The sequence below is a fragment of the Kitasatospora sp. NPDC057692 genome, from assembly GCF_042799475.1.
Taxonomy (GTDB): Bacteria; Actinomycetota; Actinomycetes; order Streptomycetales; family Streptomycetaceae; genus Kitasatospora.
The window spans coordinates 1-53,831 of record NZ_JBHVIV010000052.1 but is presented as its reverse complement, the minus strand read 5'-3'; the positions used below and the strand labels follow the sequence as shown (position 1 = coordinate 53,831).

The window sequence follows — 53,831 nt, the reverse complement described above, 5'->3', positions numbered from 1 at the left end:
ATCCTGCCAAACGGAGGACGGGTTGCGAAAGCCGGGGTCCTGTGCGGGCCCCGTGAAGAAGCCGCCGCCCGGGCCCAGGAAGGGCCCGGGCGGCGGCTCGTGGCCGGCGTCCCGTGGCCGGCGGCCGTGCTCGGAGGCCGGTCAGAGGCGCATCGCCTGCGGGGTCTCCCGGCGGTTCAGGTCGGGGCCCTCGTACTCGCGGATGATCTCGTAGCGGGTGTTGCGCTCCACCGGGCGGAAGCCGGCGTCCCGGATCAGACCGAGCAGGTCATCGCGGCCCAGCTTGTTCGGGGTGCCGAAGTTGTCCGCGTCGTGGGTGATCTTGTACTCGACCACCGAGCCGTCCATGTCGTCCGCGCCGTGGCTGAGCGCCAGCTGGGCGGTGGTGACGCCGTGCATCACCCAGAAGACCTTGACGTGCGGGACGTTGTCGAACAGCAGCCGGGAGACCGCGAAGGTCTTCAGCGCCTCGGCGCCGGTGGCCATCTCGGTGCGCGCCATCAGCTTGTTGCGCACCACGCCGTCCTTGGAGTCGTGGAAGTCGTGCTGGTAGCGCAGCGGGATGAAGACCTGGAAGCCGCCGGTCTCGTCCTGCAGCTCGCGCAGCCGCAGCACGTGGTCCACCCGGTGGCGGGGCTCCTCGATGTGGCCGTACAGCATGGTGGCCGGCGTCTTGAGGCCCTTGCTGTGGGCGAGCCGGTGGATCCGCGACCAGTCCTCCCAGTGGGTGTCGTGGTCGACGATGTGCTGGCGGACCTCCCAGTCGAAGATCTCCGCGCCGCCGCCGGTCAGCGACTCCAGGCCGGCGTCGATCAGCTCGTCGAGGATCTCGTCGGCGGGCAGGCCGCTGATCCGCTCGAACCAGTGGATCTCGGTGGCGGTGAAGGCCTTGAGCGAGACGTTCGGCAGCGCCGCCTTCAGCTCCCGCAGCGAGCGCGGGTAGTAGCGCCACGGCAGGGTGGGGTGCAGGCCGTTGACGATGTGCAGCTCGGTGAGGGAGTCGACCTCCATCGCCTTGGCGAGCCGGACGGCCTCCTCGATGCGCATCGTGTAGGCGTCCTTCTCGCCCGGCTTGCGCTGGAACGAGCAGTACGCGCAGGACGCGTTGCACACATTGGTCATGTTGAGGTGGCGGTTGACGTTGAAGTGGACGACGTCGCCGTTCTTCCGCGTCCGCACGTGGTGGGCGAGGCCCCCCAGCCAGGCCAGGTCGTCGCTCTCGTAGAGCGCGATCCCGTCCTCCCGGGTCAGCCGCTCACCCGCGTAGACCTTCGCCTCCAGCTCGCGCTTGAGCCCTGCGTCCATGCGGTGCCCCGCCTCCTCCGACTTCGAATCCTTGCCGGAACGAGCGTACGCCCCCGCCTGGGGCGGTTCGCGGGCAGCCGCCCCCGGGCGGGTCAGCCGGCGAGCAGTTCCGCCAGCAGCGCCGGCTCGATGTTGCCGCCGCTCACCACGGCCGCCACGGCCCGCCCACCGAGTTCGGCGGCCCGGTGGAAGTACGCGGCCGGGGCGACCGCGCCGGAGGGCTCGGCCACCAGCCGCCCGCGCCGGGCCAGCAGGGCCACCGTGGCGCGGATCTCGTCCTCGGTGACGGTGACGATGTCGTCCACGTAGGCGGTGAGGTGCTCGAACGGCAGCACGCCCACCGAGGGGGTGCGCAGGCCGTCGGCGATCGTCCGGTAGGTGTCGGCGACCGGCCAGGTGATCCGCTCGCCGGCCAGCAGGCTGGCCCGGGCGTCGGCGGCCAGCTCGGGTTCGACGCCGACCACCCGGACGCCCGGCCGGGTCAGCTTGAGCGCGGCCGCCGTGCCGCCGATCAGCCCGCCGCCGCTGACCGGGACGAGCACGGTGTCCAGCTCCGCCGGGGCGTCCTCGGCGATCTCCAGGCCGACCGTGCCCTGGCCCGCGATGATGAACGGGTCGTCGTACGGCGGCACCCAGACGTAGTCGTGCCGCTCGGCCAGCTCGGCGGGCACGGTGTCCCGCTCCTCCGGCGCGACCAGCAGCACCTCGGCGCCGAAGGACCGGGTGGCGTCGACCTTGACCGCCGGGGAGGTGTCCGGCATCACGATCACGGCCTTGATCCCGAGCAGCCCCGCGGCGTACGCCACCGCCTGCGCGTGGTTGCCGCTGGACTGGGCGACCACGCCGCGGGCGCGCTCCTCGCCGCTCAGCGCGGCGAGCCGGTTGTACGCCCCGCGGGCCTTGAACGCGCCGGTCGGCTGGAGGTTCTCCGGCTTGAGCCAGAGCCGGCGCCCGCCGTCCGCCGCCCAGGGGGCGGGGACCAGCGGGGTGCGCACCGCGACGCCCGCGATCCGCTCCCGGGCCGCGTGCAGTTCCTCCAGACCGACCAGTGCCATGCCGCCACTCCCCCGTGCTCCACTCGCGGCGTCGCCGGTGTGCGTCGCCCGTCGCGTCAGTCGGCCTCGGCGAGCGGCAGCTCGCTGACCCGGCTCTCCCACTTCGTGGAGAGTACGACGGTCGTCCGGGTGCGAGCCACACCCTTCGTGCCCGAGATCCGCTTCACCACCGACTCCAGGCCCTCGACGTCCGGCACCCGGACCTTGAGCATGTACGAGTCGTCACCGGCGATGAACCAGCAGTCCTCGACCTCGCCGAGGTCCTTCAGCCGGAACGCGACGTCCTCGTGGTCGGCCGCGTCGGTCAGCTGGAGACCGATCAGGGCCGTGACCCCGAAACCGAGCGAGGCCGGGTTGACCGTCGCCCGGTAGCCGGTGATCACACCGGCCTGCTCCAGCCGGTTGATGCGGTCCGTGACGCTCGGGCCGGAGAGGCCGACCAGGCGGCCCAACTCGGCGTAGGAGGCGCGGCCGTTCTCCCGCAGCGCCTGGATGAGCTGTCTGTCCACCGTGTCCATATACCGTCCGCGTCCTTCCGAACCTCACCAGACCCACAGATCATTATCCGGATTCAAAGGCGCCGTGCTCGGACCAACCCGGATATCGCAGAGAACATACTCTCCCGTCCTGCGGTATCTCACTCCCCCTCAGGCCGACCGTTCGGCCGCGCGCGCCGCCGCGCCCAACTCACCCTCCCAGCGGCGGTACAGCGTGTGCGGCACGCCGACCGCGTCCAGCACCCGTCCGGCGACGAATCCGACCAGCTCGCCGACGGTGGAGCCGCCCGCGTAGAACCCGGGCGAGGCGGGGAGCACGACCGCGCCCTGCGCGTCCAGCTCCACCAAGTGCTTCAACGTCACCCCGTTGAGTGGTGTCTCGCGGACGCAGACGACCAGCGGACGCCGCTCCTTGAGGGTGACGCTCGCCACCCGCTGGAGCAGGTCCTTGCTGAGTCCGAGCGCGATCCCGGCCACCGCTCCGGTGGTCGCCGGTACCACCAGCATCCCCTTGGCGGGGTACGAGCCGCTGGACGGGCCCGCCGCGAAGTCCCCCGCCGGCCAGTACCGGACGTCCTCCAGCCCGTCCGCGGACCCGTCCGCCGCGGCGCCCGTCGACCCGTTCGCCGCCCCGTTCGCCGACCCGTTCGCGGCGAACCCCAGCCAGGCGGCCAGGTCGGTGCGCCAGTGCGCGTCCCGGAAGGCGATGCCGGTCTCGTCGAGGATCGTCAGCCGGGCCGCGCGGCTGACCACCAGGTCGACCGGCTCGCCCGCGGCGAGGAGGGCGCGGATCACCGCGGCGGCGTACGGGGTGCCGGACGCGCCGGAGACCCCCACGACCCAGGGACGGCGGACGGGCTGTTCAGGCTTTTCCATAGTGGTTACTTTCTATCCCCACTCCGCCCCTCACTCCGCCCCGGCCCGCCCTGGGAGGATGGGCGGCATGGCCACCCTCGTCGATCTCACCCACCAGGTGACCACCGCGATGCCGGTCTACCCCGGCGATCCGGCCGTCCTCCTGGAGCCCGCCCTCACCACCGCCACCGCGGGGGTGAACGTGCTCGCCCTGCACCTCGGCTCGCAGTCCGGCACCCACGTGGACGCGCCGTACCACGTCGACGTCACCTGGCCGACGCTGGACGGCCTGCCGCTGGAGCGGTTCACCGGCTCGGCGGTCGTCGCCGACCTGCGCGGACTCGAGCCACGCGCCGCGATCACCGCCGAGCAGCTCGCCCCCGCGCTGGAGCGGGCCGGCGAGGGCACCGTCCTGCTGATCGCCACCGGCTGGACCCGGCACTGGGGCACCGACGCGTACCTCGCCCACCCGAGCCTGACCGTGCGGGCCGCCGAGGCGATCGTCGCCGCCGGGGTGCGCACGGTCGGGGTGGACGCGCTCAGCGTCGACCCGACGCCCGACCCCGGCCCGGGCGATCCGGCGGTCGCCGCGCTGCTCGCCGACCTCACCGACGAGCACGACCGGCCGGCCGCCGAGGAGCCGACGCTGGCGGCCCACCGGGTGCTGCTCGGGGCGCCGGGCGGCGGGGTGATCGCGGAGAACCTGACCGATCTGCGGCCGCTGCTGGCGGCGCAGGAGGCCGGCCGGCCGGTCGAGGTGTCGCTCTTCCCGCTGCGGCTGGTGGCCGCGGACGGGGCCCCGGTGCGGGCGGTCGCCCGGCTGGGGTGAGCCGCCGGGGCGACCCCCTTGCCACACCGGTCACTTGGTCTAGACCATCATCGGCGGGCGGCGGTACGCTGTCCGGCCATGGCAGAGATCATCGGAGTCGTCGAGCAGCTCTGGCGCTACCCCGTGAAGTCCACCGGCGGCGAGCGGCTCGACTCCGTCGAGGTGGACGACCGCGGGCTCGCGGGCGATCGCCTCTACGCCGTGCGCGACGGCGGCGGCAAGCTCGGCTCCGGCAAGAACACCCGCCGGTTCCGGCGGATGGACGGCCTGCTCCGCCTCTCCGCCCGGCTCGGCCACCGGCTCGACGGCCCCGAGCTGTTCGACCCGCTCGGCCGGCCGGTCATCGACCCGACCGCGTTCCTCCGCGCCTACCTGCAGCGCGACGACGTCGAGCTCGCCCGCGAGGACGCCGTCTCGCACTTCGACCAGCTGCCGGTCAGCGTGCTCACCACCGCCACCCTGGACTGGGTCGCCGAGGCCGCGCCGTCCGCCGTGGTGGACGTCCGCCGGTTCCGTCCGAACGTCCTGCTGCGCACCCCGCCGGGCACCCCGCCGTTCGTCGAGGACGACTGGTTCGGCCGCCAGGCGCAGGGCTCCGCGCGCTCCGGCGCCCGGCTCTCCTTCGTCCGCTCCAGCGAGCGCTGCGCGATGACCACCGCCGCCCAGCCCGGACTGCCGCACGCCCCGGAGATCCTCAAGGCCCTCGCGCAGTTCCACGACTCGCGCCTGGACGCCCTCGCCGAGGTCGCCGCCCCCGGCCGGCTCGCGGTCGGGGACACCCTGGCGCTGGTCTGACACTCCTCCAGGGCCACCGTCAATTCCACTTGCCACTTCACTACTTGACTGACCCACGCCTATCCTGTCTTACTGTCTTAAGACAGGAGAACAACTGGTGATCGAGTTCGTGCTCGACGGCCGCTCACGCGTGGCCACGTACATGCAGCTGGTCCTGCAGGTGAAGCAGGCGCTGCGGGTCGGACTGGCGCAACCGGGGGACCGGCTGCCCAAGGTGCGGGACGTGGCCCAGGCCCTGGCGATCAACCCCAACACCGTGCTCAAGGCCTACCGGGAACTGGAGTTGGAAGGGCTCGCCGAGGGCCGGCCCGGGGTGGGGACCTTCCTGGTCCGCACCCTGGCCGGGCCATCCCTGGCCCACCAGGCCGAACTGCGCGAGGAGCTGGTGGCCTGGCTGGGAAGGGCGCAGGCCGCCGGACTCGCCCGCGAGGACATCGCCGCGCTCGTCGACACCACCCTGCGGGCCACGCCCGACCGGCCGCCCGCCAACGGGACCTGACCGGTCCAACAGCCATCTGGGGGAAACACATGACGGAAGTCGCTCTGCACACGGAGGGGTTGGGGAAGCGCTACGGGCGCTCCTGGGCCCTCCGGGACTGCTCGCTGGAACTGCCCGCCGGACGGATCGCCGCCCTGGTCGGCCCCAACGGCGCCGGCAAGTCCACCCTGCTCCACCTCGCCGTCGGCCTGCTCCAGCCCGACACCGGGTGGGCCCGCGTCTTCGGACGCGATCCGCGCCACGACCGCGCCGCCCTGGCCGACATCGGCTTCGTCGCCCAGGACACCCCGCTCTACCCCGACTTCACCGCCGCCGAGCTGATCACCATGGGCGGACGGCTCAACCGTCAGGGCTGGGACGCCGCCATCGCCCGCGACCGGCTGGGCCGGCTCGGCATCCCGGCCGACAAGCCCGTCGGCAGGCTCTCCGGCGGACAGCGCGCCCAGGTCGCCCTCGCGCTGGCGCTCGCCAAGCGGCCCCGGCTGCTGCTGCTCGACGAGCCGGTGGCGGCACTGGACCCGCTCGCCCGGCACGAGTTCATGCAGGCCCTGATGGGCGCCGTCGGCGAGTACGGCACCACCGTCCTGCTCTCCTCCCACCTGCTCGCCGACCTCGAACGGGTCTGCGACCACCTGGTGCTGCTGCACACCTCCCGCGTCCACCTCGCCGCCCCGGTGGAGGAGTTGCTCGCCGGGCACCGCCGGCTGATCGGCCCCCGGCTCCCCGACGGCGCCGCCGTCCCCGGCGTGGCCTCGGTGATCCGGGCCAGCCACACCGAACGACAGTCCACCCTGCTGGTGCGCACCGACGGCCCGGTGGACGAGAGCCGCTGGGCCGTGCACGAGGTCACCTTGGAGGACCTCGTGCTCGCCCACCTCGGCGCCGAATCCCCGGCGGAGGTGACGGCGTGATCTGGCTGACCTGGCGCCAGCATCGCAGGCAGGCCCTGTGGACGACCGTGGCACTCGTCGTGCTCGCCGCCGTCATGGTGCCCACCGGACTGGCCATGCGCTCGTCCTTCGAGGACTCCGGCCTCGGCGACTGCCTGCGCGCGCTCGGCCACGCCGAACTCGTCGACGGCGGCGGCTGCGAGGCGCTGAGCCAGCGCTTCAAGAGCAAGTACGAATCGACCGCCTACCTGGCCATCCTCCTCGTCCTGCTGCCGGTCCTGGCCGGGATCTTCCTCGGCGCCCCGCTGGTCGCCCGGGAGGTCGAGAACGGCACCCACCGGCTGGTCTGGACCCAGGGCATCAGCCGCCGGCACTGGATCCTCACCAAGTTCGGCCTGGTCGGCGCGGTCGCGCTGGTGCTGTCCGTCGGCTACGCGCTCGGCGCCGCCTGGTGGCTCGGGCCGCTCGCCGCCAACGGCCTCGGCCGCTTCCGCGTCCTGGTCTTCGACGTCCAGGGCATCGTGCCGATCGGCTACACGCTGTTCGCGGTCGCGCTCGGTATCCTGGCCGGCACGCTCAGCCGCCGGGTGATGCCCGCGATGGGCATCTCGCTCGCCGCGTTCATCGCGGTCCGGGCCGTCGTCGAACTCATCGCCCGCCCCGCCTTCCTGCCGGCCAAGACGCTCGCCTACGCGGTTGAGGGTACGGAGATGGCCAACCGCTTCGCCGGCTCCTGGGTCTACCAGGAGGGCGTCCGCAACGGCACCGGCGCCATCGTCATCCCCGACGCCCGGATCAGCTGCGGCGGCGCCGAGCGCGTCGCCCAGTGCCTGGCCGGCATCGACCGGGACGGCTACGGCCCCGGCCCGTACAGCAACTGGCAGGAGTACCAGCCGGCCGACCGCTTCTGGACCTTCCAGACCATCGAGACCGGGATCTTCCTCGCCCTGACCGCCCTGCTGATCACCCTCGCCATCCGCCGGGTCCGCCGCATCTCCTGAGGCCCGGGCCGGTGTCCCCGAACGCTCAGTGGCGGGCCGGGAGGAGGCAGATCGGGTGGCCGGCCGGGTCGGCGTAGATGCGCCAGCGGCCGGCGTCGTGGAGGAGGGTGGCGCCGAGGGCGAGGACGGCGGGCTCGGCGGTGGCCAGGTCGGGGACGTGGACGTCGAGGTGGACCTGCTGGGGGCTCGCAGGGTCGCCCCAGCGGGGCGGGCGGTGGTCGGCGACCCGCTGGAAGCAGAGCACCAGGCCTGCGGGGGTGTGCAGGGTGGACCAGTCGGGGTGCAGCGACCAGCGCGGGTCCGGCCGGTCCACCTCGCCGCCGAGCAGCCCGGCGTAGAACCGGGCCAGCACGGCCGGCTCCGGGCAGTCCAGGACGACGCACTCCAACTGGCCGATCATCGGGGCTCCTTCGGGGGATGGTGCGGCCCGGAGAGCGCCGCCTCGATCTGGTGGCGGGTCGCGCGGGCGATCCGGGGGTGGGTGGCGGCGTAGTGGGTGTACGCGTTGAGGCCGGTGGTGAGGGCCCAGCCTCGGCCGCGCAGCCAGGCGGCGTCGTCGACGCCGAGGACCGCGCGGAAGGCGGCCCGGGCGGGGGCGTCCAGCAGGGTCCAGGCGACGACCAGGTCGCAGGCCGGATCGCCGACGCCGAGACCGCCGAAGTCGATGACGGCGGTGAGCCGCCCGTCGACGGCGAGCAGGTTCCCGGTGTGCAGGTCGCCGTGGAACCAGACCGGTGGACCGCGGTGGACGGGGGCGCGCACCGCGGCGTCCCAGAGCGCGGTGAGCGCGCGGGCGTCGAACGCGCCCCCGGCCGCCGCGATCTGCGCCCGGGTTCCGGCGTCACGACCGGCCAGCGGGGCGCCCAGGTGGTCGTTGTGCGCCCCCGGAGCGAGGCCGGGGACCGTCGGAAGCGCCCGGAGCGCGGCCAGGAACCCGGCGAGGCGGACCGCGTCGGCGGGCAGGTCGGCGAGCCCGGCGGGGCCGGCGGGCGTCCCGCCGGGCAGCCAGCGGGCGACCGACCAGTGCCACGGGTAGCCGTGCGCGGGCTCGCCGACGGCCAGCGGCGCCGGCACCGCCAGCGGCAGGTGCGGCGCGAGCCGGGGCAGCAGGCGCGCCTCCTTCTCCGCCTGCCCGGCCGCCCATGCCCCGCGCGGCAGCCGGACGGCCAGTTCGTCCCCGAGCCGGTGGATCACATGGTCCGAGCCCCCGGGCTCCACCCGCCGCAAGGGCAGCCCGGCCCACTGCGGGAACTGCTCCACGAGCAGCCGCCGTACCAGCGCGGTGTCGATCACCAGGGACTCCGAGGTCACACCCGACAGTCCAGCGCGCCGGCGCCCCGCTGTCGAAGGGTTTTCAGCCCAGCGGGAAGTCGGCGCGCCGGACCCAGCGCGCACCGTCGAAGACCAGCAGCCGGACGGCCCCGGCCCGGGCGGCGAGCGGCAGGTGCGGCGCGAGGCCGGCCCCGACGAGCCCTGGCTCGTCGCGGTAGGCCACCGGCAGGTGCGGGACGACCTCCTCGAATCCGTCCGCCGTAGGGCGGGTGCTCCGGCCAGCGGGCGGCGACGGCGGCCGTGAGCGCGCTCACCCGTGCGGCGCCCTCGGCCGCCAGGGCGAGGTAGTGGACGCCGGGAAAGTCCCCGCAGTGGGTGAGCACGAGGTCGAACGCGCGCTGGGCGGCGAGGATCTCGCCGATCTCCCCGAGCACCTCCGCGTCCAGCCGGCCGGCAGGAACGGGTACAGCACCGTGACGTGCGCGGGAACACCGAGCCGCGCCGACGGGTCGTACCGCTCGCGCCAGGGCCCGACGACGGCCTCCGCCTCCGGCACCGGGAGGATCAGTGCGCTCTCGCCCGCCGCTGTCATACGGGCATTCTCCACACTGGACGGCGGCCGCCGCAGGACAGGACCATGGACGGATGACCACAGCAGACGGCATCCGGCTGGAGCGGCTGGCGGACGGGCACGCGGCGGCGGTGCTGGCGTTCGAGCGGGAGAACCGGGAGTGGTTCGCGCGGTCGGTGCCGGACCGGGGGGACGCGTACTTCACCGCGGCCGGGTTCGCGGCGCGGCACCGGGAGCTGCTCGCCGAACAGGACGGCGGCACCTGCCACTTCCACGTCGTGCTGGACTCCGGCGGGCGGATCGCCGGGCGGGTCAACCTGGTGGACGCGGCGGGCGGGAGCGCCGAACTCGGCTACCGGGTCGGCGAGTCGGCCGCCGGGCGGGGCGTGGCGCGGGCCGCGGTCCGGCTGGTGTGCGAACTGGCCGCCACCGCCTACGGGCTGAACGAGCTGACCGCCGTGACCACGGTCGACAACGCGGCCTCCCGGGCGGTGCTCGCCCGTACCGGGTTCACCGAGGTGGGCGGCGCGGTCGTCGGCGGGCGCCCGGGCCTGGCGTTTCGGCGCGGGCTCGGCGCACCGGGTTCGGAGCCCGCCCGCGCCGGGCAGTAAGCCCCGCATGACGATCCCTCACCGCTTGGTCGGCACCGGCGCCCACAAGGTCCTGGTGCTGCACGACTGGTTCGGCACCAGCGCGGGCTGGGGCCCGTTCCCGGACTACCTGGACGGCTCCGCCTTCACCTACGCCTTCCTCGACTACCGGGGCTACGGCGAGCGCAAGGACGTGGCCGGCGCCTACACGCTGGCCGAGATCGCGGACGACGCGCTCGCCCTGGCCGACCAGCTCGGCTGGCAGGACTTCTCGCTGGTCGGGCACTCGATGGGCGGCAAGGCCGTCCAGCAGGTGCTCGCCCTGGCGCCGCACCGGGTGCGGAGGCTGGCCGGGCTGGCGCCCGTCCCGGCGGGCCCGTACCCGATGGACGCGGACGGCGAGGCGCTGTTCTACGGCGCGGCCGAGGACCGGGCGAAGCGGTTCGAGATCCTGGACCGGGTGACCGGTCGGCGGGCCGGCCGGGTCTGGCTCGACCGGATGGTGGACCGCTCGCTGGAGCTGTCCACCCGCGAGGCCTTCGGCGGCTACGTGCGGGACTGGGCCACCGCCGACCTGGTGGACCGGATCGCCGGGAACCCCGTGCCGGTGCGGGTCTTCGTGGGCGAGCACGACCTCCTGCTGACCGCCGACGCGATGCGCGCCACCTTCCTCGCCCACTACCCCAACGCCGAGGTGGAGCAGTTGCCCGCCTCCGGCCACTACCCGATGCACGAGACGCCGGTCGCCCTGGCCGCCGCCCTGGAGGCCTTCCTGCACGGGTAGCCGCGGTCCGGGCCGCTGCCGCCGGGCCGTCACCGCCGGACGGCCGCGCGGCGGTAGCGGCCCGGCGGCAGGCCGAACTCCCGCTTGAAGGCGTGCGCGAAGGCGAACTCGGAGCCGTACCCCACCTGCCGGGCGATGGAGTTCAGCGGCTCGTCGGTGCCGTCCAGCCGGCGGGCCGCCGTCGTCAGCCGCCACCAGGTCAGATAGCCCAGCGGCGGGCGGCCGACCAGCGCGGCGAAGCGCCGGGCGAAGGCCGCCCGGGAGAGTCCGGCCTCGCCGGCGAGCGTCTCCACCGTCCAATTCCGCTCCGGTGAGCGGTGGATGGCGTCCAGGGCGCGGCTGACGGCGGGGTCGGCGAGGGCGGCCGCCCAGCCTCCGGTCCGGCCGTCGGCCAGCGGCGCCCGTTCGTCGGCCCAGGCGCGCAGGACGAGGAGCAGCAGCAGGTCCAGCAGTGCGGTGACGGCGGCGTCCGAGCCGGGCCGGGGAGCGGCCAGCTCGCTGTCCAGCAGGCCCATGGCGGCGCGCAGTTCGGGGTGGCGGTCCGGGCGGGCGGGCAGGTGCAGGACGTCCGGCAGGTCGCGCAGCAGCGGGTGGGCGCGGGACGGGTCGAGCTGGTAGGCGCCGCAGAGGGTGACGGTGGTGGGCTCCTCCGGGCCGCCAGGGCCGTCCGCCCCTCCCACGGCGCCGGTCTGCCGCCGCGGGGTGCTGTGCGGGTCGCAGGCCGGCTCGGCGAGCGGGGTCGACGGGTGGTCGGCGAGGCCGTGGCCCTGCCCGCGGGACAGCAGCAGCACGTCGCCCGCGTCGAGCCGGACCGGCTCCGCGTCGTCGCGCAGCAGCCAGCAGGAGCCCCGCAGGACCACCTGGAAGCCCGCCCCGGGCGCCCCGGGGAAGCGCTGCCCCCACGCCCCGTGCCACTCCACCCGCGCCGACCGCGGCTCACCGGTCCGCATGACGGCGACCACGTCGCTGAGCACGTCCATACGGCCGACCGTACCGCGCGGGCGGTCGGCGGCCGCCCCGGTGCGAGACGATCGCGCATGAACCGGAGAGCGGAGCGCATGGGCCGTCCAGCGCGGGGCTCCTAGGTTCGAGGCATGGCAGAACCGCTGAACGCACGAATCCCCGACACCGCGTGGAGCGCCGTCCGGAAGGTCCTGGTCGTCGGCGCCACCGGGACGGTCGGCCGGCACGTCACCGCCCAGCTGCTGGAGCGCGGGACGGCCGTCCGGGCGCTGAGCCGCGACCCCGGGCGGGCGGCGGGCCGACTGCCGCCGGCGGCGGAGGTCGTCACCGGCGACCTCACCGACCCGGCGTCCCTGGCGGCCGCCGCGCGGGGTGTGGACGCGGTGTTCCTGGTCTGGCCGTTCGCCGCGGCGGACGGCGCCGGGGCGGCGGTGGCGGCGCTGACCGCGCAGGGCGCCCGGATGGTGTTCCTGTCCTCCGCCGCCGTCCGGGACGTCCCCGGGCGCGGGCCGGTGTCGCCCGGGCGCCCGGATGCCGAGCTGGAGGCGGCGATCGCCGGGAGCGGCGCCCCGCACACCTTCCTCCGCCCGCACGGGTTCATGGCGAACGCGCTGCGCTGGGCGGCCGAGAGCCGCGCGTCGGGCACCGTCCGGGGCTTCGGCGGCGGGGCCGGGACGACGCCGGTCGACGAGCGGGACATCGCCGCCGTCGCGGTGCGCGCGCTCACCGGGCCCGGCCACGACGGGGCCCGGCACCACCTCACCGGCCCGGCCTCGCCGACCCGGGCGGAGCAGGTGCGGATCATCGGCGAGGCGATCGGCCGACCGGTCCGCTGGGAGGAGCTGCCGCGCCCGGAAGCCCTCCGCCGGATGCTGGCGAGCGGCTGGCCGCCACCGGTCGCCGAGGGCGCGCTCGACCTCCTCGCGGCCCGGATCGACGCCCCGGAGCCGGTGTCCGACACCGTCCCGGCGGTCACCGGCCGTCCGGCGCGGACGCTGCGGGAGTGGGCGGCCGAGCACGCCGAGCACTTCCGCTGAGCCCGCCGGGGTGGTGGGCCCGCCCCTCCGGCCTACCCGAGCGCCCGGATCCGCTCCCGCACCGCGGGCGAGGCCTTCGCCCAGGTGCCGCTGTCGAAGGGCGGCCGGGGGTCGTACTCCGCGTGCAGCTGGATCGCCCGGGCGGTGGTCTCGTCGCTGAGCAGGGCGGCGAGGTGGAGCGCCATGTCGATGCCGGCGGAGATGCCGGCCGCGGTCACGATCCGGCCCCGGCGCACCACCCGCTCGGGGGTGTACTCGGCACCGAACGCGGCCAGTTCACCGGCCGCCGCCCAGTGCGTGGTGGCGGCGAGGCCGTCGAGCAGCCCGGCGGCCCCGAGCAGCAGCGCACCGGTGCACACGGAGGCGGTGAACCGGGTGGCCGCGTGGGTGCGGCGCAGCCAGTCGAGGAACGCCTCGTCCGCCATCAGCGGCCGGGTGCCGTGCCCGCCCGGGACGAGCAGCACGTCGCACTCGCCGACGTCCGCGTACCGGGCGGCCACGTCCAGCCGCATCCCCCCGAGGCTGTCGGCCACCGAGCCCTTCTCCCCCGCCGCCACGAACCGCACGGTGGCCCCCGGCAGATAGCCGAGCACCTGGTACGGCCCGATCGCGTCGAGCGGTTCGAAGTCGTCGAAGAGCACGATGGCGATGTCCATGTCCCGCAGCGTAGGCGCGAGTTGGCCACCCGTCCCGCCCCCGGTCAGCCGATTCACGAGAACGAGTGGTCTGCACCACCGACCTTTACCGCAGCGCATCCAACTCCGCGCCGATGGCGGTGCGGAGGGGGTCGTGGGCGGGGGTGACGGCGTGGGCGGGGTCGGTCCAGTGGGTGCGGGGGTAGAGCCAGACGGGGAGGCGGACGAGGTCGGCGGGCTCCCAGTCGTAGCGGGGCCAGACGTGGGCGTGCAGCATCGGGTCGGTGTTGCCGAGGATCTCCAGGTTGACCCGGCGGAAGGCCGGGTCGGCCGCCCGGCAGGCCCGCTCGACGGCCTCGCCGAGGCGGTCGAGGTCCTCCAGGTAGGCGAGCCGGCGGGCCCGGGGCAGGTCGGAGAGCCGCTGCACCCCCGGCTGATCGGTGAGCAGGATCGCGTACCCGGGCAGGAACTGCACGTCCCCGATCACCGCGAAGCCGGCGTCCAGGCGGCGGAGGACGGTGGGGTTCTCGCCGCGCAGGGCGCTGCCGATGCGGTCGGACTTCCAGTCGTCGGTCTCGTCGGTCATGCGCCGATGCTAGTGACGAATGATCATCGGACGGTCGGATCCGACCGGCTCGGCCGCCCGCGGAACGCGGAACGCCCGGCCGGGAGAGCCCGGCCGGGCGCGTGGATCCGTCGCGGGTCAGAACTGGGTGGTGACCGTGACGCCGCTGAAGTCGGTGGCGGCGTAGAGGCCCAGGTAGCGGTAGCCCGCCGTGGGGTTGGTGACGGTGATGGACTGGGTGGTGCCGGCGGCCGCCGAGGCGGCGGTGTAGGCCTTCGGCGAGGCCCAGGTGCCGGCGTTGTAGTACAGGTACGCGGTGCCGGTGCCGCCGAGGGTGCTGACCTTCAGCGTGGTGGTCCCGGCCGGCAGGTAGACGTACAGGTAGTCGGTGTTGCCCGCGGTCGCGGCGCGGCCGGGCCGGGCGCAGTTGCGGCCCATCGCGTCGGCGCGCTGCTCGGTGCAGGTCGGCAGGCCGAGGGCGGTCGTGGTGACCGAGCCCTGCGTGGTGCCGATCCGGCCGGTGTCGTCGGTCGTGGTCAGCGCGACGGTGTACTGGCCGGGCACGCCGTAGGTGTGGCTCGGGCTGCGCTCGTCCGAGTAGGTGCCGTCGCCGAAGTCCCAGCGGTAGCCGGTGATCCGGCCCGGGCCGGTCTGCACGGAGCGCTCGTTCAGGCTGACGGTCGCGCCGTTCACCGTGCTGTCGAACAGCGAGGTCGGGCCGGTCGCGAGGCAGGCACCGGCGACGCAGGCGTCGAGCCAGGCGTCGAAGTCGGCGTCGTAGGAGGTGCCGAGGTTGTTGTAGACCGCGTAGCCGCCGGTGTAGTCGGCGACGCGGAAGCGCTCCAGCATGGCCTGGACGTCGGCCGGGTGCTTCTCCAGCATGTACCGGACGGACAGGTAGCCCCACGGGTAGATGCGGGTCGAGTCCGAGTTGGCGTAGGTGTTCTGGAAGAGCGTGCTGAGCTTGTAGGTGTGCTTGGCCGCCTGGTTCATCGCGTCGACGTCGGTGGCGCCGCGGTGGGTGTACGAGACGTACTCGGCGAGGCCCTCGACCCACCACTTGTTGGGGACGGACGACTGGGTGTCGTAGTTGCCCTTCAGGTTGTAGATGCCGTCGAGGTAGTGGGTGTACTCGTGGTTGAGGTTCCACACCCGGGCGGGGTCGTTGACGTTCCAGGCCTTCTGGTACATCACGGTCACGGCCCGACTGTTCGGGTCGGTCGCGTCCATGACGGTCTGGCCGCCGTTGTCGGTGCTGTTGCCGTAGATCGCCCACGAGTAAGTGGTGTAGTCGGCCTTGTTGGCGAAGATCCCGAAGGTGACGGTCTTGGCGTACTGGTTCGGGATGGCCCCGTTGTCCTTGGACACGCTGTGGAAGAGCGCGTCCTGCTTGCGCAGGCTCTCGCAGACGGTGGCCAGCTCGGCGGCCGACAGGGACTGGGCCTGGAGGATGCGGTTGTCGCAGACCAGCTGGTTCGGCAGGATCACCGAGACGAGCTTGTCGCGCAGGTCGCAGATGCCGTAGTACGAGCACTGGCCGTAGTCGAAGTACTCGGCCTGGCGGGCCGTGTACAGGTACAGCGTCCCGAAGGGCGAGAGCAGCGGGGCGGAGTCCAGGACCTTCTTGACCAGGGGCTTGGCCACGGCCTCGGCGGCGGGGCCGGATCCGGCGAACTTGGCCAGGTCGTTGCCCGCGTTGGTGTCGAGGACGGCGTGGGGCCCGCTGAGCAGGTCCCGGTGGTTGATCGCGAAGTCGGCGAGCGAGTTGATCAGGGCCGGGTCGGCCGCGAGCGCCCGGACGAAGTCCGCGTTCCGGTAGCCGAACCAGAGCGGGTAGTACAGCACCGAGTTGACCGCGCTGCGCATCTGCGGGAACTGGTTGTAGGTGTTGTCGTACTCGTCGAGGATCCGCTTGTAGGCGCCCATGTAGCGGGCCTGGAGGTTGGCGCTGTCGGTGAGCCACACCACCTCCTTGAGGATGCGGCCGTTGTCCTCGGTGACGTCGCGCCAGCGGGTGCCCGCGAAGAGCGTGTCCAGGGCGGACGTGACGCCGGCGGCGAGCTCGCCGGTGTACGGTCCGGCCCCGGTGGGGAAGTTGAACTGGATGTAGTAGCCCACCTGCAGGTACTTCACCAGCTGTGCGATGCCGGTCGTGTTGTCGCCGGCGTAGGTCGCCGCCGCGTCCTTGAGCGCGGCCGCGACGGACAGCATCCGGGCCTGGTTGAAGATGCCCGGGTCGGCGCCGGCGCTCTGGTACAGCGAGTTGACGCACTCCGGGGTCGAGCTCTTGATGAAGGCGACCAGGTCGGCCCCGGTGCGGGCCGCGAAGTCGGCCGGGGTGCAGCTCTGCACGGCGAGGGACTTGAACTGGGCGGGGGCGCTCGCCTCGGCCGGCTCCTCCAGCAGGCGCGTCGCGCCGATCAGCGCCGGGGACTGCGGGGCGGCGGGCTCGGCGGGGTCCTCGGACCCCGTCGTCGTGGTCGGGGCCGTCGGGGCGGCGGGGCCGACCGGACCGGCCGGGGCGACGGGGGCCGGCCCGGCGGTGACGACGGGCGGCGCCGCGAAGGCCTGGGTCGGCAGCACGGCGGTGGCCGTGGCGCAACAGGCGACGACGCCTGCCGCGAGCATGGAGAGTCTGGTGCGCAGGAGCACGCCGAATCCTTCGTCGAGTGGGGGCAGCCCGACGTGGGGTCAGGCTGAAGGAAGGAGATTTGGCGTGGATCCTGTCACCGACCGATGATCAGAACAATGTCACAGTTCATATGTCATATGGATTCAGGCCACCCCGCCACCCCCTCCACCGCCACCGCGACCGGCCCGGGACGGCCGCGGCCGGGGCGGCCTGACGTGCGCGGACGGGCCGGCCGCCACCCCGCGGGCCGCGCGGGCCGCGGGCGGCCGGGCGGTCGCACGGACTGGCCGATCTGCGCCCCCGCCCGCCCCGCCCCGCCTGTGACCCGGCTCACATTCACGGTCCGATGAGTTTCCGTCCGGCCGCCGGTCCTACGGGCATGACGAACACGCTGACGGCGCAGACCGCCCCCGCCACCGCCACCCGCCCGCTGCTGACCGCCGGGGCGGTCGGCGGGCCGCTCTTCCTCGCCGTCGGCGTCGTCGGCGGACTGACCCGGGAGGGCTTCGACTTCACCCGCAACGCGCTCAGCCAGCTCAGCCTCGGCGAGCTCGGGTGGATCCAGCAGACCGCGTTCCTGCTGACCGGCGCGCTGCTGGTCGCGGGCGCCGTCGGGGTGCGGCGGGCGCTGCCGGGGAGCGTCTGGGCGCCGCGGCTGATCGGGGTGTTCGGGGCGTCCTTCGTCCTGGACGGCTTCTTCGCCGCCGACCCCGGCGCGGGCTTCCCGACGGGGGCGCCCGAGGGGCGGGTGACGGAGCTGAGCGGGCACGGCCTGGTGCACCTGGCCGGCGGGACGGTCGGTTTCCTCGCCCTGTGCGCGGCCTTCCTCGTCCTCGCCCGGCACCTGGACCGGCCCTGGGCCCTGGCCTCGCGCGTCGTCGCGGCCGTCGTGCTCCTCGGCTTCGCCGCCTCGGGCGCCACCGTGTCGGCGTTCACCCTCGCCGCCGCGCTCGGCCTCGGCTGGCTGAGCGCTGTCGCGGTCAAGCTCCATGGGTGAAGATCATCATCAGCAGACCGTCCGGAACCCGAGGAGTGCCACCCCATGAGCGAGACCCCCGCCGTCAAGGGCCCCGCCAGCTACTTCCCGTCCATCGAGCAGAAGTACGGGCAGCCGATCGCGCACTGGAAGGAGCTGATCCGCTCCTCCCCGCTGACGAAGCACATGGAGCTGGTCGCCTGGCTCAAGGCCGAGCACGGGCTCGGCCACGGGCACGCGAACGCCCTCGTCAAGCACACGCTCGACGAGGGCGGGAAGTAGGGCCCCGGGGGGCGCGGCCTCAGACGCCGAGGCCGCGCACCACCAGGTCCACGAGTGCGAAGAAGAACAGCGAGATCCCGACGAAGCCGTTCGTCTGGAAGAACGCCCGGTTGAGCCGCGACAGGTCGTTCGGCTTGACGATGGTGTGCTCGTAGACGAAGGCTCCGGCCACCACCAGCAGGCCGATCCAGAACGCGACGCCCGCGTCGGTGAGCACCGCGTACCAGCCGAGCAGCAGCGTGGTGACGACGTGGCAGGCGCGGGCGCCGCGGATCGCGGCCGGGACGCCGAACCGCGCCGGCACCGATCGCACGCCGCCCGCCCGGTCGGACGCCACGTCCTGGCAGGCGTAGATCAGGTCGAAGCCGCCGATCCAGATGCCGACCGCCGCGCCCAGCACGACCGCGTCCCAGGACCACGTGCCGGTGACGGCCAGCCAGGCGCCCACCGGGCCCATCGCCTGGGCCAGGCCCAGGATCGCCTGCGGGAAGTCGGTGAACCGCTTGCCGTACGGGTAGACGACCATCGGCACCACGGCGACCGGCGCGAGCGCCAGGCAGAGCGGGTTGAGCAGCGCCGCGGCGCCCAGGAAGACCACCAGGGCGACCGCCGAGCCGACGTACGCGGTCTTCAGCGACACCGCGCCGGTGACCAGTTCACGCCTGGCCGTACGGGGGTTGCGGGCGTCGATCTCCCGGTCGATGATCCGGTTGGCGGCCATGGCGAAGGTCCGCAGGCCCACCATGCACACGGTGACGATGAACAGCTCGCCCCAGTGCACCCGTCCATCGGCCAGGAACATCGCGGTCAGCGCCGCGATGTAGGCGAACGGCAGGGCGAAGACCGAGTGCTCGATCATCACCAGCCGCAGGAAGGCCTTGACCTTGCCGGGCGGGACCTCGGGGAGCGCGGCGGCGGTGCTCACAGCCCGTACTCCTTCCAGCGCCGGTCCACCAGGGCCGCGGTCGCCGGGTCGGACCCGACCATCTCGGGCCAGCCGCCGTCGCGGGTGTAGCCCTCCTCGGGCAGCTTGCGGGTCGCGTCGATGCCCGCCTTGCCGCCCCAGAACTGCTGGTAGGAGGCGTGGTCGAGGTGGTCGACCGGGCCCTCCACCACGGTGAGGTCGCGGCTGTAGTCGACGTTGCCGAAGGCCCGCCAGGCGACCTCCTGGTAGTCGTGGACGTCGCAGTCGGAGTCCACCACGATGATCAGCTTGGTCAGCGACATCATGTGCGCGCCCCAGATGGCGTGCATGGTCTTCTGGGCGTGCTTCGGGTACTTCTTGTCGATCGAGACGATCACGCAGTTGTGGAAGCCGCCGGCCTCGGGCAGGTCGTAGTCGACGATGTCCGGGATGATGATCTTCAGCAGCGGCAGGAAGAAGCGCTCGGTGAACTTGCCCAGCGGACCGTCCTCCGTCGGCGGGCGGCCGACCACGATGGACTGCAGGATCGGCCGGCGGCGCATCGTCACGCAGTCGATCGTCAGCGCCGGGAAGGGCTCCTGCGGCGTGTAGAAGCCGGTGTGGTCGCCGAACGGCCCCTCGGGCAGCAGCTCGCCCGGCTCCAGCCAGCCCTCCAGGACCACCTCGGCATCGGCCGGGACCTGCAGCGGGACCGTCTTGCAGTCCACCATCCGCACCCGCTCGCCCGCGACGAAGCCGGCGAACAGGTACTCGTCGATGTCGCCCGGCAGCGGCGCGGTGGCCGCGTAGGTGACGGCCGGCGGGCAGCCGAAGGCGATCGCGACCGGCAGCTTCTCGCCCCGCTTGGCGGCGACCGCGGCGTGGTTGCGGCTGTCCTTGTGGATCTGCCAGTGCATGCCGATGGTGCGGCGGTCGTGCCGCTGCAGCCGGTACAGGCCGAGGTTGCGGATGCCGGTGTCCGGGTCCTTGGTGTGGGTCAGGCCCAGGTTGAAGAAGGAGCCGCCGTCCATCGGCCAGGTGAACAGCGCCGGCAGCTCGTCCAGGTTGACGTCGTCACCGGTGAGCACCACCTCCTGCACCGGGGCGTCCCCGGCCTTCACGTGCTTCGGCGGCACGTGGGCCATCGAGGCGAGCTTGCCGAAGGCGTCCCGGAAGCCGGTGAAGCCCTGCGGCAGCTCCGGCTTCAGCAGGCCGGAGATCTTGTCCCCGATCTCCTCCGGGCCCTTGAGGCCGAGCGCCTTGGCGAGCCGGCGCTCGGTGCCGAAGACGTTCATCGCCAGCGGCATCGTGGAGCCCTTGACGTTCTCGAACAGCAGCGCCGGGCCCTTGGCCTTCTGCACGCGGTCGACGATCTCGCCGATCTCCAGATAGGGGTCCACCTCCGCCTTGATGCGCTTGAGGTCGCCTTCGCGGTCGAGGGCCCGCAGGAACGAGCGGAGATCGTCGTATGCCATGCCAGCCAGTATCCGCCACCCGATAGCCTGACCTGTGTCAAGGGCCCCCTTGAAGCGGCTGAGGCGGCGCACCGCCGCCGGACGCCGCGCCGAGGGGCCCGACCGCCACCGACGCCGCCCGGGGGAGAACGCCGCCGTGCTGAGGATCCTGACCTTCGTGCTCCCGCTCGCCCTGTGGGTGTGGGCCTTCATCGACTGCCTGACCACCCCCGAGGAGGAGGTGAAGCACCTCCCCAAGGTGGTCTGGGTGATCATCGTGCTGCTCTTCCCGCTCGTCGGCTCGATCGCCTGGCTGGCGGCCGGCAAGCGGCGCGGGGTGCGCACCGCCCCGGCCGGCGGCCGGGGCGCGGCCGGCCCGGCGTACGACCGCCGCCGCGACGGCCGTCCGCTCGCCCCGGACGACGACCCCGAGTTCCTCGCCTCGTTGAAGAAGCACGACAACGGGCACGAGGACATGCTCAAGCAGTGGGAGGCGGATTTGCGCCGCCGCGAGAACGAGCTGCGCGGCAAGGACGACCCTGACGAGGGACGGCGGGCCTGACCCCCGCATCGCTCGGACAGCCCACCCGGCATCCACCGGGTGGGCTGCGGTGTTTTTGGCGCATCCCTACGACTGGGAGGGCGGCGCCGGCTCCTCGGCACCGTCTTCACCACCGCACCAAGCGCCACTTGAGCGCCCCTTGAGGCACACCTGGCAGTCTTCATCGAGACAGCCCTGACCTGCGCGTTTCCTCATGTTCAGCTCACCCGGAGGTCATCCGGGCGACAGCTCGGGGTAATCGAACAGCTACCGGACGCACGGGCCGAAACGCTTCGGTTTCTGTGCAGGCCTGACATCTAAACGGACGCGACCTTGTACGGAATCGACGCCGAAACCAGCGTGCGGCCCCTCGTACAGTCATAAGTGAAGAAGTGATTCGCAGCCGGGGGCATCGCAGACGTTGGCTGTCGGACAGTTCCCTCACCTTTGGAGTGGTTCGAGATGACGGTTGTGCACCAGGCGCCGGTCGACGACGCCCCCGACGTCCCCGCGGACGTGCGGGGCAGGGTCGCGGAACTGCACGAACTGCGCGAGCAGGTCCGGCGCGGCCCGAGCGAGAAGGCCACCGAGGCCCAGCACGCCAAGGGCAAGCTCACCGCGCGCGAGCGCATCGACCTGCTGCTCGACGAGGGCTCGTTCCACGAGGTCGAGCCGCTGCGCCGGCACCGCGCCACCGGCTTCGGCCTGGAGGCGAAGAAGCCGCACACCGACGGCGTCGTCGTCGGCTGGGGCACCGTGCACGGCCGGACGGTCTTCACCTACGCCCACGACTTCCGGATCTTCGGCGGCGCGCTCGGCGAGGCCCACGCCCAGAAGATCCACAAGATCATGGACATGGCCATCGCGGCCGGTGCCCCGCTGGTCTCCCTCAACGACGGCGCCGGCGCCCGCATCCAGGAGGGCGTCACCGCCCTGGCCGGCTACGGCGGCATCTTCCAGCGCAACACCAGGGCCTCCGGCGTCATCCCGCAGATCTCCGTGATGCTCGGCCCCTGCGCCGGCGGCGCGGCCTACTCGCCGGCCCTGACCGACTTCGTCTTCATGGTCCGCGAGACCTCGCAGATGTTCATCACCGGCCCGGACGTCGTCCAGGCCGTCACCGGCGAGAAGATCAGCCAGAACGGGCTCGGCGGCGCCGACGTGCACGCTGGGGTCTCCGGCGTCTCGCACTTCGTCTACGACGACGAGCAGTCCTGCATCGAGGAGGTCCGCTACCTCCTGTCGCTGCTGCCGCAGAACAACCGCGAGATGCCCCCGGCGGCCGTCAACGACGACCCGGTGGACCGCCGCAACGAGTCGCTGCTGGACTTGGTGCCGGCCGACGGCAACCGGCCGTACGACATGCGCAAGGTGATCGAGGAGATCGTCGACCACGGCGAGTACCTGGAGGTCCACGAGCGCTGGGCCACCAACGTGCTCTGCGTGCTCGCCCGGATCGACGGCCACGTCACCGGCATCATCGCCAACCAGCCGCAGTCCCTGGCCGGCGTCCTGGACATCAACGCCAGCGAGAAGGCCGCGCGCTTCGTCCAGATGTGCGACGCCTTCAACATCCCGCTGGTCACCATGCTCGACGTCCCCGGCTTCCTGCCCGGTGTCGACCAGGAGCACGACGGCATCATCCGGCACGGCGCGAAGCTCCTCTACGCCTACTGCAACGCGACCGTGCCGCGGATCCAGCTGATCCTGCGCAAGGCCTACGGCGGTGCCTACATCGTCATGGACTCGCGCTCGATCGGCGCCGACCTCTCCTTCGCCTGGCCGACCAACGAGATCGCCGTCATGGGCGCCGAGGGCGCCGCCAACGTCATCTTCCGCCGGGACATCAACGCCGCCGACGACCCGGACGCGATGCGCAACCAGAAGATCAAGGAATACAAGAGCGAGCTGATGCACCCGTACTACGCGGCCGAGCGCGGCCTCGTAGACGACGTCATCGACCCCGCCGAGACCCGTCAGGTCCTGGCGTCCTCGCTGGCCATGCTGCGCACCAAGCACGCGGACCTGCCGAGCCGCAAGCACGGCAACCCCCCGATGTAGCAGCGCCGCCCGGCCGGGCACCGCACCGCCGGGCACGCCGACGACGACCGACCACCACCATCCGCCGGGAGAGAACCGGACCATGACCGCTTCCGCCGAACCACTCGTCCGCATCGTCCGCGGCTCGCTCTCCGACGAGGAGCTCGCCGCCCTGACCGCCGTGCTGATGGCCCGCGCCGCGGCCGCCCAGCAGGCGGCGGCCGCCGCCTCGCCGGTCGAGCCGATCGCCAACTGGCAGCGCCTGGAGCGCCGCCCGGCGTACTACTCGCCGGTCAGCTGGCAGTGGGCCGCCTGACGGCTCGACCGAGGACCCGGACAGGACGTCCGACCGCCGGCCGGCCACCCGCACACCGGGGTGGCCGGCCGGCGGCGTTCCTCCCCCGGCGGTCGGCCGCGCGACGGGCGCGCACCGGCGCCCGGAGCGGCTCGAAAGGATCGCTACCGCGCGGTACGGAGGCCGCCGCCCGGCCCGCCGCCGTAGGATCCAGCAGCTGCCGACGACAGAGATCAGGGAGGCTGCGATGCCCAGGCAGGCCCGGGCGCTGGCGACCCGCCAGACCGTGCTGCGCGCCGCGGCCGAGGTGTTCGACGAACGCGGCTACGCGGGCGCCACCATGGCCGAGATCCTGGAACGGGCCGGCGTCACCAAGGGCGCGCTCTACTTCCACTTCCCCTCCAAGGAGGAGCTGGCGCTCGCCGTGATCGAGGGCCAGGAGGGCTGGCTGGCCACCTGGCAGCCGGCCTCCGAGAGCCCGATGCAGACCGTCATCGACCTCGGTTACGCCTTCGCGCACGCGCTGCTGGACGACCCGCTGCTGCGCGGCGCGATCCGGCTGACCATCGAGCACGGCAGCTTCACCCAGCCGCAGGTCGGCGCCTACCAGGGCTGGACGGACGCGGCGCGCGAGCTGCTGGAGCACGCGCTGGAGGCCGGAGAGCTCCGCCCGGGGGTGCGGCCGGCGGCCGCCGCCGGGGTGATCACCGGCGCGGTGACCGGCATCCAGCTCAGCTCGCAGGTGCTGACGGACCGCGCGGACCTGCTGCAGCGGATGGCCGACCTCTGGGCCCTGCTGCTGCCCGGCCTGGTCGCCCCGCCCGCCCTCACCCGCCTGGACACCATCGACCGCTGTGCAGCTCGCCCGCTCGCCTCCGGGCCTTCCCGGCCCGGCGCCGGCGCGCCTTAGATCCGGTAGGCCGTCAGGCGGTCGGCCGGGACGAGGGAGGGGAGGGCGGCCGACCACAGGCCGCTGATCGCGGCGGGGGCGAGCCGGCCGGTGGACTCGGCGGCGAACAGGACCAGTCCGGCCGCCAGGGTGGTGAGCAGTCCGGCCGCCTGCTCCCGGTCGAGCCCGGGGCGCAGTTCCCCGGCCTCCGCGGCCCGGTCCAGCAGGGCGCGGAAGACGGCGGTCAGGCTCCGCCAGGCCTCCGCCGAGGGCTCCGGCGGCGAGCCGGCCGGCGCCACCACCGCGCCCGCGGCGCAGCCCGCGGGCCGGCCGCCGAGGCCGAGCAGCACGCCGGCCCGGACCACCACGTCCTCGCGCAGCAGCCGGGCCAGTTCATGGGTGAGGTCGACGAGCGCCTGGACGGCCGGCCCGCCGCCGCGCAGCGCGCGCAGCACGGCCAGGCCGACGGCGTCGACGGCCTCGGTGCGGACCCCGTCGGCCAGCGCCTGCTTGGAGACGAAGTGGAAGTAGAGCGCGCCCTTGCTGACGCCCGCCCGGCGGCTGATGTCCACCAGGCTGGCCGACTCGAAACCCGCGTCGGCGAAGGTGTCCGCCGCGGCGAGCAGCACGGCCTGCCTGGTTCGCCCCGCCCGTTCCTGCTTAGCCACTCGGCCCCTCCGGCCCCGGCCGCGACGGGCTGCGGCCCGCCCGGTTGCTGTCACGGCGCCGCCGTCGCTGCCGCGGCGCCCCGTCTGCGGACCGTCGGCGGCGCCCCGCGCCCGCCCGAAACCGCATGGTTGGTATCTAATCTAGCCCCTGCCCGACCCCCTCCGTCCAGGGGGCAACAGCCCCCCGCCCAAGGGCCGGAGCGGGCCGGCCGGACGTTGCCGCAGGCCGGCGCCCGGGTACGGTGGGCACGGCGGGTGTGCCCAGGTGGCGACCCCGCAGGGGGAGCAGAAACCGGGTGGCCTGTATGTTTTGCCAGGGCCGCCCGCACGGCCGGCCGACCGACACCCGGGAGTGGGGCCCGTCATGCCAGTGTTCACCGCGATGGACGGCGACACCCCGTATCCCCACCCCGGCCCCCTCCCACCGGGCCCCGGCCGCTACGCCTTCCACGAACGGACCGTCTCGCGCCACCTGGTGCGCCGCTCCTCGGTCGCCGAGGTGCTCATCACCGGCTGGCAGGCCACCGGCCCGTACGACTTCCTGCTCGGCGCCCAATGGCCCCGGCTGCACGGCTTCTACCGGCTGCCCGGCGACCGGCACCACGACCCGGTGCTGATGGCCGAGACGATCCGGCAGGCCGCCCTGCTGGTGGGCCACGCCGGCTTCGGTGTCCCGCACGACCACCACGCGGTGCTCGACGAACTCGGCTACACCCTCGGCCCGGCCGGGCTGGACGGTCTCGCGGTCACCGCCGCCCCCACCGAGCTGATGCTCCGGATCACCTGCCACGACGTCCGGATGCGGCACGGCCGGCTGGCCGCGCTGCGGGTGCACGCCGAGGTCGAACGCGACGGCCGCCCGGTCGGCCGCGGCTCCGGCGGGCTGCGGGTCCTCTCCCCCGCCGCGTACGACCGGCTGCGCGGCCCCGGCCGGGCAGCCGCCCCGCTCCGGTTCCCGGACCAGGCCACCGCCCCGGAGCTGGTGGGCCGTCAGCAGGCCGCCGACGTCGTGCTCGGCCCCGCGCTGCTGCCCGGCAGCTGGCTGCTGCACGCGGACGCCCGCCACCCGGTGCTGTTCGACCCGATGGACCCGGCGCCCGGCCACCTGCCCGGGATGCTCGTCCTGGAGGCCGCCCGGCAGGCCGCCCAGCGGCTGCACCACCCGGACCGGGTGGTGCCGCTGGAGCTGCTCACGGCCTTCCACGACCCGATCGCGCCGGACCGCCCCTGTGTGGTGCGGGCGGTCCGGGAGGCCGGGCAGGAGACCGCCGGCGGCAGTGGGCGACGGCCCCCGCTGCGGGTCCTGCTGGTGCAGGAGGGCCGCACGGTGGCCGAGGCCCGGCTGCTCACCGGACCGGCCGACGGCGGCCCGACCGCGACCGCGCCGGCCCCGGCCCGCCGCGGTCTGCCGCTCGCCAGCTGAGCCCGCCTCCCGGCGGCCCCGGGCGCGTCAGGCGGCCACCAGCGCGGACGGCCGCCCGGCGTGCATCACGGAGAGGTTCTCCGCCAGCCGCCCCGGGTCCTGGGCGAGCCACAGCCGCAGCGCGGCGCCCAGCATCGCGCTGGCCGAGCCGATCCGCACCTCCGTCACCTGGGCGATCCGGGCCGCGCCCGGCACCAGCAGATCGGCCAGCGGCGCCGGCAGCCAGACGGTCAGCGCGCACGGCGCGGGGGCCGCGAGGGCGCCCAGCAGCCGGTAGGCGTCGGCCGGCGAGCTGACCGTGGGGATGATGTCCAGCAACCCGTCGGCCACCACCTCGGACACGTCGCCGCGGTGGCCCTGGGCGAGCCGGCGGAGCAGCAGGTGCTCGGCGGCGGTGATTCGGACGGTCAGCATGACCTCGTCGCACTCCATTGCGCGATTTCCTCCTCAGTTCCTCCCCGTGCCGGACCGGGCGGTCGGCACGAACTACCCCTGTCGCACCTCGGCCCGGCTTCCTCCTTCGGAGTGCCGGGCCGGTGGGTGGTTTCCGGTCCCGGTCAAATCCCCGCGTAGGAGTGCTTGCCGGTGACGAAGATGTTCACGCCGTAGTAGTTGAACAGCCAGCACGCGAACGCGGCGAGGGCCAGGTACGCGGCCTTGCGGCCCTTCCAGCCGGCGGTGGCGCGGGCGTGCAGGTAGCACGCGTAGGCGACCCAGGTGATGAACGACCAGGTCTCCTTCGGGTCCCACTCCCAGTACTTGCCCCAGGCGGCCTCGGCCCAGATCGCGCCCGCGATGATGGTGAACGTCCACAGCGGGAAGACCAGGGCGTTGATCCGGTAGGACAGCTTGTCCAGGGTCGAGGCGGCGGGCAGCCGGCGCCAGATCGACGGCGAGGTGCCGAGCGGGCCCTTGGCCAGGCCGGCCGCCATCCGCTGGTCGAAGGAGTCCTTGCCCAGGTACAGCAGGGTGGTGATGAACGCCGCGTAGAAGGCACCGCCGCAGACGATCGCGGTGGCGACGTGGATCGCCAGCCAGTACGAGTGCAGCGCCGGGACGAGCTGCTCGGACTCGGTGTAGAGCACCTGGGTGGCGATGCCGAGGGTCAGCAGCACCGCGACGGCGACCGGCAGGCCGAGCCAGCGGACCGACTTCTTCGCGGCCAGCAGGCCGAGGAAGGCGACCGTCATGGCGAGCGCGAAGGCGCAGGAGAACTCGTACATGTTCCCCCACGGCCAGCGGGAGACCGACAGGCCGCGGGTGAGCACGCCGCCCGCGTGCAGCAGGGCGGCGAGCGCGGTGAGCGAGACCGCGATCCGCCCGGACAGGTCGGCCTTCTCGCTGGTGCCGGCCGCGCCGGGGCCGTCGACGTCCTCGTCGCCGCGCCCGCTGGTCACCACCGTGGCACCCTCGCCGGCCAGCGCCGTGCGGGTGAGCGTGGTGGTGCCGCCGCGCGCCGAGGCGACGGTGACGGTGACCTTCTTGGCGCCCTTGGCCTTGGCCTCGGCCTCGGCGACGCTCCCGGCCACGCCCGCCTGCTCGATGGAGCGGACCGCGACGGCGCCCTTGGCACCGAAGGTCCACTCGAACATGTAGGCGAACATGGCGATCAGGTAGACGGCCATCGCCGAATAGATCAGCTTGTTGGACAGGTCGGCCAGCTGCGGGTCGACCGACGAGGCGAGGTGCACCGTCTACTCCTTGGAGTTCGGGTCGGCGGGAACTGCGGATGTCGCGGGTGCCGAGGCCTTGTCGGCCCCGGTGGTGCCGCCCTCATCGGGCTCGTCGTCGGGCTCGTCCTCCGACTCGTCGTCGTCCGGCTCGTCGTCGAGCGCCGGCGCGTCGTCCTGGAGGTCCACCGCGAGCGCGGCCAGCTCCTCGGCGATCTTCGCCGACTCGCTGCGGCCCAGCCCGGCCAGCTCGACCAGCGTCCCGCCGTCCGGCAGGGCCACCGCCCGCACCCAGATCCGGCGCCGCTGGATGAACAGCGAGCCGACCAGGCCGGCGATCGCCGCCACCGCCCCGGCCAGGGCGATGCCGTTGCCCGGGCGGTGCGAGACGTTGAAGCTCGCCCACTGCTTGTAGCCCTCGAAGGTGACCGTGCCGTAGCCGTCCGGCAGGGTCCAGCCCTGGCCGGGCTTCAGCCGGGCCTTGGCCGGCTGGCCGTCCTGCTGGAGCTGGGTCAGGTTCTTGGTGTTGAGCTGGTAGATGTTCTGCGGCAGACCGGAGTCGGTGCCCAGGTCGCCCGCGTAGACGTTGAGCACCAGCGCCGGGTCCGCGTCACCGGGGAACAGCGAGCGCGGGCCGGTGTTCCGGTCGAAGGCCACCGGGGCGGTCGGCAGGAAGAAGCCGGAGAGGCCCAGCTGGGTCTTCCTGCCGTCCTTCTCGCCGTAGTCGGAGACCTTGATGACGCCGGTGGAGGTCAGGTTGCCGTCCTGCGGCAGGAACGGGGTGGCGCCGGTGTAGACGACCTCGCCCGCCGCGTTCCTGACCGTGACCACCGGGGCGTAGCCGTGGCCGATCAGGTAGAACTTGCTGTCGCCGACCTCCAGCGGGTGGTTGACCTCGACCTTGCCCGGCTTGAGCTTCGACGGGTCGCTGCCGTCGTAGTACTCGACGTGCGCGGTGAACTGCCGGGCGCTGCCGATCTGCTCGCCGTTGGTCTGGAACTTCGAGGTGAAGCTGTTCAGCTTCACGTAGAAGGGGTCGAGGTCGTCGGAGCCGTAGAACCGGGTGCCGGTGAAGTCGTCCAGCTGCGTGATGGTGTTGGCGTAGCCGTCGCCCTCGACCAGCAGCTTGCCGCCGGTGCCGCTGGCCAGGCTCGCCCAGGCGAAGCCGCCGAGCAGCGCGAACAGCGACAGGTGGAAGACCAGGTTGCCGACCTCGCGCAGGTAGCCCTTCTCGGCCGCCACGGTGCCGCCGTCGAGGTGCGCGCGGAACCGGCGCCCGCGCAGCAGCCGGTGGGCGGCGGAGCTGACGGCCGCGGCGTCCGCGTCCGTGCGCCAGGCCGCGTACACCGGCATCCGGGTCAGGTTGCGCGGCGCCGCCGGCGGCCGGGAGCGCAGCACGCCGACGAACTGCCAGGTGCGCGGGACGATGCAGCCGGCCAGCGAGACGAACAGCAGGATGTAGATCGCCGAGAACCAGACCGAGCTGTAGACGTCGAACAGCTGGAGCTTCTCGTAGATCGGCGCGACCGTGGTGTGCTGCGCCTTCCAGGCCTGGACCTTGAACTGGTTCTGGCCGTTCTGCGGGATCAGCGAGCCGGGGATGGCGGCCAGCGAGAGCAGGAACAGCAGGATCAGCGCGACCCGCATCGAGGTCAGCTGGCGCCACATCCAGCGCAGCCAGCCGAGCACGCCGATGCCGGTGGGACCGTCGGAGTCGGCCGGGGCGGTGGTGAGCCGCTCGGCCGCGTCCTCGGTCGCCCCCTGCGCCGCGGCCGCGCGCTGTTCGCGGTCGGTCGTGGTCTTGGTCACGGGTCAGATTCCGATCTGGAAGTCGGCGAACTGGTTCTGCAGGTCACTCACCATGGAGTCCCAGACCCCGGTGACCAGCAGCAGACCGACCACGACGAGCATGCCGCCGCCGATCCGCATGACGAGCGGATAGTGCCGCTTGACCCAGCCGAAGGCGCCCAGCGCCCGCCGGAAGGCCACCGCGGCCACGACGAACGGTACGCCGAGGCCCATGCAGTAGAAGAACATCAGCAGCGCACCGCGCTGGGCGTCGGCCTGGTTGAGCGCGAGGTTGGTGACGGTGGCCAGGGTCGGGCCCATGCACGGCGTCCAGCCCACCCCGAAGACCACGCCGAGCAGTGGCGCGCCGAGCAGGCCGATCACCGGGCGGCGGTGGGTGCGCACCTCCCGCATGCTCAGGCCGGGCACCATGCCCATGAAGGCCAGGCCCATCACGATCGTGAGCGCCCCGAGCACCTTGCTGATGACCGCCTGGTGCTCCTTGAGCGTGTCGCCGAACTGGCCGAACAGCGCGCCGCTGGAGACGAACACGGCGGTGAAGCCGAGGATGAACAGCGCCGCGCCGGCCAGCATCCGGCCGCGGCGGGCACCGCGCGCGTCCGCGAGGTCGGCGGCGGAGAAGCCGGTCACGTAGGAGAGGTAGCCGGGGACGAGCGGCAGCACGCAGGGCGAGAAGAACGACACCAGGCCCGCCGCCAGCGCGATCGGCGCCGCGATCAGCAGCGCCCCGCTCTGGATGGTCCCGGTGTTGTCGGCGAGGAGCAGCGCCGCACTCACTTCTGCTGCTCCGCCACGATCGGCCGGAGCATCGACTCCAGGGCGTCGTCGGTCTGGCCGCCGACGGCCCGGGCGGCCAGCCTGCCCTCCCGGTCGATCACCAGGGTGGTCGGGATGGACTGCGAGTTGAGGCTGCCCTTGGGGAACTTGAGCAGCTCGGCGCCGGCCGGGTCGTAGATGCTGGGGAAGGTGACGCCCTTCTCCTGCTCGAAGCGGACGGCGTTCTTGATCTCGGTGTCCCGGGTGTTGATCCCGAGGAACTGCACGCCCTGGTCCTTGTACTTCTCCCAGACCCGCTGGAGGTCGTCGGCCTCCGAGCGGCAGGGGCCGCACCAGGAGCCCCAGACGTTCATCACGACGACCTTGCCGCGGTAGTCGGAGAGCCTGGCCGGGGTGCCCTCCAGGGTGGTGCCGCCGATGTCCGGCGCGTCCTGGCGGTGGCCGGCCTCGGCGGTCGAGATGTTGCTGCCCTTGGCGGTGACGAAACCGATCTGGCCGTCGCCACCGGCCGAGGAGCCGGAGGAGCTGCAACCGGTGAGGACCAGCGCGGCAGCGGCGGCGGTGACCGCGGCGGCGGCGAGACGGGGACGGGGGCGCGTCATGCCAGACATGTGAAAAGTTTCGCATGGAGTCGCGGGCGGACCCCGGGGGGCCCGGCGTTGTCTGCCGGACCCCCTCTGACCTGCGGCGGGACCATTGACCCTGGTGTCGCGGGGGTGTGACCCAGGTCTTACTCACGCGGCTCTTACACCGGATCGGGAACCATGAACACCGTTCCGCGCGTCCGGGCTTTCTCGGCGTACCCGGAATCGCCCCGTGCCGCGACCGGGTCCCGGGCGGCCCTGACGGCCCGAACAGCCCGGGCGCCTGAGGCGCCTCAGGCGCCGAAGCTCTTGCCCACCGGCTTGCTCTTGCCGCCCTTGCCGACCAGGTGGGCCGGCAGCAGGTCGCGGGCCGGCTCGCGGTAGCCGACCGAGACGATCCGGTCCCCCTCGTAGGTGAAGCTGGTCAGCGAGGCCAGCGAGCACTGCCGGTTGCGCGGGTCGTGCCAGAGCCGGCGGCGCTCCACGAAGGAGCGGACGATCCAGATCGGCAGCTGGTGGCTGACGCAGACCGCCTCGTGCCCGCGCGCGGCGTCCCGGGCCGCGGCCAGCGCACCCATCATCCGCACCGCCTGCTCCAGGTACGGCTCGCCCCAGGAGGGCTTGAACGGGTTGGTCAGGTACTTCCAGTAGGACGGGTTGCGCAGCGAGCCGTCGCCCACTCCGAAGGTCTTGCCCTCGAAGATGTTCTCCGCCTCGATCAGCCGCCCGTCCACCGCGACGTCCAGGCCGTGCGACGCGGCGATCGGCGCGGCGGTCTCCTGGGCGCGCTCCAGCGGGGACGCCACCACATGGGTGATGTCCCGCCCGGCGAGGTCCTCGGCGACCCGCTCGGCCATCTCGCGGCCCAGCTCGGACAGCCGGTAGCCCGGCAGTCGCCCGTACAGGACCCCCTCCGGGTTGTGCACCTCACCGTGCCGCATCAGGTGGACGACGGTGATGTCCTTGCTGCTCACTTCTCAGTACTCCTGGGACTCGTAAGGGCGGCGGGGCCTAGGCGGCGGCTTCGGCGGCGGCCCGGGCGGCGGCGGGCAGTGCGGCGGCGATCCGCTCCAGCGCCCGCTCGTCGTGCGCGGCGGAGACGAACCAGGACTCGAACGCGGACGGCGGCAGGTAGACGCCCTCGGCGAGCATCGCGTGGAAGAACGCGGTGAAGCGGAACGCCTCCTGGGTCTTCGCCTCGGCGTAGTTCGTCACGGCGTCCTCGGTGAAGAACACCGAGAACATGTTGCCCGCGGTCTGCAGCCGGTGCGCCACGCCCTCCTTGGCGAGCGCCGCGGAGACCAGGCCGGAGACCTCGGCGGCGACCCGGTCGACCGTCGCGTAGACCTCGTCGGTGCAGCCGCGCAGCTGGGCCAGGCCGGCCGCGGTGGCGATCGGGTTCCCGGAGAGGGTTCCGGCCTGGTAGACCGGGCCGGCCGGGGCGAGGTGGGCCATCACGTCGGCGCGGCCGCCGAAGGCCGCGGCCGGGAAGCCGCCGCCCATGACCTTGCCGAAGGTCAGCAGGTCGGGCGCCCAGCCCTCGTTCGCCGCCTCCAGGCCGTACCAGCCGGCCTTGGAGACGCGGAAGCCGGTCATCACCTCGTCGGAGATGAACAGCGCGCCGTTCTCCCGGCAGAGCCGGGCCAGGCCGCCGTTGAAGCCGGGCAGCGGCGGGACGACGCCCATGTTGCCGGGCGAGGCCTCGGTGATGACGCAGGCGATCTCGCCGGGGTGGGCCCGGAAGGCCTCCTCGACGGCGGCGAGGTCGTTGTAGGGCAGCACGATGGTGTCGCCGGCCTGGGCGCCGGTGACGCCCGGGGTGTCCGGCAGGCCGAAGGTGGCGACGCCGGAACCGGCGGCGGCCAGTAGCGCGTCCACATGGCCGTGGTAGCAGCCGGCGAACTTCACGACCTTCGCGCGGCCGGTGAAGCCGCGGGCCAGCCGGATCGCCGACATGGTGGCCTCGGTGCCCGAGGAGACGAGGCGGACCTGCTCGACCGGGGCGACCCGGGCGACGATCTCCTCGGCCAGCTCGACCTCGCCCTCGCCCGGGGTGCCGAAGGAGGTGCCGCGGACCACCGCCCGCTGCACGGCGTCGAGCACGGCCGGGTGCGCGTGGCCGAGGATCATCGGGCCCCACGAGCAGACCAGGTCGACGTACTCGCGGCCGTCGGCGTCGGTCAGACAGGGGCCGGTGCCGGACACCATGAAGCGCGGCGTACCGCCGACGGCGCGGAAGGCGCGCACCGGGGAGTTGACGCCGCCGGGGGTCACGACCGACGCGCGATCGAAGAGCGACTGGGACTTGGGTGCTTCGTAGGGGTAGCTCACGGGAGACATGGTCTCAAATCGTGTCCTTCACCTCTGCATGTCGGACCTCATCATCTGGAACGATGATCCGGGCGCCCGAGTCTGTACGGTTATCCGTACAACGGGACCCCTGGCTGCGCCGGCCACCCGGACCAGTCAGACTATGTACCCGGAGTGTCTCCGGAGTTCCTCCGGCCGCGAGGACGGACAGGCGCTCCGGGTCGATGCAGGGGTGTGGAGAGGACTGCCGCGTACCGCGACTGGGTACGGCGGCGCATGACGGGTAAGGAGCACGTCCGGTCGGGACACCGGACGTGCGGGGGTCTGTCGATTCCGGCGAATTCCGGTGAGGATGGTCCGAGTGTCCGAGGCGCAGGACGGCCACGACGAGGCCGCGGGTGGCCCCCGCCGGCCCGCCGGGGCCGCACGCGGGGGTAAGGGAGCGGGAACGGGGCGTAGCGGTCGTGGCCGCGAGAGGCGGAGTGAGGGACGCGTGGGGGTGACGTACAAGTACTTCGGCGCACCCGACCGGGCGACCGCGGCCCGGGTCCCGACCGCCCTCGGTCCGGGCGGCCTCGGGCTGGACGCGGGCGAGCTCGGCTCGCTCGGCCGGCTCGGCGACCTGATGGAGACCAGTGGCTCCCCCACCGGCCACCTCTCCACCAAGATCAAGCCGGAGACCATGAGCGCGATGGTCCTCACCGGCATCCAGGGCGTGCCGCTGCACCAGGTGCCGCCGCTGGAACTGGTCGTGCTGCACCCGGACTACGCCGTCGTCCAGCTGCCGCAGAACGTCGTCGAACCGCTCCGCACGGCGGACGAGACCGAACTCGGCGCCGCCGCCTTCATCTGGTCCACCGTCCCCGACCGCCGGAACCCGCGCGACGCCTTCGTGATCTACAGCATGCTGCACGAGTGGCAGGACTTCGCCAACCGGCTGCACGAGGCCGGGCACCAGCTGTACTGCCTCGTCTGGCCCTGATCGGACATCGGACGCGAACGCGAGCGGGGCCCCGGCCGGGGCCCCGGCCGGGGCCCCGCTCGTCGTCCGGTGGTCGCCGTTCCGCGCCGGCGGGATGTCGCGGGGTCAGCCGCCCGAGCCGTAGGTGGTGTTGGCGCAGATGTCGTCGTCGGCCGAGCGGGCCTCCTCGGTGACCGAGGAGGGCAGCGGGGCGGGCGCGGCGGGGGCCGACGAGGCGCCCGGGGCGGTCGTGGCGGCGCCGCCGTTGGCGTCGGCGTAGTCCTTGCCGAGGACGACGTTGAGGCCGGCAACCGAGATCGGGGTGAGGGTGGCGCCGGGGAACAGCTCGGCGACCTTCTCGGCGTTGGCCTTCTGCCCGGCGCCGTACTCGATCGTGGTGGTGAGCTTGTTGGTGGTCTTCGCCTGGGTCACCAGGCCGACGGTGAACTGGGCCGCCTTCAGGGCCTCGCCCGCCTTGGCGCCCAGGCCGTTGACGGTCGTTCCGTTGTAGACCTTGACCGGGACCGCCGGGGCGGTGCGCGCGGGGGGCGCGGTGGTGGTCGGCGGGGCCTCGGGCGTGGCCGGGGGCTCCGGGGTGGCGGGCGCGTCGGGCTGCTGGCCGGTGGCGTCCTTGCCGTCCAGGGTGCGGTCGGCGCGGATCGCCTCCCACAGCCGGTCCACGTCCGGCTTCACCAGGTCGAGGTTGGCCTCGTTGTAACGCCAGGGCGGCGTCACGAACTTGAGGTCGTGCAGGTCGATGTTCTTCAGCGACAGGGCGAAGGACATCAGCTTGTCGACGGTGCCGAGCCCCTCGTCGACGCGCAGCGACTTGGTGGCGGCGTCGGCCAGCGGCAGCAGGGTGGTGGGCTCCAGGCCCTTCTTCTTCACCGTGCTGATCATCGAGCTCATGAAGGCCTGCTGACGCTTCATCCGGCCGATGTCGGAGCCGTCGCCGATGCCGTGCCGCAGCCGGACGTAGTCGAGGGCCGGCTGGCCCTCCACCTTCTGCGGGCCCTTCTTGAGGACGAGGGGGCCCTTCGTGGGCAGCTTCTCGTTGAGGTCCTTCGCGTAGATGTCCTTGGGCAGGCAGACCTCGACGCCGCCGACGGCCTTGGTCATCGCCGCGAAGCCCTGGAAGTCGACCACGATGGTGTGGTCGACGCGGATGCCGGTGAGCTTCTCCACGGTGTTCTGGGTGCAGGCGGGGTTGCCGTCCGCCGTGCCGCCCACCGTGAAGGCGGCGTTGAACAGGACGTCCTTGCCCTTTTGTTCCTTGGTCCACTTCCCGTTCGGGAGCTTGCACGGCGGGATGGTGACCAGGGTGTTGCGCGGGATCGAGACGCCGATGGCGTTCTTGTGGTCCGCGTAGACGTGCAACAGGATCGTGGTGTCCGAGCGGGCGCCCTCGGAATCGCCGCCGCCCAGGTCCGAGTTGTCGCCGCCGCGGCTGTCCGAGCCGATCAGCAGGATGTTCACCGGCTTGTTGCCGTTGGCGTCGGCGGTGGCCTCCGGCGGGCGTTCCTTGCTCAGCGCGTCCGAGTCGATGGTCTTGATGTTGCCGCTGAGCTTGAAGTAGATCGCGCCGCCGGTCCCGGCTATGAGCACCAGGGCGCCGACCGCCGTCCAGCCGACGATCTTCTTGACGTTGCGGGCCGGCTTCCTGCCGCGCCCGCCCGCCCGGCGGTGGCCCTGGTTGTTCGACCCGCCGTCACCGCCCTGCCCGCCGCGGCCCTTGGACTGCGCCGCCCGCCGGGCCTCGGCCCGGCCGCCCGGCCTGGGCGGCGGGACGGAGGCGGTGGATCCGGCGCCCGACGCACTGCTCCGGGCGCCGGTGGAGCCCGCCGAGGCGGTGGAGCCCTCCGGACGCGGCCGGGCCACGTTGGGCTGACTCCTGTCTCGGCGACCCGACATCCCCGCACCTCTCACGGCTGTGCCATCGAACGATCAGCGGCCAGGACGTCCCCCCTGGCGCCAGGTGGAGCATACAAGCCGACCGGAAACCGACTACCGCCGCGCCCGGACCTCGGCCCCGGGACCCCGCGGCGTGCGCTATCCGCGGGGTCGGCGGGGGCGGCGCACGGTCCGCTCGCACCCGACCGGATCGGCCAGCGCCCCGCCCCCGCCGACCAGGCGGCCCAGCGCCGTGACGAACACCGTCCGCTCGTCCCGCGGCAGCGATTCCAGCACCTCCCGGTGCACCCGGTCGGCGATCGCCGTGCCCCGCTCGACAGTCCGCTCGCCCTCCTCGGTGACCCGCACGATCCGGGCCCGGCGGTCGGCCGCGGCCGGGCGGCGCTCGGCCAGCCCGGCCTTCTCCAGCTCGTCGACGGTCACCACCATGGTGGTCTTGTCGAGGTCGGCCAGCTCGGCCAGCTGGATCTGGGTCCGCTCGGCGGCCAGCGCGTGGAACAGCACGCCGTAGGCGCGCGGGGTGACGCCGAGCTCGGTGAACGCCGCCGCCATCCGGGTCGCCAGGACGTGGCTGGCGTGGTCCAGCAGACCGGAGAGGTCGCGGATCTGGCGCACGGGCGGCGTGCGGCTGGTCGTCATGCGTCGAGGTTACGCGGCCGTACGGGGCCGTCCGTCAGGGGATGCCGAGCTCGAACAGGGCGTAGCCCGCGTACCATCCGGCCGCCACCGCCGGCATCGCGACCAGGCCGCCCAGCGTCGTCGGCCGCAGCCGCCGCAGCGCCACCGCCAGGCCGATGACCAGCGGGAAGGCGGGCAGCAGGTAGCGCGAGATGTTGCCGTAGATCTGGTTGCTGCTCAGCGCCAGGACGACGGTCAGCAGCGTGTAGAGCACCAGGACCAGCGGCGGTCGCAGCCGCAGCAGCAGCACCAGCAGCCCGGGCAGGGCGATCAGCAGGGCCACCGCGATGAGGTCCGGCGCCGGGTTGGACTGCCAGAACGTCCAGTGCCCGGTGACCGTGTCCAGGGTGCTGCGGGCGGTGGAGGCGCCCCAGTCGAAGTAGCGGTTCCAGGCGCCGCGCTGGAGCTTGAAGTACCCGCCCCAGTCGCCCATCCGGTAGCCGACCCAGGCGACGTACCCGAGCAGGCCCCACGGGGTGATCAGCATCGCCGTCAGCGGGCGGGCCACCCCGTCGGTGCGCCGCACCAGCGCCACCAGCGCGGAGAGCGAGACGGCGGCGATCAGGGCGGCCGCGGTCGGCCGGTTGAGGCCGGCGACCAGGGCCAGCACCCCGGCGGCGAGCCAGTGGCGGGTCATCACGCAGTAGCAGGCCCAGGCCGAGAGGGCGACGAACAGCGAGTCCGAGTAGACCGCCCACTCCACGCCCGAGCCCGGGAACAGGCCCCAGAGCGCCGCCGCGATCACCCCGGCCCGGAAGCCGCCGAGCCGCTCGGCGACCGCGAAGATCCCGGCCGCGGCGACGAAGGAGGCGAGCACCGAGACGACGATGCCCGAGCCGTACGGGCCGAGCCCGGTGACCGCCCCGACCAACCGCATCAGCCACGGGTAGAGCGGGAAGAACGCGGCCGAGTTCTCGTAGTAGGTGGCCAGCGGGTAGCCGTGCAGCGGGATCAGCTGCGGGTCGTAGCCGTTCTCGGCGATCCGCTGGTACCAGATGCCGTCCCAGGTGCCGAGCACGTCCCAGGGCCGGGCTCCGCCGCCGCGCCCCGGGTCCTTCTTCAGGAAGTCCTCGGTGTGCGAGAGCAGCAGCAGGAAGACGGTCAGGCCGGTCGCCTTGACCACCGCGTACGCGCCGAGCGCGGGCGCGAAGCGGTCCACCGCGGCACCGAACCGGCCCGGGGCCGGTCCGGCCGCCGCGTCCGTGTCCCGCGCCTCCGGGCCGTCCTGCGCCTCCGGGGTGGCGGGCGGCGGGGGCACGCCCGCGCCACCGCCCGACGACTCGGTGCTCGATGCCGCGCTCATCAGCTCTCGTACTCCCCGCCCCACTCGTGACCGGTGCGCCGACCGACAGCGCGACGCCGGGTGAGCCTACGACACCGCCACCGCCGCGGGGACGGGCAGCCCGACCGGCGGACGGACGGCGGGTCGGGGACGGAGCAACCGCGCAGGTGGACGGTGCCGCGCCCGGTGGGCCCCCGGAAACGCCGAGAGCCGCCGCCCCGCACCCCAGGAGGGAAGCGCGGGAGCGGCGGCTCGTACCGGCCGTACCTGCGGCTGATCAGCCGGCGTTGACGCAGGTGTTGCCGAAGGCCGGGTTGAGGATGCCGACGATGTCGATGGTGTTGCCGCACAGGTTGATCGGGACGTGCAGCGGGACCTGGATCTGGTTGCCGGAGATGACACCGGGGGAGTTGGCGGCGACGCCCTCCGCGCCGGAGCTGGCCAGCGCGGAACCGGCACCGGCCGCGACGATGCCGACCACAGCGGCGCCGACGGCGGCCGTCTTCTTGATGCTCATGGGAGCCTCCTGAACTGATTCGACAGAGATGCACGGGGAGTGCGACATCTCCAACGAGACCCGCTCGGGCCGGTTGCGAGGGCACCCCCACTGTCACCCGTCCGGAGGAACGGAGCCCCCGCGCCGAGCAATCGGGTGACACCCGCGTCCAGCCGTTTCCCCCCGCGCACTGCCTCGTTCTCCAAGCGGAACACGCTCCACCCGCCCCGCTACGACGAGGAGATCCGCCGCCGGTCCAAACCCGTCCGGAATTCTCCCGGTCGCGCGCCGATTCGAATGCTTCCCGGCCGTGCGGGAATTGTTCGCGGCGCACGGTGCCGCGGCGGCCGCTCATCGCCCGAGCCATGGGCGACACGCGCCATCTGGGCCGCCCGAGTGACAATCACGGCATTCCCAGAAGCCAACGGGCCAGGATTCTCCCGCGCCCGGCTCCCGACTATTTCCACAGACGGTCGGGCAGAATACGGAGGAAGAACACATGCGTAACCTCAAGAAGGCCGCCGCCCTGTCTCTCGCCACCGCCGGCCTGGCGGTCGGTGCGGCCGGCGGCGCGTTCGCCAGCTCCGGCGCCGAGGGTGTCGCCGCCAACTCCCCGGGTGTGCTCTCCGGCAACCAGATCCAGATCCCGGTGCACGTCCCGATCAACCTGTGCGGCAACACCATCGACATCATCGCCCTGCTGAACCCGGCGTTCGGCAACACCTGCGTCAACGCCGGCTGAACCGGCGGGCCGCCGAGCCGGCGGCCCGCGGTCCCCGCACCCGGGCCGCACCCCGCCACCGAGCGGGGCGCGGCCCGCTCAACCCGTGTGTGATCGAGGAGATCAACCCCCATGCAGAACGTGAAGAAGGCCGCCGTCCTCTCCGCCGCCGCCGCCGGCCTGGTGCTGGGTGCGGCGGGCGGTGCCGTCGCCAGCTCCGGCGCGCAGGGCGTCGCCGCCGGCTCGCCCGGTGTCGTCTCCGGCAACCAGCTCCAGATCCCGGTGCACATCCCGGTCAACCTGTGCGGCAACTCCATCAACCTGATCGGTGTGCTCAACCCGGCGTTCGGCAACACCTGCATCAACGCGGACGCCCCGAAGGAGGAGCACCACGAGGAGGAGCACCACGAGCACCACGAGGACGACTGCTGATCCCGATCGGCACGCGTTCCGCCCGCACTGCCTCCTGGCCCGCCGGCCGGGGGGCGGTTCGGCGTACCCGGGCACGGTCCGGTCGCCCGGGGACCCCCTCCCCCGAAGGTGAAGACGCATGGTGATGAAGAAGAGCGGGGCCGGCCTCGCGGCCGCCCTGGGCGCCGCGGTGCTGCTCGGCGGCGCGGGTGCGGGCGCGGCGCACGCGGCCCCGACCGCCGGCGGCGCCGCCCTGGCCAAGACCGACCTCGCCCAGGCGCTGGGCGGCACCACGACCGGCCTCGGCTACGGCATCGCGCCGCTCAAGGACCTGCGGCTGGACCCGTGGGCCAACTCCTCGGCCGACGTGCTGAACAACGGCGCGACCGTCCAGCCGGACGGCGGCCTGGCGCCGGTCGGCACCGGGACGCTGACCGGCCCGCTCAGCGCCGGCGGCGGTCCGCGCGACCTGCCGCTGGTCGGCGGGCTGCTCGGGGTCCTGCCCGGCTGAGCCGCCGCCGCACCGCGAGAGCCCGGCACCCCGTCGTGAGGGGGTGCCGGGCTCTCGGGTGCGGGGCGGCGGCCTAGAGCTGGGCGAGGCCGGCCAGGCCGGTCTCCCCGACGACGCCGGTGGTGGTGGCGGTCGCGGTGGTGGCCAGCGTCCCCACCGAGTCGGTCACCGAGATCCGCTCGTCCTCGTTGCCCAGGGTGGCCTTGGCGCCGGGCACGGCCTGGATGGCGCCGGTGACCAGCCGCGGGTCGATCTCGCCCACCTTGAGCCGGCCGTCGGCGAGCTGGCCGGTGCCGTCCTCGACGAGCGAGAGCGGCTTGCCGAGGCCGATCCCCGGGGTGTCCGCACGCAGCGGCGCGGCCGGGGCGTCCAGCAGCAGCTCGCCGAGGTCGGCGCCCTGGTCGAGCAGCGGCAGTGGCAGCTCGGCCTTGGCGGTCGGGCCGACCTTGCCGATGCCGAGCCCTGGCACGATGCGCTCCGGGATCAGCGCGTCCCCGGTGGTGCGGGCGGGCTCCGCCGGCATCAGCAGCGAGGTCGGGATGCCGGCCGAGATCCGGCTGTCCAGCGGCGCCAGCGGGATGTCCACCGGAACCTGCTGGGTGGCCAGCTGCTCCTCCAGCGCCCCGACCTGCTCGGGGCCGACCGGGGCGGCGGACGCCGCTCCCTGGGAGGCGAGCACGCCCGCGCCGACCGCCAGCAGCATCGCGCCGGCCCGCTTGGAGAACCTCATGCTTTTCACCGTTCCACCTGTCCGTACTGGAGATCCAATGGGGAGGCGGCTGCGCGGGCGCAGCCGAAAGCAATGGGCTCAACGAGCGACCGGTGCCGGCGAATGCGACGGTTAACCGGTTCGGGTTAATAATCCGATCGGCTCCACCCGGCCGTCGCGCCTCCCGGACTCTTTTCCAAAACCCCCGTAACCTTCCGAGCCGTGATTCTTTGATCTGGACGTCAGTGACCGCAGACCGGGTCTGAGCGTTGAACGCGTTGTACGCACGGAAACCGCACGGAAACCGAGCTTTTCAGAGAGGGATCTCCTCATGATCCAGAAGTCCTTCGCCGCCGCCGGCCTGGCCGCCGCGGCGCTGGCCGCCGCCGCGGCACCGGCCTCGGCCATCGGCGACGCGGACGGCGCCGCCGGCTCGTTCCAGGGCAACGGCGGCACCAACTTCACCGGCACCGTCGGGGACCACAGCCCGAACTTCCACTTCCTGGACAACGCGAACGTCTGCCTGCCGGAGATCCACAACATCGCCGTCGGCATCCTCGGCGTGGCCGTCCCGGTCGAGGTCCCGATCGCCAACAGCGGTGGCAAGCAGTACTGCACCCAGGGTCAGGGCACCCAGAGCCACGGCGACGCGGGCGTCTCGCACCTGATCGGCTGACCCGCCCGTCCCAGCAGCGTCACCCCTTCCGAACCGACCACCTTCGAATCGCTCCCCGATTCAGCCCCGAGAGGAACACCGAAATGATCAAGAAGTCCCTTGCCGCCGCCGGCCTGGCCGCCGCCGCCATCGCCATGTCCGCCGGTTCCGCCGGCGCCATCGCCGACTCGGACGGCGCCGCCGTCTCGGCCCAGGGCAACGGTGGCACCAACCACACCGGCACCTACGGCGACCACAGCCCGAACAACCACGTGCTGGACAACCCGAACATCTGCCTGCCGGAGATCCACAACGTCGCCGTCGGCATCATCGGCATCGCCGTGCCGATCGAGGTGCCGGTCCTCAACAGCACCCCGAAGCAGATCTGCAACGTCGGCCAGAACACCCAGTCCTCGGGCGACGCGGGCGTCTCGCACCTGATCGGCTGATCCAGGCGCACGGCGCGACGGAGGGCCCGGGGACGTCTGGTCCCCGGGCCCTCCCGGCGTCCGGGCGCACCCCCCACAGGCAGGGCGTCCGCACCGGACGCTCCGGAAGAAAGGGCAGATCCATGAAGAGCACGCTGGGCAAGATCACCCTGACCGCCATCGGCGCGCTGGCGCTGGCCGGCCTCGCCGTCCCGGCGGCGTCCGCGCACGTCGGCGTGGCCGGCGGCGGCGGGTTCGTCGCCTCCGCCGACCCGGTGTTCGCGGCCGGCGGGGGCGGGGGCATCGCCCACACCTCGCACATCAAGGCCGGCGAGTTCGGCTGGGGCGCCGCGACCTCCACCGAGCTCGCCGGTGGTGGCGGCGGCTTCGCCCACATCGGCGACTGATCGCGAGGCATGACGAAGGCCGGGCCCCTCCCGTCGGGGGGACCCGGCCTTCGGCGTGCGCGGCTGGGGCGGCGTCCGCTACTTGAGCATCGCGGCGGCCTCGACGGCCCAGTAGGTGAGGATCTGCTCGGCGCCGGCCCGGCGGATCGAGGTGAGGGTCTCCAGGATGGTCCGCTCCCGCTCGATCCAGCCGTTGGCGGCGGCGGCCTCCACCATCGCGTACTCGCCGGAGATCTGGTACGCGGACACCGGCACCGGGGAGGCGTCGGCGACCTGGCGCAGCACGTCCAGGTAGAGCATGGCGGGCTTGACCATCACCAGGTCGGCGCCCTCGGCGAGGTCCAGCTCCAGCTCGCGCAGCGCCTCCCGGGCGTTGGCCGGGTCCTGCTGGTAGCTCTTGCGGTCGCCCTTGAGCGAGGAGTTGACGGCCTCGCGGAACGGCCCGTACAGGGCGGAGGCGTACTTGGCGGTGTAGGCGAGCACGGCCACGCCCTGGTGCCCCGCCTCGTCCAGCGCCCGGCGGATCACGCCGATCTGGCCGTCCATCATGCCCGACGGGCCGACCATGTGGACGCCCGCCTCGGCCTGCACGACGGCCATCTCGGCGTAGCGCGCCAGGGTCGCGTCGTTGTCCACGGAGCCGTCCTCGGCCAGCACGCCGCAGTGGCCGTGGTCGGTGAACTCGTCCAGGCAGAGGTCCGACATGACCACCAGCCGGTCGCCGACCTCCGCGACCACGTCGCGGATCGCCTGCTGGAGGATGCCGTCCGGGTTGGTCCCCTCGGAGCCCGCGGCGTCCTTCACCTCGGGCAGGCCGAACAGCATGATGCCGCCGACCCCCGCCTCGGCGGCCTCCACCGCGGCCCGGCGCAGGGTGTCCCGGGTGTGCTGGACGACACCGGGCATCGAGGAGATCGGCTTCGGCTCGGTGATGCCCTCGCGGACGAACGCGGGCAGGATCAGCTCCGCCGGGTGCAGCCGGGTCTCGGCCACCAGGCGGCGGACCGCCGGGGTCGAGCGCAGACGGCGCGGGCGGACGTACGGGAATTCGGCGGACACGGCTTCTCTCTCCGAACGATGGTGCGGTACCGGGGGCGGCGGTCGGCCGCCCCCGGTCTCTACGTCAGCGGGCGGCCTTGCGGCGCGAGCCCGGACGACGCTCACTGGGCCGGTAGACCGGCTCGCCCGCGGCGGTCGCGGTGTCCCGCCGCTTGCCCCCGAAGTCCGCCAGCGCCTGGGCCAGCGCGGCCGCGGACGGGGCCGGGGCCATCACGTCGACCCGCAGGCCGTGCTCCTCGGCGGTCTTGGCGGTGGCCGGGCCGATGCAGGCGATGACCGTCACGTTGTGCGGCTTGCCCGCGATGCCGACCAGGTTCCGCACGGTCGAGGACGAGGTGAACAGCACCGCGTCGAAACCGCCGCCCTTGATCGCCTCACGGGTCTCGGCCGGCGGCGGCGAGGCGCGCACCGTCCGGTACGCCGTCACGTCGTCGACCTCCCAGCCCAGCTCGACCAGGCCGGCCACCAGGGTCTCGGTGGCGATGTCGGCGCGCGGCAGCAGCACCCGGTCGATCGGGTCGAACACCGGGTCGTACGGCGGCCAGTCCTCCAGCAGCCCGGCCGCGGACTGCTCGCCGGAGGGCACCAGGTCCGGCTTCACGCCGAAGTCCACCAGCGCCTGCGCGGTGGTCTCGCCGACCGCCGCGACCTTGATCCCGGCGAACGCCCGGGCGTCCAGGCCGTACTCCTCGAACTTCTCGCGCACCGCGCGCACCGCGTTCACCGAGGTGAAGGCGATCCACTCGTAGCGCCCGGTGACCAGGCCCTTGATCGCCCGCTCCATCTGCTGCGGGGTGCGCGGCGGCTCGACCGCGATGGTCGGCACCTCCTGCGGCACCGCTCCGTACGAGCGCAGCTGCTCGGAGAGGCCGTGCGCCTGCTCCTTGGTGCGCGGCACCAGCACGTTCCAGCCGAACAGCGGCTTGGTCTCGAACCAGGAGTGCGAGGCGCGGTGGGCGACCTGCTCGCCGACCACGGCTATCACCGGGGTGGCCGGGTCCACCGGGGCGGAGACCGGGGAGGGCAGCACCCGGGCGGCCTTGAGGTCCGCCGCGATGGAGGCCAGCGTCGCGGTGAAGGTGCGCTGGCGGGTGGTGGTGCCGGAGAGCGTCGCGCTCAGCGCGGAGTCCGGCTTGCGGCCGTTGGAGACCAGCGCGTTGGCGGTGGCCGGCAGCTGGCCCAGGGTGGTGCGCACCACCAGGGTGGTCTCCGGCGCGCCCAGGTCCACCGGGGAGCCGGCCAGCAGGGCAGCGGCCTCCACGAAGCGCACGTCGGTACCGGCCGCGCCGCGCAGCGGCACGCCCGCGTAGGCCGGGACGCCGACCGACTGGGCGACGCCCGGGATCACCTCGAAGGCGATCCCGGCACCGGCGCAGCCGAGCATCTCCTCCGCCGCGCAGCCGTCCAGGCCCGGGTCGCCGTCGACGGTCCGCACCACGTGCTTGCCGGACCGCACGGCCTCGGCGACCAGGCGGGCCAGGTCGAAGTCCGGCCCCTCCGCGCCCGGGGTGTGCACCTGCACACCGGCCGGACAGTGGCTGCGCACCGCGGCGGCGGTCAGCGGGTCGGCGACCAGCACGTCGGCGGAGGCCAGCACCTCGACCGCGCGCAGGGTCAGCAGGCCCGGGTCACCGGGACCGGCGCCCAGGAAGGTGCAGCGCCCTTCGGCGGGGACGGTGCCCCCGAACGGGCTGTCGGCCGGGAACGGGCTGTCGGTGGCGGTGGTGGGGCTCATCGGGCTCGCTCCCCCATCAGGGCGGCCGCGCCCGCGTCGAGCAGCCGGGCGGCCAGCGCGCGGCCGAGGGCCGCCGCCTGCTGCTCGGCGGTCTCGTCGAGGACGATCGGACCGTGGGCGGACATCTTCAGCAGGGTGGCGCCGTCGACGGTGCCGACCACGCCCTCCAGCCGCAGTTCGGATCGGTGCTCCCAGTCGGCGAGCGCGGCGACCGGAGCGGAGCAGCCGGCCTCCAGGGCGCCCAGCAGGGCGCGCTCGGCGGCCACCGCGACCCGGGTGGGGGCGTGGTCGAGGGCCGACAGCGCGGCGGTCAGGGCGGTGTTGCCGGCGGTGCACTCGACGGCGAGCGCGCCCTGGCCCGGAGCCGGGACCATCAGCTCGGGGTCGAGGTGCCCGGTGATCTCGGCGGCCCGGCCGAGCCGGTTCAGGCCGGCCGTGGCCAGCACCACCGCGTCCAGCTCGCCGGAGGTGACGAAGCCGATCCGGGTGTCCACGTTGCCGCGGATCGCGACCGTCTCCAGCTGGGCGCCGTTGGCCCGGGCCCAGGCGTTGAGCTGCGCCATCCGGCGCGGCGAGCCGGTGCCGATCCGGGCCGGGCGGCCGGCGCCGGCCAGCTTCTCGACCAGTTCGCCCAGCTCCAGGCCCTCGCGCGCCACCAGGGCGTCGCGGCTGTCCTCGCGCTGCGGGACGGCCGCCAGCACCAGGCCCTCGGCGGCCGCGGTCGGCAGGTCCTTGAGGGAGTGCACGGCGAAGTCGATCCGGCCCTCCAGCAGCGCGTCGCGCAGCGCGGAGACGAACACCCCGGTGCCGCCGATCTGGGCCAGCGCCTCGCGGGAGGTGTCGCCGTAGGTGGTGATCTCCACCAGCTCGACGGCGCGCCCGGTGAGGCGGGTCACCTCACGGGCGACCATGCCCGACTGGGCCATGGCGAGCGCGCTGCGCCGGGTGCCGAGCCGCAGGGGTGCGACGGTGGCGTCCGGCGCCTGGCCGGTGAGCGGTTGACCATTCATGAGGTGATCGTCCCGGTGGTACTCGTGGGATGGCTGACGGTTCATCCGGCGCCCCCGCCCGCAGGCTGCTGGGTGCCGATCGGGGTGCCCGAGACCGCGTGGACGGCGGCCGGGTCGAGGTCGAAGAGTTCGCGCAGGGCCTCCGCGTAGGAGGCGCCGCCCGGCTCGGCGGCCAGCTGCTTCACCCGCACGGTGGGGGCGTGCAGCAGCTTGTCGACCACCCGGCGGACGGTCTGGCCGATCTCGGCGCGCGAGCGCTCGTCCAGGCCTGGCAGCCGGGAGTCCAGACGGCCGAGCTCGGCGGCGACCACCTCGGAGGCCATCGCGCGCAGCGCCACCACGGTGGGGGCGATCCGCGCGGCCCGCTGGGCGGCGCCGAAGGCGGAGACCTCGTCGGAGACGATGCCGGCGACGGCGTCGACGTCGCCCGCGCCGGGGGTGGCGGCATGGGCGTGCGAGAGGCTCTCCAGGTCGACCAGCAGCGCGCCGGGCAGCTCGTGCACGGCGTGGTCGACGTCGCGCGGCATGGCGAGGTCGAGGAAGGCCAGCGGGGTCGAGCCGGCGCGCACGGCGACGGCGGCGGCGACGTCGTCCGCCTTGATCACCACGCCGGCCGCGCCGGTGCAGGAGATCACCAGGTCGACGTCGGCCAGCGCCTCGGGCACCTTGGACAGCTCCAGGGTGCGGGCGACGTCGGCGCCGAGGATCTCGGCCAGCCGCTCGGCGCGGGCCGGCGTCCGGTTGGCGATCAGCAGGTCGGTCACGCCCGAGCGGACCAGGGTGGCGGCGGCCAGCGAGCTCATCGAGCCCGCGCCGACGACCAGCGCCCGCTTGCCCGCGATCTCGCCCGCGCCGGCCGCGACCTGCTCCAGGCCGAAGGTCACCAGGGACTGGCCGGCCTTGTCGATGCCGGTCTCGCTGTGCGCGCGCTTGCCGACCCGCAGCGCCTGCTGGAACAGCTCGTTCAGGCCGCGCCCGGCGGTGTGCTCCTCCTGGGCCTTCGCCAGGGCGTCGCGCAGCTGGCCGAGGATCTGGCCCTCGCCGACCACCATCGAGTCCAGGCCGCAGGCCACCGAGAAGAGGTGGTGGACGGCGCGGTCCTCGTAGTGGACGTAGAGGTGCGAGGTCAGCTCCTCCAGGTCGACCCCGCTGTGGTGGGCGAGCAGCAGCGACAGCTCGGCGACGCCGGCGTGGAACTTGTCCACGTCGGCGTACAGCTCGATCCGGTTGCAGGTGTTCAGCAGCGCGGCCTCGGCGACGGTCGCGGACGCGGCCGCGTCGTGCAGCAGCCGCGTCGGCACGCCACCGGTCAGCGCGGCGCGCTCCAGCACGCCGACCGGGGCCGTGCGATGGCTCAGCCCTACGACGAGAAGACTCACGCCCGCTCCCTGGTCCCACGAATCTCGGTGCTCATGCCGGCATCACCGCGGACAGCTCGCCCTCGCCGGCCTTGCCGGGCTTGCCCTTCGCCGCCGGGTCCGCGTCCTCGGCGGCCGCGCGCGTCTTGCCGCTGCCCCCGGCCGCCCGGCGGAGCTTGGCGGCGGCGGCGCGGACCGGGCCGGGGGCCCGGTCGAGGACGGACTCGGTGCGGTCCGGCTCGTCGCCGGCCTTGCGCTGCTCGTGGAAGGCGAGGATCTGCAGCTCGATGGAGAGGTCCACCTTGCGCACGTCCACGCCGTCCGGGACGGTCAGCACGGTCGGGGCGAAGTTCAGGATGCTGGTGACGCCGGCCTCGACCAGCCGGTCGCAGACCTGCTGGGCCGCGCCGGGCGGGGTGGTGATGACGCCGATCGAGACGTGCTGGCTCTCCACGATGGACTCCAGTTCGTCCATGTGGCGCACGGGCAGGCCGGCCGCGCTGCTGCCGACCACGGCCGGGTCGGCGTCGAGCAGGGCGGCGACCCGGAAGCCGCGGGAGGCGAAGCCGCCGTAGTTGGCGAGCGCGTGGCCGAGGTTGCCGATGCCGACGATGACGACCGGCCAGTCCTGGGTCAGGCCCAGCTCGCGGGAGATCTGGTAGACGAGGTACTCGACGTCGTAGCCGACGCCGCGGGTGCCGTAGGAGCCCAGGTAGGAGAAGTCCTTGCGGAGCTTGGCGGAGTTCACCCCGGCCGCGGCGGCCAGTTCCTCGGAGGAGACGGTCGGCACCGAACGCTCGGAGAGCGCGGTGAGCGCGCGCAGATAGAGGGGCAGCCGGGCGACCGTCGCCTCCGGGATGCCCCGGGCACGCGAGGGTCGGCGCGCGGCGCCCGGGTCGGGCGTCTGCGAACTGCTCTGTGGTGATCGGCCGATTGCCACGGTGCTCCTGTGGGTGAAGCTGGGCTTTGTCAGCCAGGCTATGCGTTTGTGAACGTGTGCACAAAGATGGTGTCCGATTTGTCCCTGCACAGTGATGCGCATCACGCCGGTGAACCCATAGCACCGGCCGATTTCCGGGCCGCCGCCGGGGGCGGTGCGGCGGGTGGCCGGGGACCGTACGGGAGGCGCTCCGGCAGCTCGCGCGGGGAGGGCACCGGGGCCGGGCGGGCGGGGTCGCGCAGGACCAGCGGGACCGGCTCGCCCGACGGGCGGGAGCGCGCCCGGCCCAGCCGCGGCCACGCCACCCGGGCCGCCTCCCTCAGCGGCTCCGTCCAGTCCCCCGGCGGACAGGACGGCGCGTCCAGGCAGTGCCGCAGCAGGCCGGCGGTGGCGCGGGCGTCGCCGAGCGCGGTGTGCGCGGCGAAGGCGCCCAGGCCGGCCGCCTCCACACAGGCCGCCAGGCCGAAACCGCCGGCCCCCGGCAGGTGGGCGCGGGCCAGCCGCATGGTGCACAGCAGCGGCACCGGCGGCAGCGGCACCCCGATCCGGGCGAACTCGCGGTCCAGGAAGGCGTGGTCGCAGGTGACGTGATGGCCGACCAGCACCCGGCCGGCCAGCAGCTCCAGCAGCCTCGGCGCGATCTCGCGGAACCGCGGGGCGCCCTCGACGTCCTCCTGCGCGATCCGGTGCACATGGGTCGGGCCGACCGGGCCCAGCGGGTCCAGCAGCGTGGAGAACTCGCCCTCCGCACGGAGCCGCTCGTCCAGCAGCACCACCGCGACCTCGACCACCCGGTGCCGCCAGGGGCTGCGGCCGGTCGCCTCCACGTCCACCACGGCGAAGCCCCCGCGCGCGGCCGACGGGTCGGCGGGCGCTGCCGGGGGCGGGCCGGGAAGCATGGCGGCACTCCTCGCGTGCTCAGCCCCCCATGGGCGCAAACGAGTTCGATCGTAAGCCGGGCGACGGGGGGCGCCCCAAGCCGCGCACGCGGAATCTTCACAACGATTCGGCGAACCGACCCCGCCGGACGGCGGGGGTCGGCGGGGCCTCCCCGCGTGGGTCCGGCGGGAGGGGCGGAAGGCCGCCTCCGGCCGGGGCGGGTGGGGTCAGGCGCCGAGGGCGGTGCGCAGGCGCTTCTCGTCCACGCGCCAGAAGTCGTGCTGGCGGCCGTCGATCAGGGTGACCGGGATCTGCTCCCAGTAGCGGCGGTAGAGCTCCTCGTCCTGCGTGATGTCCTTCTCCTCGAAGGCCGCGCCCAGCTCGGAGGCCACCCGGACGATGACCTCCCGGGCGTCGTCGCACAGGTGGCAGCCGGGCTTGGCCACCAGGGTCACCGTCCGGTCGGCCGGCTTCGGCCCCGGGTTCTTGTCACGTCGCAGCAGTGGGCTCACCCCGCCATTGTGCGACGCCCCTACAAACGGGCCGGACACGACCGGCCCCCTTCCCGTTCACCCGCCGGGCACGCCGCCGTCACGGCCGCCGCGCAGGTCGCTGGCTATGCTCGATGGCATGGCCGTGCTCCGAAGGCTCATCCAGACAAGGCGCTCCACCGGCTCGCGGACCGCCCTGGCGGGCGAGGCCGCGGCCGAGGCGGCGGAGGCCGCCCTGCGGGCCGCGCCGGAGCCGCCCGCCGCGGCGCCCGAGGGGTCCCAGGAGCCCGCGGAGGCCCAGCCGGCCAAGCGCGGCAAGGGCCCCAAGGCCCCCGAGGCCAACCACACGCCCGAGCCGGACGACCCGCGCGCCGCCGCGTTCTTCGACTGCGACAACACCATCCTGCGCGGCGCCGCGATCTTCTACCTCGGCGTCGGCCTCTACCGGCGCGGCTTCCTCAGCCGCCGGGACATCGCCCGGTTCGCCTGGCAGCAGGCCTGGTTCCGGATGCACGGCGCCGAGGACCCGGAGCACATGGCCGACGCCAAGCACACCGCGCTCGGCGTGGTGGCCGGCAAGCGGACCGCCGACCTGGAGGCGCTCTGCGAGGAGGTCTTCGAGGACGTCATCGCCGACAAGGTGTGGCCGGGCACCCGCGCGCTGGTGCAGATGCACCTGGACGCCGGGCAGCGGGTCTGGCTGGTCACCGCCGCCCCGGTGGAGGTGGCCCGGATCATCGCGGCCCGGCTCGGCATGACCGGCGCGCTCGGCACCGTGGCCGAGGCCCGCGACGGCGCGTACACCGGCCGGCTGGTCGGCGAGCTGCTGCACGGGCCGGCCAAGGCGGCCGCCGTGCGCTCGCTGGCCCGGCGCGAGCGGCTGGACCTGGACCGGTGCGCCGCCTACAGCGACTCGGCCAACGACATCCCGATGCTCTCGCTGGTCGGCCACCCGTACGTGGTGAACCCGGACGGCGCGCTGCGGCGGCACGCCCGGGCGCAGGGGTGGCGGGTCCGGGACTTCCGGACCGGGCGGAAGGCGGCCCGGGTGGGCCTGCCGGCGGCCGCCGCGCTCGGGGTCGCGGCGGGCGCCGCCGCGGCCGGGGTCGCGCTGCACCGCCGCCACCGCGGCTGACCCGCCGCTCCCGACGGCCGCCGACGACCCCCGACGGCCCCGGCCGGAGCGCCGCCGCGGGCCCGCTCCGCAGCCCTCGTCCGGGCGCCCCTCGCCGGGGTGAGCGCGGTCAATCCGCACGCTGACCAGGCCGCCCGTACGGGCGAACTCCCGCGCGTCGCGGGTCCGTCCGGGCCCGTCGACCGAACCCGCCACCCCGTGACCGGATCTGATCGTTCGCCGGCTCGCGAAAGTCGGGGATTATCCGGCCGCCGGGCCGGGAAACCGCCCGACACGCGCCCGAATTGGTCACCCGGCGCACCCGTTCTGTCACATGGAGCCAGGCGATCGCCGATACGTTCGGTCAGTGTCGGCCGGATATGCACCCCTTGCGGATCCCAAACGACCACTTCGACCACACGGTGTAGCTGTCATTGCACAAAGCGTTATTCTCTCCTGGATGCACGTCACCCACCCGCCCCAGGTGCGACCGGGGCGGGACGGACGTGCTCTCCGCGCAGGCGGAGGTGATCCGTCCACAGTTCTGCCTCTGGGAGTCCCGTGTACCCACCCGTCCGGAACGACGCGCCTGCACCCTCCCGCCCGTCGTCCGCGCCCCTGCGCTCCCGCACCGGCCTCCGCGGCCGCCCCGTCCCGCCCCGGCAGATCTCCAACGGCCTGGACCTGCTGCGCACCCTGCTCCGCAGCCAGCTCGCCGCCACCCCCCAACTGGTGCCCGCCGGAGCCCCGTCCGGCCCCGGACCCGCCGCCGGCGGCGGACCCCTGCTGCGCACCACCGCCGCCGGATCGGCCGGCACCGGCGCGCGCGGCCGCACCGGCACCACCGGCGGCCGCAGCCGCTCCCGCACCACCACCGGCCCCGGCCACGAGACCGAGCACAATCCGATCATGGAGCTGGTCGAGCAGGCCCAGGCCGGCGAGAGCGAGGCCTTCGGCCGGCTCTACGACCACTACGCGGACACCGTCTACCGCTACATCTACTACCGGGTCGGCAGCCGGGCCACCGCCGAGGACCTCACCAGCGAGACGTTCCTGCGCGCGCTGCGCCGGATCGGCACCTTCACCTGGCAGGGCCGGGACTTCGGCGCCTGGCTGGTGACCATCGCCCGCAACCTCGTCGCCGACCACTTCAAGTCCAGCCGCTTCCGGCTGGAGGTCACCACCGGCGAGATGCTCGACTCCAACGAGTGCGAGCGCAGCCCCGAGGAGTCGGTGCTGGAGTCGCTCTCCAACGCCGCCCTGCTGGAGGCCGTCCGCCGGCTGAACCCGCAGCAGCAGGAGTGCGTCACCCTCCGCTTCCTGCAGGGGCTCTCGGTCGCCGAGACCGCCCGGATCATGGGCAAGAACGAGGGGGCCATCAAGACCCTCCAGTACCGCGCCGTACGCACCCTGGCCCGCCTGCTCCCGCCGGACGCGCGGTGAGCGGGCGGGGTTCCGGGGAGGGCTCCGGAGGAGCGGCGGGAGAGATAGGGAGCGGGCCGTCACCTTCCGGGGCGGCCCGACACATCCGGGTGAACGGTCGGTCCGATGATCAGCCGCGCGTAACCGACCGCCCGCACCGCTCGTTGGCCAGCGTGCAAGCCCCCACCAGGCGTACGGTCAAGTCGAATTGCGACCTCTCACCCGATGGAGTGGCTATGGCTTGCCGGGGCAACCGTCCGGCAGGCCGGGGTGTCGACAACGACGAAGGGAGGTGTGGCCCGTGACGGCAAACGTGCTGGAGCACCGCCGGGCGAAGGCCTTCGCCGAGGCGCTGGAGGCCCACCGGGCGGAGCAACGCGCCGCCGACGGTGACGGATCGGCCAACACCGCTGGCGGGCACGCCGGTTCGGCCGCGATGGCGGAACTCATCGACACGGTCGGCGCGCTGAGCGCGCTGCCCGCCCCGGAGCTCGACCACGAGGTCCGGACCGTCCAACGCGCCCAGCTGGTGGCCGCGTTCGAGCAGGCCTTCGCGGGCGGCCCGGGCGCCACCGTGCCACGGCAGCGCCGCCACCGGGCCATCCGCACCGCTCCGCGCGGGCGTTGGAGCCGCCGGTTCGCGATCGGCGGACTCGTCGCCGGCCTCGCCGTCGGCAGTTTCGCCGGCGCCGCGGCCGCCAGCGGCAACGCCCTTCCCGGCGACCCGCTGTACGGCATGAAGCGCGGACTGGAGGGCCTGCGGCTCAACCTCGCGGAGTCCGACAGCGAACGCGGCGAACTGCTCCTCGACAACGCGGCCACCCGCCTCGGCGAGGCGCGGTCCCTGGTCGGCCGGACCGGCTCCGGCGGCGCGCTCAGCCCGGGCACCGTCGAGCAGGTCCGCAAGGCGCTGGACGCCATGCACGCGGACGCCCTCAAGGGGCGCGACCTGCTGCGGGCCGTCTACCGCACCAACGGCTCGCTCGACCCGATGCGGACCCTGGCGGGCTTCGCCCAGGACGAGGACGGCACCTGGGCCGAGCTCCAGTCCCGGCTCCCGGTCCAGCTCACCCCGCAGGCCCACCTGGTGGACCAGCTCTTCGACGACATAAGCCAGGACGTCGCGCCCCTGCGCCTGGTCCAGCAGCCCGCCAAGAGCGGTGCGCCGGGCGGCGGGGCGGGCGGCGGCAGTCACGGTCCGGGCGCCGGCGGCTCCGGCGCGCCGTCGGCCGGGACGGCTCCCGGCGGCAACCCGG

Annotated in this window: 58 protein-coding genes; 25 read left to right on the top strand and 33 right to left on the bottom strand. The window is 73.7% G+C overall.

Annotated elements, in window-relative coordinates; translation table 11 throughout:
- Positions 1–141: 141 nt before the first annotated feature.
- The 4 genes from mqnE to ACFVFS_RS26345 all read right to left on the bottom strand — a co-directional run bounded on the left by mqnE (position 142) and on the right by ACFVFS_RS26345 (position 3,733).
- The gene (mqnE, locus tag ACFVFS_RS26360) at positions 142–1,305 is read right to left on the bottom strand and encodes an aminofutalosine synthase MqnE (protein ID WP_380627174.1); all 1,164 of its coding nucleotides are present in this window, start codon (positions 1,303–1,305) and stop codon (positions 142–144) included.
- A gap of 92 nt (positions 1,306–1,397) precedes the next feature.
- The gene (locus ACFVFS_RS26355; protein WP_380627173.1) at positions 1,398–2,360 is read right to left on the bottom strand and encodes a threonine/serine dehydratase; all 963 of its coding nucleotides are present in this window, start codon (positions 2,358–2,360) and stop codon (positions 1,398–1,400) included.
- A 56-nt stretch (positions 2,361–2,416) separates the two neighbouring features.
- Positions 2,417–2,878, bottom strand: a complete 462-nt coding sequence (locus tag ACFVFS_RS26350) for an Lrp/AsnC family transcriptional regulator (RefSeq protein WP_380627172.1) — start codon at positions 2,876–2,878, stop codon at positions 2,417–2,419.
- Between the two features lie 129 nt (positions 2,879–3,007).
- Positions 3,008–3,733, bottom strand: a complete 726-nt coding sequence (locus tag ACFVFS_RS26345) for a UbiX family flavin prenyltransferase (RefSeq protein ID WP_380627171.1) — start codon at positions 3,731–3,733, stop codon at positions 3,008–3,010.
- 67 nt (positions 3,734–3,800) lie between these two features.
- Between ACFVFS_RS26345 and ACFVFS_RS26340 the strand changes: the two genes are divergently transcribed.
- The 5 genes from ACFVFS_RS26340 to ACFVFS_RS26320 all read left to right on the top strand — a co-directional run bounded on the left by ACFVFS_RS26340 (position 3,801) and on the right by ACFVFS_RS26320 (position 7,726).
- Positions 3,801–4,541, top strand: coding sequence for a cyclase family protein (locus ACFVFS_RS26340; protein WP_380627169.1), 741 nt, complete (start codon positions 3,801–3,803; stop codon positions 4,539–4,541).
- 78 nt (positions 4,542–4,619) lie between these two features.
- The gene (locus ACFVFS_RS26335) at positions 4,620–5,336 is read left to right on the top strand and encodes an MOSC domain-containing protein (protein ID WP_380627168.1); all 717 of its coding nucleotides are present in this window, start codon (positions 4,620–4,622) and stop codon (positions 5,334–5,336) included.
- A gap of 97 nt (positions 5,337–5,433) precedes the next feature.
- A complete protein-coding gene (locus tag ACFVFS_RS26330) occupies positions 5,434–5,835 on the top strand; it encodes a GntR family transcriptional regulator (RefSeq protein ID WP_380627167.1) in 402 nt (133 codons plus the stop codon).
- A 29-nt stretch (positions 5,836–5,864) separates the two neighbouring features.
- A complete protein-coding gene (locus ACFVFS_RS26325; RefSeq protein WP_380627166.1) occupies positions 5,865–6,746 on the top strand; it encodes an ABC transporter ATP-binding protein in 882 nt (293 codons plus the stop codon).
- Positions 6,743–7,726: an ABC transporter permease gene (locus ACFVFS_RS26320; protein WP_380627165.1), complete on the top strand. Its 984-nt coding sequence runs from the start codon at positions 6,743–6,745 to the stop codon at positions 7,724–7,726. The genes ACFVFS_RS26325 and ACFVFS_RS26320 overlap by 4 nt, the downstream gene beginning before the upstream one ends.
- A 25-nt stretch (positions 7,727–7,751) precedes the next feature.
- Here the strand turns inward: ACFVFS_RS26320 and ACFVFS_RS26315 are convergent, their stop codons facing one another.
- The 3 genes from ACFVFS_RS26315 to ACFVFS_RS26305 are packed head-to-tail and all read right to left on the bottom strand — an operon-like array spanning position 7,752 to position 9,221.
- Positions 7,752–8,126 carry a VOC family protein gene (locus ACFVFS_RS26315; RefSeq protein WP_380627164.1) on the bottom strand — a complete coding sequence of 125 codons (375 nt, stop codon included), beginning with the start codon at positions 8,124–8,126 and terminating at the stop codon, positions 7,752–7,754.
- A complete protein-coding gene (locus ACFVFS_RS26310; protein ID WP_380627185.1) occupies positions 8,123–9,046 on the bottom strand; it encodes an aminoglycoside phosphotransferase family protein in 924 nt (307 codons plus the stop codon). The genes ACFVFS_RS26315 and ACFVFS_RS26310 overlap by 4 nt, the downstream gene beginning before the upstream one ends.
- A gap of 34 nt (positions 9,047–9,080) precedes the next feature.
- Positions 9,081–9,221, bottom strand: coding sequence for a hypothetical protein (locus tag ACFVFS_RS26305; protein ID WP_380627163.1), 141 nt, complete (start codon positions 9,219–9,221; stop codon positions 9,081–9,083).
- A 422-nt stretch (positions 9,222–9,643) separates the two neighbouring features.
- Between ACFVFS_RS26305 and ACFVFS_RS26300 the strand changes: the two genes are divergently transcribed.
- Positions 9,644–10,180, top strand: a complete 537-nt coding sequence (locus ACFVFS_RS26300; RefSeq protein ID WP_380627162.1) for a GNAT family N-acetyltransferase — start codon at positions 9,644–9,646, stop codon at positions 10,178–10,180.
- A gap of 7 nt (positions 10,181–10,187) precedes the next feature.
- Positions 10,188–10,943 (top strand): alpha/beta fold hydrolase, encoded by a 756-nt coding sequence (locus tag ACFVFS_RS26295; protein WP_380627161.1) that lies wholly within the window; start codon positions 10,188–10,190, stop codon positions 10,941–10,943.
- A 29-nt stretch (positions 10,944–10,972) separates the two neighbouring features.
- Here ACFVFS_RS26295 and ACFVFS_RS26290 read toward each other — a convergent pair whose 3' ends face one another.
- Positions 10,973–11,923, bottom strand: a complete 951-nt coding sequence (locus ACFVFS_RS26290; protein ID WP_380627160.1) for an AraC family transcriptional regulator — start codon at positions 11,921–11,923, stop codon at positions 10,973–10,975.
- Between the two features lie 114 nt (positions 11,924–12,037).
- Here ACFVFS_RS26290 and ACFVFS_RS26285 point away from each other — a divergent pair, with 114 nt between their 5' ends.
- Positions 12,038–12,943, top strand: a complete 906-nt coding sequence (locus ACFVFS_RS26285) for an NAD(P)H-binding protein (RefSeq protein WP_380627159.1) — start codon at positions 12,038–12,040, stop codon at positions 12,941–12,943.
- Between the two features lie 32 nt (positions 12,944–12,975).
- Here the strand turns inward: ACFVFS_RS26285 and ACFVFS_RS26280 are convergent, their stop codons facing one another.
- From ACFVFS_RS26280 to ACFVFS_RS26270, 3 genes are all read right to left on the bottom strand, one after another.
- Positions 12,976–13,599 (bottom strand): DJ-1/PfpI family protein, encoded by a 624-nt coding sequence (locus ACFVFS_RS26280; protein WP_380627157.1) that lies wholly within the window; start codon positions 13,597–13,599, stop codon positions 12,976–12,978.
- 85 nt (positions 13,600–13,684) lie between these two features.
- Positions 13,685–14,164 carry an HIT family protein gene (locus ACFVFS_RS26275; protein ID WP_380627156.1) on the bottom strand — a complete coding sequence of 160 codons (480 nt, stop codon included), beginning with the start codon at positions 14,162–14,164 and terminating at the stop codon, positions 13,685–13,687.
- A gap of 117 nt (positions 14,165–14,281) precedes the next feature.
- On the bottom strand, positions 14,282–16,795 hold the full coding sequence (locus tag ACFVFS_RS26270) for a collagenase (RefSeq protein WP_380627155.1): 2,514 nt from the start codon (positions 16,793–16,795) through the stop codon (positions 14,282–14,284).
- Positions 16,796–17,154: 359 nt separating this feature from the next.
- Here ACFVFS_RS26270 and ACFVFS_RS26265 point away from each other — a divergent pair, with 359 nt between their 5' ends.
- Together ACFVFS_RS26265 and ACFVFS_RS26260 are read left to right on the top strand one after the other, a co-directional pair.
- Positions 17,155–17,772 carry a DUF998 domain-containing protein gene (locus tag ACFVFS_RS26265; RefSeq protein ID WP_380627154.1) on the top strand — a complete coding sequence of 206 codons (618 nt, stop codon included), beginning with the start codon at positions 17,155–17,157 and terminating at the stop codon, positions 17,770–17,772.
- A 45-nt stretch (positions 17,773–17,817) separates the two neighbouring features.
- Complete coding sequence (locus tag ACFVFS_RS26260; RefSeq protein ID WP_380627153.1) at positions 17,818–18,033, top strand: DUF4287 domain-containing protein; 216 nt, start codon at positions 17,818–17,820, stop codon at positions 18,031–18,033.
- Between the two features lie 19 nt (positions 18,034–18,052).
- Here the strand turns inward: ACFVFS_RS26260 and mqnP are convergent, their stop codons facing one another.
- A complete protein-coding gene (gene mqnP, locus ACFVFS_RS26255) occupies positions 18,053–18,958 on the bottom strand; it encodes a menaquinone biosynthesis prenyltransferase MqnP (RefSeq protein WP_380627152.1) in 906 nt (301 codons plus the stop codon).
- On the bottom strand, positions 18,955–20,412 hold the full coding sequence (locus ACFVFS_RS26250; RefSeq protein WP_380627151.1) for a menaquinone biosynthesis decarboxylase: 1,458 nt from the start codon (positions 20,410–20,412) through the stop codon (positions 18,955–18,957). Before ACFVFS_RS26250 ends, mqnP begins: the two co-directional genes overlap by 4 nt.
- 136 nt (positions 20,413–20,548) lie before the next feature.
- Here ACFVFS_RS26250 and ACFVFS_RS26245 point away from each other — a divergent pair, with 136 nt between their 5' ends.
- The 4 genes from ACFVFS_RS26245 to ACFVFS_RS26230 all read left to right on the top strand — a co-directional run bounded on the left by ACFVFS_RS26245 (position 20,549) and on the right by ACFVFS_RS26230 (position 24,177).
- Positions 20,549–20,953: a PLD nuclease N-terminal domain-containing protein gene (locus ACFVFS_RS26245; RefSeq protein WP_380627150.1), complete on the top strand. Its 405-nt coding sequence runs from the start codon at positions 20,549–20,551 to the stop codon at positions 20,951–20,953.
- A gap of 441 nt (positions 20,954–21,394) precedes the next feature.
- Positions 21,395–22,993 carry an acyl-CoA carboxylase subunit beta gene (locus ACFVFS_RS26240; RefSeq protein WP_380627149.1) on the top strand — a complete coding sequence of 533 codons (1,599 nt, stop codon included), beginning with the start codon at positions 21,395–21,397 and terminating at the stop codon, positions 22,991–22,993.
- 82 nt (positions 22,994–23,075) lie between these two features.
- The gene (locus tag ACFVFS_RS26235; RefSeq protein WP_350542409.1) at positions 23,076–23,288 is read left to right on the top strand and encodes an acyl-CoA carboxylase subunit epsilon; all 213 of its coding nucleotides are present in this window, start codon (positions 23,076–23,078) and stop codon (positions 23,286–23,288) included.
- Positions 23,289–23,514: 226 nt separating this feature from the next.
- Positions 23,515–24,177 (top strand): ScbR family autoregulator-binding transcription factor, encoded by a 663-nt coding sequence (locus tag ACFVFS_RS26230; RefSeq protein ID WP_380627148.1) that lies wholly within the window; start codon positions 23,515–23,517, stop codon positions 24,175–24,177.
- Here the strand turns inward: ACFVFS_RS26230 and ACFVFS_RS26225 are convergent.
- On the bottom strand, positions 24,174–24,824 hold the full coding sequence (locus ACFVFS_RS26225) for a ScbR family autoregulator-binding transcription factor (RefSeq protein ID WP_380627147.1): 651 nt from the start codon (positions 24,822–24,824) through the stop codon (positions 24,174–24,176). The genes ACFVFS_RS26230 and ACFVFS_RS26225 overlap by 4 nt on opposite strands.
- Before the next feature lie 364 nt (positions 24,825–25,188).
- On the opposite strand from ACFVFS_RS26225, the gene ACFVFS_RS26220 reads away from it, so the two are divergent.
- Positions 25,189–26,247 (top strand): ScbA/BarX family gamma-butyrolactone biosynthesis protein, encoded by a 1,059-nt coding sequence (locus tag ACFVFS_RS26220; RefSeq protein ID WP_380627146.1) that lies wholly within the window; start codon positions 25,189–25,191, stop codon positions 26,245–26,247.
- 27 nt (positions 26,248–26,274) lie between these two features.
- On the opposite strand, the gene ACFVFS_RS26215 is transcribed toward ACFVFS_RS26220, so the two are convergent.
- The 7 genes from ACFVFS_RS26215 to hemL all read right to left on the bottom strand — a co-directional run bounded on the left by ACFVFS_RS26215 (position 26,275) and on the right by hemL (position 33,427).
- A complete protein-coding gene (locus ACFVFS_RS26215; RefSeq protein WP_380627145.1) occupies positions 26,275–26,679 on the bottom strand; it encodes a hypothetical protein in 405 nt (134 codons plus the stop codon).
- A 125-nt stretch (positions 26,680–26,804) separates the two neighbouring features.
- Positions 26,805–27,938, bottom strand: a complete 1,134-nt coding sequence (gene ccsB, locus ACFVFS_RS26210) for a c-type cytochrome biogenesis protein CcsB (RefSeq protein ID WP_380627144.1) — start codon at positions 27,936–27,938, stop codon at positions 26,805–26,807.
- 3 nt (positions 27,939–27,941) lie between these two features.
- Positions 27,942–29,726 carry a cytochrome c biogenesis protein ResB gene (locus ACFVFS_RS26205; RefSeq protein ID WP_380627143.1) on the bottom strand — a complete coding sequence of 595 codons (1,785 nt, stop codon included), beginning with the start codon at positions 29,724–29,726 and terminating at the stop codon, positions 27,942–27,944.
- Positions 29,727–29,729: 3 nt separating this feature from the next.
- Complete coding sequence (locus tag ACFVFS_RS26200; protein ID WP_380627141.1) at positions 29,730–30,503, bottom strand: cytochrome c biogenesis CcdA family protein; 774 nt, start codon at positions 30,501–30,503, stop codon at positions 29,730–29,732.
- Positions 30,500–31,114 (bottom strand): TlpA family protein disulfide reductase, encoded by a 615-nt coding sequence (locus ACFVFS_RS26195; protein WP_380627140.1) that lies wholly within the window; start codon positions 31,112–31,114, stop codon positions 30,500–30,502. The genes ACFVFS_RS26200 and ACFVFS_RS26195 overlap by 4 nt, the downstream gene beginning before the upstream one ends.
- A gap of 266 nt (positions 31,115–31,380) precedes the next feature.
- Positions 31,381–32,028, bottom strand: a complete 648-nt coding sequence (locus ACFVFS_RS26190; protein ID WP_380627183.1) for a histidine phosphatase family protein — start codon at positions 32,026–32,028, stop codon at positions 31,381–31,383.
- A gap of 70 nt (positions 32,029–32,098) precedes the next feature.
- Entirely contained in the window at positions 32,099–33,427 is a 1,329-nt protein-coding gene (gene hemL / locus ACFVFS_RS26185) for a glutamate-1-semialdehyde 2,1-aminomutase (protein WP_380627139.1), read from the bottom strand.
- Between the two features lie 322 nt (positions 33,428–33,749).
- Between hemL and ACFVFS_RS26180 the strand changes: the two genes are divergently transcribed.
- Positions 33,750–34,379, top strand: a complete 630-nt coding sequence (locus tag ACFVFS_RS26180) for a hypothetical protein (protein WP_380627138.1) — start codon at positions 33,750–33,752, stop codon at positions 34,377–34,379.
- Positions 34,380–34,484: 105 nt separating this feature from the next.
- Here ACFVFS_RS26180 and ACFVFS_RS26175 read toward each other — a convergent pair whose 3' ends face one another.
- From ACFVFS_RS26175 to ACFVFS_RS26160, 4 genes are all read right to left on the bottom strand, one after another.
- Entirely contained in the window at positions 34,485–36,236 is a 1,752-nt protein-coding gene (locus ACFVFS_RS26175) for an LCP family protein (RefSeq protein ID WP_380627137.1), read from the bottom strand.
- A gap of 171 nt (positions 36,237–36,407) precedes the next feature.
- Complete coding sequence (locus tag ACFVFS_RS26170) at positions 36,408–36,908, bottom strand: MarR family winged helix-turn-helix transcriptional regulator (RefSeq protein ID WP_380627136.1); 501 nt, start codon at positions 36,906–36,908, stop codon at positions 36,408–36,410.
- Between the two features lie 34 nt (positions 36,909–36,942).
- The gene (locus tag ACFVFS_RS26165; RefSeq protein WP_380627135.1) at positions 36,943–38,250 is read right to left on the bottom strand and encodes a hypothetical protein; all 1,308 of its coding nucleotides are present in this window, start codon (positions 38,248–38,250) and stop codon (positions 36,943–36,945) included.
- Between the two features lie 256 nt (positions 38,251–38,506).
- The gene (locus ACFVFS_RS26160; RefSeq protein ID WP_380627134.1) at positions 38,507–38,746 is read right to left on the bottom strand and encodes a chaplin; all 240 of its coding nucleotides are present in this window, start codon (positions 38,744–38,746) and stop codon (positions 38,507–38,509) included.
- Positions 38,747–39,224: 478 nt separating this feature from the next.
- On the opposite strand from ACFVFS_RS26160, the gene ACFVFS_RS26155 reads away from it, so the two are divergent.
- The 3 genes from ACFVFS_RS26155 to ACFVFS_RS26145 all read left to right on the top strand — a co-directional run bounded on the left by ACFVFS_RS26155 (position 39,225) and on the right by ACFVFS_RS26145 (position 40,368).
- Positions 39,225–39,467: a chaplin gene (locus ACFVFS_RS26155; protein WP_376086297.1), complete on the top strand. Its 243-nt coding sequence runs from the start codon at positions 39,225–39,227 to the stop codon at positions 39,465–39,467.
- A 111-nt stretch (positions 39,468–39,578) separates the two neighbouring features.
- A complete protein-coding gene (locus ACFVFS_RS26150) occupies positions 39,579–39,878 on the top strand; it encodes a chaplin (RefSeq protein ID WP_380627132.1) in 300 nt (99 codons plus the stop codon).
- A 118-nt stretch (positions 39,879–39,996) separates the two neighbouring features.
- Positions 39,997–40,368 (top strand): hypothetical protein, encoded by a 372-nt coding sequence (locus ACFVFS_RS26145; protein WP_380627131.1) that lies wholly within the window; start codon positions 39,997–39,999, stop codon positions 40,366–40,368.
- A 73-nt stretch (positions 40,369–40,441) separates the two neighbouring features.
- Here the strand turns inward: ACFVFS_RS26145 and ACFVFS_RS26140 are convergent, their stop codons facing one another.
- Complete coding sequence (locus ACFVFS_RS26140) at positions 40,442–41,098, bottom strand: hypothetical protein (protein WP_380627130.1); 657 nt, start codon at positions 41,096–41,098, stop codon at positions 40,442–40,444.
- Positions 41,099–41,408: 310 nt separating this feature from the next.
- On the opposite strand from ACFVFS_RS26140, the gene ACFVFS_RS26135 reads away from it, so the two are divergent.
- From ACFVFS_RS26135 to ACFVFS_RS26125, 3 genes are all read left to right on the top strand, one after another.
- Positions 41,409–41,753, top strand: coding sequence for a rodlet layer protein (locus ACFVFS_RS26135; protein WP_380627129.1), 345 nt, complete (start codon positions 41,409–41,411; stop codon positions 41,751–41,753).
- A gap of 83 nt (positions 41,754–41,836) precedes the next feature.
- Positions 41,837–42,181 carry a rodlet layer protein gene (locus ACFVFS_RS26130; RefSeq protein WP_380627128.1) on the top strand — a complete coding sequence of 115 codons (345 nt, stop codon included), beginning with the start codon at positions 41,837–41,839 and terminating at the stop codon, positions 42,179–42,181.
- Positions 42,182–42,303: 122 nt separating this feature from the next.
- The gene (locus ACFVFS_RS26125; protein ID WP_376086303.1) at positions 42,304–42,567 is read left to right on the top strand and encodes a hypothetical protein; all 264 of its coding nucleotides are present in this window, start codon (positions 42,304–42,306) and stop codon (positions 42,565–42,567) included.
- A 78-nt stretch (positions 42,568–42,645) separates the two neighbouring features.
- On the opposite strand, the gene hemB is transcribed toward ACFVFS_RS26125, so the two are convergent.
- The 7 genes from hemB to ACFVFS_RS26090 form a co-directional block, all read right to left on the bottom strand.
- Complete coding sequence (hemB, locus tag ACFVFS_RS26120; protein WP_380627127.1) at positions 42,646–43,626, bottom strand: porphobilinogen synthase; 981 nt, start codon at positions 43,624–43,626, stop codon at positions 42,646–42,648.
- A gap of 64 nt (positions 43,627–43,690) precedes the next feature.
- Positions 43,691–45,361: a uroporphyrinogen-III synthase gene (locus ACFVFS_RS26115; RefSeq protein ID WP_380627126.1), complete on the bottom strand. Its 1,671-nt coding sequence runs from the start codon at positions 45,359–45,361 to the stop codon at positions 43,691–43,693.
- A complete protein-coding gene (hemC, locus tag ACFVFS_RS26110; RefSeq protein ID WP_380627125.1) occupies positions 45,358–46,371 on the bottom strand; it encodes a hydroxymethylbilane synthase in 1,014 nt (337 codons plus the stop codon). The genes ACFVFS_RS26115 and hemC overlap by 4 nt, the downstream gene beginning before the upstream one ends.
- A 41-nt stretch (positions 46,372–46,412) precedes the next feature.
- On the bottom strand, positions 46,413–47,750 hold the full coding sequence (locus tag ACFVFS_RS26105; RefSeq protein ID WP_376086307.1) for a glutamyl-tRNA reductase: 1,338 nt from the start codon (positions 47,748–47,750) through the stop codon (positions 46,413–46,415).
- A gap of 31 nt (positions 47,751–47,781) precedes the next feature.
- On the bottom strand, positions 47,782–48,669 hold the full coding sequence (locus tag ACFVFS_RS26100; RefSeq protein ID WP_376086308.1) for a redox-sensing transcriptional repressor Rex: 888 nt from the start codon (positions 48,667–48,669) through the stop codon (positions 47,782–47,784).
- Between the two features lie 101 nt (positions 48,670–48,770).
- The gene (locus ACFVFS_RS26095) at positions 48,771–49,568 is read right to left on the bottom strand and encodes an exonuclease domain-containing protein (protein WP_380627124.1); all 798 of its coding nucleotides are present in this window, start codon (positions 49,566–49,568) and stop codon (positions 48,771–48,773) included.
- 207 nt (positions 49,569–49,775) lie between these two features.
- Entirely contained in the window at positions 49,776–50,060 is a 285-nt protein-coding gene (locus tag ACFVFS_RS26090) for a glutaredoxin family protein (protein ID WP_380627123.1), read from the bottom strand.
- 118 nt (positions 50,061–50,178) lie between these two features.
- Here ACFVFS_RS26090 and ACFVFS_RS26085 point away from each other — a divergent pair, with 118 nt between their 5' ends.
- From ACFVFS_RS26085 to ACFVFS_RS26075, 3 genes are all read left to right on the top strand, one after another.
- The gene (locus ACFVFS_RS26085) at positions 50,179–51,174 is read left to right on the top strand and encodes an HAD family hydrolase (RefSeq protein WP_380627122.1); all 996 of its coding nucleotides are present in this window, start codon (positions 50,179–50,181) and stop codon (positions 51,172–51,174) included.
- A 645-nt stretch (positions 51,175–51,819) separates the two neighbouring features.
- Entirely contained in the window at positions 51,820–52,596 is a 777-nt protein-coding gene (locus ACFVFS_RS26080) for an ECF subfamily RNA polymerase sigma factor, BldN family (RefSeq protein ID WP_380627182.1), read from the top strand.
- Positions 52,597–52,876: 280 nt separating this feature from the next.
- Positions 52,877–53,831, top strand: a 955-nt coding sequence (locus ACFVFS_RS26075; RefSeq protein WP_380627121.1) for a DUF5667 domain-containing protein, incomplete at its 3' end; no start/stop codon positions are given.

What these genes read in the sequence shown, in the direction of transcription:
- ACFVFS_RS26295 (WP_380627161.1), top strand. Translation starts at nt 10,188, where the DNA reads ATGACGATCCCTCACCGCTTGGTCGGCACCGGCGCCCACAAGGTCCTG.
- ACFVFS_RS26115 (WP_380627126.1), bottom strand. Translation starts at nt 45,361, where the DNA reads ATGAGCCCCACCACCGCCACCGACAGCCCGTTCCCGGCCGACAGCCCG.
- ACFVFS_RS26265 (WP_380627154.1), top strand. Translation starts at nt 17,155, where the DNA reads ATGACGAACACGCTGACGGCGCAGACCGCCCCCGCCACCGCCACCCGC.
- hemL (WP_380627139.1), bottom strand. Translation starts at nt 33,427, where the DNA reads ATGTCTCCCGTGAGCTACCCCTACGAAGCACCCAAGTCCCAGTCGCTC.
- ACFVFS_RS26290 (WP_380627160.1), bottom strand. Translation starts at nt 11,923, where the DNA reads ATGGACGTGCTCAGCGACGTGGTCGCCGTCATGCGGACCGGTGAGCCG.
- ACFVFS_RS26220 (WP_380627146.1), top strand. Translation starts at nt 25,189, where the DNA reads ATGCCAGTGTTCACCGCGATGGACGGCGACACCCCGTATCCCCACCCC.
- ACFVFS_RS26315 (WP_380627164.1), bottom strand. Translation starts at nt 8,126, where the DNA reads ATGATCGGCCAGTTGGAGTGCGTCGTCCTGGACTGCCCGGAGCCGGCC.
- ACFVFS_RS26235 (WP_350542409.1), top strand. Translation starts at nt 23,076, where the DNA reads ATGACCGCTTCCGCCGAACCACTCGTCCGCATCGTCCGCGGCTCGCTC.
- ACFVFS_RS26085 (WP_380627122.1), top strand. Translation starts at nt 50,179, where the DNA reads ATGGCCGTGCTCCGAAGGCTCATCCAGACAAGGCGCTCCACCGGCTCG.
- ACFVFS_RS26345 (WP_380627171.1), bottom strand. Translation starts at nt 3,733, where the DNA reads ATGGAAAAGCCTGAACAGCCCGTCCGCCGTCCCTGGGTCGTGGGGGTC.
- ACFVFS_RS26155 (WP_376086297.1), top strand. Translation starts at nt 39,225, where the DNA reads ATGCGTAACCTCAAGAAGGCCGCCGCCCTGTCTCTCGCCACCGCCGGC.
- mqnE (WP_380627174.1), bottom strand. Translation starts at nt 1,305, where the DNA reads ATGGACGCAGGGCTCAAGCGCGAGCTGGAGGCGAAGGTCTACGCGGGT.
- ACFVFS_RS26250 (WP_380627151.1), bottom strand. Translation starts at nt 20,412, where the DNA reads ATGGCATACGACGATCTCCGCTCGTTCCTGCGGGCCCTCGACCGCGAA.
- ACFVFS_RS26170 (WP_380627136.1), bottom strand. Translation starts at nt 36,908, where the DNA reads ATGACGACCAGCCGCACGCCGCCCGTGCGCCAGATCCGCGACCTCTCC.
- ACFVFS_RS26355 (WP_380627173.1), bottom strand. Translation starts at nt 2,360, where the DNA reads ATGGCACTGGTCGGTCTGGAGGAACTGCACGCGGCCCGGGAGCGGATC.
- ACFVFS_RS26130 (WP_380627128.1), top strand. Translation starts at nt 41,837, where the DNA reads ATGATCAAGAAGTCCCTTGCCGCCGCCGGCCTGGCCGCCGCCGCCATC.
- ACFVFS_RS26230 (WP_380627148.1), top strand. Translation starts at nt 23,515, where the DNA reads ATGCCCAGGCAGGCCCGGGCGCTGGCGACCCGCCAGACCGTGCTGCGC.
- ACFVFS_RS26280 (WP_380627157.1), bottom strand. Translation starts at nt 13,599, where the DNA reads ATGGACATCGCCATCGTGCTCTTCGACGACTTCGAACCGCTCGACGCG.
- ACFVFS_RS26275 (WP_380627156.1), bottom strand. Translation starts at nt 14,164, where the DNA reads ATGACCGACGAGACCGACGACTGGAAGTCCGACCGCATCGGCAGCGCC.
- ACFVFS_RS26140 (WP_380627130.1), bottom strand. Translation starts at nt 41,098, where the DNA reads ATGAGGTTCTCCAAGCGGGCCGGCGCGATGCTGCTGGCGGTCGGCGCG.
- ACFVFS_RS26160 (WP_380627134.1), bottom strand. Translation starts at nt 38,746, where the DNA reads ATGAGCATCAAGAAGACGGCCGCCGTCGGCGCCGCTGTGGTCGGCATC.
- ACFVFS_RS26180 (WP_380627138.1), top strand. Translation starts at nt 33,750, where the DNA reads ATGGTCCGAGTGTCCGAGGCGCAGGACGGCCACGACGAGGCCGCGGGT.
- ACFVFS_RS26350 (WP_380627172.1), bottom strand. Translation starts at nt 2,878, where the DNA reads ATGGACACGGTGGACAGACAGCTCATCCAGGCGCTGCGGGAGAACGGC.
- ACFVFS_RS26215 (WP_380627145.1), bottom strand. Translation starts at nt 26,679, where the DNA reads ATGGAGTGCGACGAGGTCATGCTGACCGTCCGAATCACCGCCGCCGAG.
- ACFVFS_RS26335 (WP_380627168.1), top strand. Translation starts at nt 4,620, where the DNA reads ATGGCAGAGATCATCGGAGTCGTCGAGCAGCTCTGGCGCTACCCCGTG.
- ACFVFS_RS26240 (WP_380627149.1), top strand. Translation starts at nt 21,395, where the DNA reads ATGACGGTTGTGCACCAGGCGCCGGTCGACGACGCCCCCGACGTCCCC.
- ACFVFS_RS26190 (WP_380627183.1), bottom strand. Translation starts at nt 32,028, where the DNA reads ATGCGGCACGGTGAGGTGCACAACCCGGAGGGGGTCCTGTACGGGCGA.
- ACFVFS_RS26165 (WP_380627135.1), bottom strand. Translation starts at nt 38,250, where the DNA reads ATGAGCGCGGCATCGAGCACCGAGTCGTCGGGCGGTGGCGCGGGCGTG.
- ACFVFS_RS26325 (WP_380627166.1), top strand. Translation starts at nt 5,865, where the DNA reads ATGACGGAAGTCGCTCTGCACACGGAGGGGTTGGGGAAGCGCTACGGG.
- ACFVFS_RS26300 (WP_380627162.1), top strand. Translation starts at nt 9,644, where the DNA reads ATGACCACAGCAGACGGCATCCGGCTGGAGCGGCTGGCGGACGGGCAC.
- ACFVFS_RS26135 (WP_380627129.1), top strand. Translation starts at nt 41,409, where the DNA reads ATGATCCAGAAGTCCTTCGCCGCCGCCGGCCTGGCCGCCGCGGCGCTG.
- ACFVFS_RS26195 (WP_380627140.1), bottom strand. Translation starts at nt 31,114, where the DNA reads ATGTCTGGCATGACGCGCCCCCGTCCCCGTCTCGCCGCCGCCGCGGTC.
- ACFVFS_RS26285 (WP_380627159.1), top strand. Translation starts at nt 12,038, where the DNA reads ATGGCAGAACCGCTGAACGCACGAATCCCCGACACCGCGTGGAGCGCC.
- ACFVFS_RS26145 (WP_380627131.1), top strand. Translation starts at nt 39,997, where the DNA reads ATGGTGATGAAGAAGAGCGGGGCCGGCCTCGCGGCCGCCCTGGGCGCC.
- ACFVFS_RS26150 (WP_380627132.1), top strand. Translation starts at nt 39,579, where the DNA reads ATGCAGAACGTGAAGAAGGCCGCCGTCCTCTCCGCCGCCGCCGCCGGC.
- ACFVFS_RS26340 (WP_380627169.1), top strand. Translation starts at nt 3,801, where the DNA reads ATGGCCACCCTCGTCGATCTCACCCACCAGGTGACCACCGCGATGCCG.
- ACFVFS_RS26095 (WP_380627124.1), bottom strand. Translation starts at nt 49,568, where the DNA reads ATGCTTCCCGGCCCGCCCCCGGCAGCGCCCGCCGACCCGTCGGCCGCG.
- hemC (WP_380627125.1), bottom strand. Translation starts at nt 46,371, where the DNA reads ATGAATGGTCAACCGCTCACCGGCCAGGCGCCGGACGCCACCGTCGCA.
- ACFVFS_RS26260 (WP_380627153.1), top strand. Translation starts at nt 17,818, where the DNA reads ATGAGCGAGACCCCCGCCGTCAAGGGCCCCGCCAGCTACTTCCCGTCC.
- ACFVFS_RS26125 (WP_376086303.1), top strand. Translation starts at nt 42,304, where the DNA reads ATGAAGAGCACGCTGGGCAAGATCACCCTGACCGCCATCGGCGCGCTG.